The following is a 56,872-nucleotide window of genomic DNA, read 5'->3' on the forward strand; positions in this document are numbered from 1 at the left end:
TGGTCAACTTACGGTGGGACTTACACCCACAAGATTGCGCCCATGCTGGGCGCACGAAACCGGCGCGCCCGAGGGCGCCCTGCGCATGGCCACCATAAAAACAAATGCCGACAAAAAGCACCTGCATAAGGTGACGCTGTGCGCCGTGTGTCCGGGCTACCAAACCCGATCGCTGATAATCAGCGACACGGAAACAATAGAGGCGAGGACCAAAGCGCACAAGCCGGCGGATTCTGGCGTAGGTGTAGGTCGCTACGCAAGGAGTTGTAGCCTCTGGCGGGAGCTGAGTCGGTAAGTATAAACACCCGTAGGAACTGCCGAAGGCTTCGCCAGCGCCTACAGTTTGGTGGCGGGTGCGGTTTTGCGTTTGACGGTTTTGCGTTGGCTGGTCTTACGTTTGTTCTTCCAGGGCGCCGCACCCTTGCCGGCCGGGCTTGCCGGGCCGCTGATGGTCAGGCGCAGGCCGCTGCAGCGGCCAACCTGTTTGCTCATCCAGGCGGCTTGTTTGGCGACGAACTCTTCAAGGCTCATTTCGCTGCTTTGCACCATGTCCAGGGCTTGTTCCCAGATCGCCGTGGTGCCGGGGTCGGCGATGGCTCGGGGTACGGCGTCGATCAGGCTGAAGGCCGGCGGTGTGGCGGCCAGGGCTTTGCCGTTCTTGATCAGATAGCCACGATCCAGCAACCCCTGAATGATCCCGGCGCGGGTCGCTTCGGTGCCGATGCCGGTGGTGTCCTTGAGCTTTTGCTTGAGCAGCGGATCTTCCACCAGTTTGGCGACGTTCTTCATCGCCTTGATCAGGTCGCCTTCGGTAAATGGCTTGGGTGGCTGGGTCCAGAGGTCCTTCAGCATCACGTTGGCGACGGCGTAATCCCGTCCTTCAGCCAGTGCCGGCAGCATCTGCGGCGCCGGGGCTTCCCGTCCTTTGGCCGGGGCCAACGCTTCGGGCAGTGCGCGCTTCCAGCCTGGCTCGACGATCAGTTTGCCCACCGCACGCAAGGCTTGCCCGGCGCAGTCGAAATCAGCCTGGGTGCGGTCGTATTCGTGATTGGGCAGGAACTGCGCCAGATACCGCGCCCGGATCAAGGTGTAGACCGCACGGTGCTTGCCGGTCAGGCGTTCGAGGTTTTTCGCCGCTGCCGTGGGGATGATCCCGTGGTGGGCGCTGACCTTGGCATCGTTCCAGGCCCGAGAACGGCGTTGCGGTTCAAGGTACTTGAGCAGCTCGCCGAGGCCCGGATCGGCACGCCCCAGGGCGGCGAGAATGCCCGGGGCTTCGCTGTGCTGGCTCAGCGGCAAGTAGCCGCAGTCACTGCGTGGGTAAGTGATGACCTTGTGGGTTTCGTACAACGCCTGGGCCACATCCAGGGTTTCCTGGGCGCCGAGGCCGAGTTTTTTCGAGCAGATTTCTTGCAGCGTGCCGAGGTCGAACGGCAGCGGGGCGGCTTCGCGGACCCGCTCGGTGCGCAGCTTGACCAGACGCGCACTGGCGGCGTTGCGCATGGCCGTGGCCGCTTCCTGAGCCAGCGCCTGATTCAGGCAGCGGTCATGCTCGTCGCAGACGTCTGACGCCGCACGCCATTGGGCAGTGAAGGGGATGTTGTCATGCAACAGTTGTACGTCGATGGCCCAATACGGCACAGGTACGAAGTCGGCAATGCTGCGGTCGCGGTCGACCACCAGACGTAAGGTCGGCGTTTGCACGCGGCCCACCGGCAGCACGCCTTGATAACCGGACTGACGCCCGAGCAGGGTGAACAGGCGGCTCATGTTCATGCCAATCAGCCAGTCGGCACGCGAGCGCCCGAGTGCCGAGTGATAGAGGCTGAAGGTTTCGGCGCCGGGTTTGAGTGCCGCCAGGGCCTTGCGAATAGAGGCATCGTCCAGCGCCGACAGCCACAGGCGCTTGATCGGCCCGCGATAGCGGCAATGCTCCACCAGCTCACGGGCAATCATCTCGCCCTCACGGTCGGCGTCGGTGGCGATTACCAGTTCATCCGCTTCGCCGAGTAGCCGTTTGACCGCCTTGAACTGGCTGGCGGTCTTGGGTTTGACCAGCATCTTCCACTTCTCGGGAATGATCGGCAGGTCTTCCAGGACCCAGCGTTTATAGCGGGCGTCGTAGGCATCCGGCGGTGCGGTTTCCAGCAGGTGACCGATGCACCAGGTCACTGTGACACCCGTTCCCAGCCAGCAGCCGTCGCCGCGCCGGCTGGCACCGAGCACCGCCGCAATGTCTTTGGCCTGGGAAGGCTTTTCACAAAGAAACAGCTGCATAACCACCATCAGTCATCAGGGTTGGAAGGTGCACAGCATGCGGGGTACAGCGGCGTGGATCAACCTTTATCTGTATGGATGTACAGTTAAGGCAGGTTAAACCCTTTCGTTCATCTGCAGCGTTTGAATGCCGGTCGCCCTGGCTTGCGCGACCAGCTCTTCAGTGTCCTCCCCGCCGGGTAGCGCAATGACGATGTCCGGTCGACTGTCTTGCAGCATGAAGCTGTTGCGCAGGCGCTCCGCCAGCTTGCCGTGTAGTTGCCAGTTGGCGGGGTAGCGCACGATGTTGGCACCCAGTTCCCGGGCCCAGTCTTCGATTTCGCCGCCCAAAAACTGATGGCCGCCGTGGATCAGTACGCGCACTTCGTGCAGGCACTGGAAGGTTTCCAGCACTCGGCGGCAGGTACGGGTGTCGGCGTAATAGCGCCCGGCACAGATCAGGACGCGCATGGCAGTTCATCCTTGTCGGCAGACGGTTGCGGATGAATATCTGCCAGGTAACCGCTCTCGATATCGCGTTCCCCGGCGCGTTCGAGTACCGGGTAGGCCAGCGCCGCGATGTGGTAATGCACGCGTCGGTAGTCGCGCAGCAGCCGTTGAAAAATGTCGCCGGACTCGGCCCAGGCGCTTTTGTCTTCGCGCAGGGCACGAAAGTGTGCCCGGCTGGCCGCAGCTTCGAGCCTTCTGACCGACTCTTTGCGGTTGACCAGATAGTGGGCGGTTGCGAGGTCTTCCCGTAGAAACACGGTAATCGCCAGGCTCAGGCTTTGAAGCAGCTCGTTGTGCAGCGGATAGAGCGTGCCCAGCTCGAAGGCCGAGAAGTTTTCACCGCGCCGCAGTCGACGCGCGGCCAACTGCGCAAGGCTGGTGGACAGGATGTCGGCGGCGTGCTCCAGGTTGATCGCGAACATCAGGATTTCCTGAGAGCGATCGGCGTCGCTGTCACTGATGCCTTCCTGGCCGATATCCGCCAGGTAGGCACGGATCGCCGCGCTCAGCAGGTCCAGGGACTGGTCGATCTGCCGCACCTCATCGGCATTGCGCTGGTCCGAGGTCTGGAACAGTTGCAGCACGCGGTTGAGCATGATCGAGAGCATATCGGCCAGCCGCAGGGCTTCGCGCGCTGCGTTGGACAGGCCGATGTTCGCCACCGCAAGGCCGGCTTCATCCAGATAGAGCGGCATGCCGGGATCGACATCCCGCGCCGGTGACGGCAGCAGGCGGGTCAAGCGTTTCGCCAGCGGTTCTGTCAGGCCGATGAACACCAGTGCCAGCAGCAGATTGAAGCTGGTGTGCAGGCAAACCACCAACAGCGCAGGTGTCAGCTCTGCAATCGGGCTGCTCTGGGCCAGCATCGGCACGAACGGCAAGCACACCAGCGCACCGATGACCCGCACCAGCAGGTTGCCGACCGGCAAGCGCCGGGCCACGGCGGAACTGGCGTTGAGCACCGAGGGCAGGGCGCCACCGATGTTCACCCCGAGCACCAGCGCCATGCTGGTCAGCGGCGAGAGCAGCCCGGTGCCGGCGAGCGAGGCGATCAGCAACACCACGGCGACGCTGGAATGGCAGATCCAGGTCAGCAGCATCGCCACCAGCAAGGCAATGATCATGTCGCCATCCAGGCTGTGCATGAGCGCATGGAAGATCGGCGTGCCTTCGACCTCTCCCAGCGTCGACCCGAGCATGCGCAGCGCCAGCAGCATCAAGCCCAGGCCAATCAGTGCGCAACCGACGCTCTCGTAGCGCGAGTCATCGCGCAGGCGGAAGACGATGAACCCGGCCAGCAGGACGATGGGGGTGACGATCGATATGTCGAAACTGAGCAGCTGCACCACCAGCGTCGAGCCGATATTGGCCCCGAGCATCACCGCCAACGCTGGCGCAAGGCCCAGGGCTCCGGCGGCAGTGAAGGAGGTCGCCATCAGGCTGACGGCGGTGCTGCTTTGCAAAATGCCGGTGATCCCGACGCCCGACAGCAAGGCCATCCAGCGGTTGTTGAGGTTTTTGCCCAGCCACTGGCGCAGTGGCGTGCCGAAGCCGCGCAACAGCGCCGAAGAAATCATATGGGTGCCCCAGAGCAGGAGTGCGATGGAGCCGGCGAGGTTGATCAATAGAGTCGTTCCCGACATGAGGACTCTCCCTTTTTGTGTTGCATTGATTGACGGCCCGAGAGCCGGATCGCGGCGTAAAGATGTGGCGAACACAAAATCTGTGGGAGCGAGCTTGCTCCCACAGGGATTGCGGTGTTCAGTGCATCAGAACCATTGCTTGAAGCGGCGGATGTAGAAGGTCTTCATCAGCTGAGCGAACACGCAGTAGCTGAGCAAGGTGCCCACCAGCCATGGGAAGTACTGCCATGGCAGCGGTTGCAGGCCGACCAGGGTGCCGAGTGGCGAGAACGGGATGTAGATGCCCAGCACCATCACCAGTCCGGTCATCAGGATCACCGGCAATGCCGCGGTACTCTGGAAGAACGGGATCTTCTGGGTGCGCAGCATGTGCACCACCAGCGTCTGCGACAGCAGGCCTTCGATGAACCAGCCGGACTGGAACAGGGTCTGCATTTCCACACTGTTGGCCGAGAACACGTACCACATGAGGGCAAAGGTGGTGATGTCGAAGATCGACGAGGTCGGCCCGATCCACAGCATGAAGCGCCCGATGTTTTTCGCGTCCCACTTGCGCGGCTTGCGCAGGTATTCCTTGTCCATCTTGTCCCACGGCAGCGCCAGCTGGGAGATGTCGTACATCAGGTTTTGCAGCAGCAGGTGGATCGCCAGCATTGGCAGGAACGGGATGAAGGCACTGGCCACCAACACCGAAAAGACGTTGCCGAAGTTCGAACTGGCGGTCATGTTCAGGTACTTCATGATGTTGCCGAAAGTCTCGCGGCCTTTGAGCACACCTTCTTCGAGCACCATCAGGCTCTTTTCCAGCAGGATGATATCGGCCGATTCCTTGGCAATATCGGTGCCGCTGTCGACCGAAATACCAACGTCGGCGTCACGCAGGGCGGGGGCATCGTTGATGCCATCGCCGAGGAAGCCGACGGTGTGACCGTTCGACTGCAGCGTCTTCAGTACCCGGGATTTCTGTAGTGGCGTGAGCTTGGCAAACACCGTGCGTTCTTCAACCCGCAGCTTGAGGGTCGACTCGTCCATCTTCTCGATGTCTTGCCCGAGCAGCGGCGTGCCGGGTTCCAGGCCTACTTCGCGGCAGATCTTGCTGGTGACCACGGCGTTGTCGCCGGTCAGCACCTTGACGGTCACGCCCATGTCCCGCAGCGCGGCAATCGCCGGGCCAGCGGTTTCCTTCGGCGGATCGAGGAAGGTCAGGAAGCCGCGAATCACCAGCTCGCGTTCGTCGCGGGTTGTGTACTGGTTTTTACTCTGGGCTTTCGGGATCTCGCGAGTGGCCACCACCAGCACCCGGAAACCGTCTTCGTTGTACTCAAAGGCCCGCGCCAGCAGCGCTTTGCGACGCTGTTCATCCAGTGCAACCACTACGCCGTTCTCGTGGATGTGGCTGGAAATGCTCAGCATCTCCTCGACCGCGCCCTTGCAGACCAGCAGATGATCGTCGCGGCTGTCCTTGACGATGATCGACAGGCGCCGGCGAATGAAGTCGAACGGCAGCTCATCGATCTTGCTGTAGGCGAACGGGATCTTGAACTTCGGGTTGCGCTCGGCGAACTGCACCACCGCCTGGTCCATCAGGTTGCGCAGACCGCTCTGGTGATGACTGTTGAGCCACGCCAGTTCAAGGATCGAGTCGTCGCGCCGGCCATTGATGTCGACGTGGTGCTCGAGGATGATTTTGTCCTGGGTCAGGGTGCCGGTCTTGTCGGTGCAGAGCACGTCCATCGAGCCGAAGTTCTGAATCGCGTTGAGGCGCTTGACCACGACTTTGCGTTTAGCCATCGCCATCGCGCCCTTGGCGAGGTTGGCGCTGACGATCATTGGCAGCATTTCCGGGGTCAGGCCGACCGCGACGGCCAGGGCAAACATCAGCGCGTCAGCCCAATCGCCTTTGGAAAAACCGTTGAGCAGGAAGACGATCGGCACCATGACCAGCATGAAGCGGATCAGCAGCCAACTGACACTGTTTACTCCCCGGTCGAAAGCGGTCTGCACCCGCGAGCCGACGATGGCTTTGGCCAGCGAACCGAAGTAGGTGCGCGGGCCAGTCGCGACCACCACCGCTCGGGCGGTGCCGCTGACCACGTTGGTGCCCATGAAGCAGATGTTCGGCAGGTCCAGCAGGTTTGACTGGTCGGCGGCTGTCGCTGAGGCGGACTTTTGTGCGACGTTGCCCAGGGTGTCGTATTTCTCCACCGGCAAGGCTTCGCCGGTCAGCACCGCCTGGCTGATGAACAGGTCGCGGGATTCGATCAGGCGAATGTCAGCCGGGATCATGTCGCCAGCCGACAACTGAATGATATCGCCGGCCACCAGTTCACGCATTGGCACTTCGCGCAGTTTGGGCTTCATGCCCATTTGTTCGCGACGCAGTACGGAGGCGGTGGTGCGGACCATGGCCTTGAGCGCTTCAGCCGACTTGGCCGAGCGGTGCTCCTGCCAGAACCGCAGCAGGCTGCTGAGCGACACCATGGTCATGATAATGATGACTTTGGTGAGGTCGACTTCTTCGCCTGCCTGGAGCGGGAGCCAGTAATCGGTCACGAAGCTGATGCCGGCCAGCGCCAGCAGCACATAGATGAACGGATTGTTGAGGGCCTGGAGGAACTGGACGATGGCGTGAGGCGGCTTGTCATGGGCCACTTCGTTGAAGCCTTCGCGTTGCAGGCGGCCTTCGGCATCGAGCTCGGTCAGGCCGTCGGCGGAAGTCTTGACGTTGGCGAGGGTGACCGCGAGGCCGTTTTGCGCCTCACGGGCGGCGCGCATCGACAGCTTGGTGTCGTCGTTCGTGGCGCCCCGGACATGCTTTTTCGGATCTTTTACAAGGGTCATTGCGTGTGCTCCTGCCGCAGTCTTGCGACACGACACACTGCAAACTCAGCTAATTAAAGGCGAGCGAATGTAGGTCGAGTCGCAAGTAAGCGATCGATTCAAATTGTTGTGTTTTTTGTTGTTTAACGTTCGCTGCACACCCAATAAAAAATGGTATGCAGCGAACCTACTACTGGCCTCGTCCATAACGAACTCCGCGAAGTCTGTGTATTAAATTGGCAATAGAAAGTTGCCGAATTCCTTATTAAGGAAAACGCTGGTTAAACCCTTGGAAGTACTTTCAGATCAACTGAAAGTGCGCGCCCCGAGGTGCAGGCCGAGCCATACGCTGGCCTGCTGCAGGAGGTGCGCAAAGCACCGACTCGGTGGTTCCTGGCTTTCGTCGAGGCTCCAGCGTTGCTGGAGTTGGCCGGTCGACGGGCAGACGCGCCAAGTGGCACGCAACTGAGCCTGAGTGCGCGAAGAAGGGGAGGAGAACGGCGAGTGAGCCGCCACAGGGCGCTCACGGCAAGGCTTTACGCGCATCGTCGAGGCGAAGGCGCGTACACCTGGCATTACAGTAGATTTGAAGTTCATAACATGCCTCGCAACCGGACTGACGCCGGAGAGGCAAGTTACGATGGAGCGTCAAGCCCTAGCGCAGCTCACCCGACCGAGGAGTCGAGTCCCGTCATTTTCTGGGTTAAGTGCCCAGCTCTGCGAATTCGCATCAGCCAGACAGCGTCTAGATACTGTGTCCATTGGATTCTTTTGTGAGTTGAAAAAAGGCCTGAGTTACCGGCCCGCGCAATGTACTCAGATAGGCCGCTGAGGTCAACCTTAAATCCATGCTGTTAAGGGATTAGACAGAGAAGGACAGTGCAGATCGGATTATCAGAATAATGGCAGTCGATAGTTATCGATGTGACCGCGCGAAGTGCTCATGACATTCAGTCGTCGTGTCATGAGCACAAGGGATTACTGTATAAAACTCAATGACTCATGTGCCGGGATATATCCCGGTAAGTATCGCTGTCAGTTGCCGCCAACAGCTTGCTGCCATCCTTGAAGGTGGCGATGAACGTGATCTCGGTTTCCTTCCCGGCCATCAGGTAGCCAGCGATTGCCCCGACAGGGCCGAGCAGCATGGCGCCGGCGATGCTGTAGCCAATGGCATCCTTGTTGGTCACGCTGTCCTGGGATGCAACTTCCAGGGTTTTGAATGCCGAGGGTCGCACTTTGATTTCCTGGTTAGGGTTGCAAGTGGTTTTCAACTGCAACGCCCCTTCACGGTATTCGCTATCGCCTTGTAGAAAATCTCCTGCCAAAACGGTGACATTGACCATGTTGAACTCCCCTTGTTCGAACATTACGGAACCTGTTATCTCGCGCTTGCAGGGGGGAGACGTCAATCAGCTGGCGATGAAGGGGCGTACCGTCAGTCCGGTCAAAAAAGAGGCATGACGCTTCGCCCTTGAGCGGCGGCAATCTGAAAATTCAATAGCTCCGCTGCTTCAAACGGTGTCAGTTTCGTTACGCCTTCAACAGGGCGAGTGATAGGACGATCTCGCGGGTGCGGTGGATTTTGCCGTGGGAACGGTCGGTCAGGCGACAACCACGGACATTGTCGCCTAAACTCTGCTGACAGGAACCGCAGACGCGGTTCTGTGCAGTGAAAGTCCGCCCAGGGCCAACATGGGCGGACTTTTTTATGCCGTCAGTTTTTCTCCAGGTCCACGTCCTTGGTTTCGCGCAAGCAGAGCATGCCCACCACCAGGCTCACCCCGGTGATCAGCACCGGATACCACAGCCCGTAGAAAATATCCCCGGTGTAGACCACCAGCGCGAACGACACGGTCGGCAGGAAACCACCAAACCAGCCGTTGCCGATGTGATACGGCAGGGACATCGAGGTGTAGCGGATGCGCGTCGGGAACAGTTCGACCATCAGCGCCGCCAGCGGCCCGTAGCACATCGCCGAAATGATGATCAGCGCGACGATCAGCACGACGATCATCGGTTTGTTGATCAGCTGGGTGTCCGCCTGTTGCGGGTAGCCGGCCAGGGTCACGGCACCGCGCAGGGCGGCTTCGTCGTAACCGTCGATTTTTACATCACCAACGCTGACCTGCACCGCGCTGCCAGCGGGGGCGGCTTTGCTGCTGTAAGGCAGGCCTTGTTTGACCAGGAAGGTTTTGACCTTGTCGCAGGGGCTGTCAAAACGCGCCTTGCCGACCGGGTCGAACTGGAAGGTGCAGGTGGCCGGGTCGGCCAGCACGCTGATCGGCGCCTGTTGACTGGCGCGGTCGATGGCCGGGTTGGCGTAATGGGCCAGGGTTTTGAAGATCGGGAAGTACAGCACGGTGGCCAGCAACAGGCCAATCATCAGGATCGGTTTACGCCCGACCCTGTCCGACAACCAGCCGAAGAAAATGAAGAACGGCGCGCCGATCACCACACTGACAATCAGCAAGGTGTTGGCCAGGGCCGGGTCCATTTTCAGGAACTGGGTGAGGAAGAACAGCACATAGAACTGTGCGGCGTAGAAGGTCACCGCTTGCCCGGCGTTGATGCTGAACAATGCAATCAGCACGACTTTGAGGTTTTCCCAGTTACCGAAGGATTCGCGGATCGGTGCTTTGCAGGACTTGCCTTCTTCTTTCATTTTCAAGAAGGCCGGCGACTCGTGCAGGCTCAAACGAATCCAGGTCGAAATGCCCAGCAGCACGATCGACAGCAGGAACGGAATGCGCCAGCCCCAGACTTCGAACTGATCACCGGTGAAGTAGCGGCAGCCGAGGACCACCAGCAGCGACAGCAGTAAACCGAGGGTCGCGGTGGATTGAATCCAGCTGGTGTGGAAACCGCGTTTGCCGACTGGCGCGTGTTCTGCCACATAGGTCGCGGCACCGCCGTACTCGCCGCCGAGTGCCAGGCCCTGGAGCATGCGCAGCACCACCAGAATGATCGGTGCGGCAATGCCGATGCTGGCGTAGGTCGGCAGCAAGCCGACGCAGAAGGTTGCCAGGCCCATCAGGATGATCGTGGCGAGGAAGGTGTATTTGCGCCCGATCATGTCCCCCAGTCGACCGAACACCAGAGCGCCGAACGGCCGCACGATGAAACCGGCAGCAAAGGCCATCAGTGCGAAGATGAAGGCGGTGGTGTCATTGACCCCGGCGAAAAACTGTTTGCTGATCACCGCCGCGAGGGCGCCATAGAGGAAGAAGTCATACCATTCGAACACCGTCCCGAGGGACGAGGCGAAGATGACTGTCCGGGTTTCCTTGCTGGTGCCGGCGCTGAGCGTTGCGGCGATGGCTTGAGCCTGTTCTGACATGTCGGTATCCCTCACAGTGTTTATTTATTGTTGTTCCACTGTCAGCGCCGGCCGTATGGGTTGGCGCCGCTATTCCATTTTCCGAGCTGCTACGAAGATAGTCGTTCACCTGTTTCAATGTTGTGTAGATGCCTTTGGGACGATACGGCGAGAATCAGTTGCGCCGCTTTTTCGGCGATCATCAGTGTCGGTGAGCAGGTATTGCCCGACGTGATGTGCGGCATGATTGACGCATCGGCGATGCGCAGACCGGGAATGCCGTGAACCCGCAACTGGGCATCGACCACCGCATCGGCATCGTTGCCCATGCGGCAGGTGCCGACCGGGTGGAAAATCGTCGTGCCGATGCGTGCGGCGGCTTCGTGCAGTTGTACTTCGCTTTGCAAGGCCGCGCCCGGCAGGTATTCGACCGGGGTGAACGGTTGCAAGGCCGGCGCGGCAACGATGCGCCGGGTCAGGCGAATGGCATCGGCGGCCACGCGCAGGTCTTCGGGATGGCTCAGGTAATTGGGCTGAATCAACGGCGGCTGTTGCGGGTCGGCCGAACGAATCTCGACGCGGCCACGGCTTTGCGGGCGCAGGTCACAGACCGAGGCGGTGAACGCCGGGAACGCATGCAAGGGTTCGCCGAAGCGCTCAAGCGACAGCGGTTGGACGTGGTATTCGAGGTTCGCCGAGGTTTGTTCCGGCCCGGAGCGGGCGAAGGCGCCGAGTTGACTGGGGGCCATCGACAGCGGGCCACTGCGGTCGTACAGATAGCGCAAGCCCATGCCGATCTTGCCCCACAGGCTGCCGGCGATCTGGTTTAGGGTCCGGGCGTTTTCCAGCTTGTAGATCAGCCGCAACTGTAAGTGATCCTGCAGATTGCCACCCACGCCATTGAGTTCGTGGGCGACGCCGATCCCCAGGCGTTTGAGCAGGCCGCCCGGGCCGATGCCGGAACGTTGCAGGATGCTCGGCGAACCGACTGAACCGGCGCTGAGGATGATCTCCTGGCGGGCGAGGAAGGTTCTTGTCTGGCCTTGCCAGCGGGCGCTGACCTTTGATGCCCGGCCGTTTTCCAGCAGTACGCGGTCGACGTCGACACCGGTCAGGACGGTGAGGTTCGGTCGATGGCGAACCGGTTTGAGAAAGGCCTTGGCAGCATTCCAGCGCACCCCGGCTTTCTGATTCACCTGGAAGTAGCCGCAACCTTCGTTGTCGCCCTGGTTGAAGTCATCGAGGTTGGCGATGCCACTTTGTTCGGCGGCGCTGCGGAAGGCATCGAGAATCGGCCATGACAGTCGCTGGCGCTCGACGCGCCATTCCCCGGCGGCGCCGTGAAATGCCGAGTCACCGGCAAAATGGTTTTCGCTCTGCTTGAACAGCGGCAGTACATCGTTCCAGTTCCAGCCAGGGTTGCCTTCAGCAGCCCAGCGGTCGTAATCGCCAGCCTGGCCGCGCATGTAGATCATGCCGTTGATCGATGAGCTGCCGCCCAGCACCTTGCCACGCGGGTAACTCAGGCTGCGGCCTTGCAGGCCGGTTTGCGCTTCGGTCTTGAAGCACCAGTCGGTGCGCGGGTTGCCGATACAAAACAGGTAACCGACCGGAATGTGAATCCACGGGTAGTTATCGCGCCCGCCGGCTTCAAGCAGCAACACCCGGTGTTGCGGGTTGGCGGAGAGCCGATTGGCCAGTAGGCAGCCGGCCGGTCCGGCGCCGACCACGATGTAATCGTATGCATCAACGGCAGGTTGCATCCATGACCTCGCAGCGTGTTGTTCTTATTGGGATCCATCCTAGTTGTTAGTTTTCGGTAAAAGAATGTTAGTTTTTGCTCAGCTACTGTGCGTTTTTAAACAGCGATTTGCTCCCAAGCATTCAAGGAAGGCTGATGTTCGACTGGAATGACCTGCGGTTTTTTCTCGAATTGCAACGCAGCGGCCGCTTGTTGACCGCCGCCCGGCGCTTGAAAACCACCCACGCTACGGTGGCGCGGCACATCGAGGCGATTGAAGCGAGCCTCGGCACCGCGCTGTTCGTCCAGCAAGCCCAGGGATACCAGCTGACTCCGGCCGGTGAAGCACTGCTCAAACATGCCGAAGCCATGGAGAACGTTGCTTTGCTGGCGCAGGAGGAAATCACCCAGTCCAGCGCGCCACTGGGCAAGATTCGTGTCGGCGTGACCGAGGGCTTGGGGATCATGTTTCTCGCCAGTCGCATGCAGGGTTTGTTTGACCGGTATCCGGGGCTGGAAGTGGAGTTGGTGGCGGTGCCGCGTTTCGTCAGTATCCTCAATCGCGAAGCCGAGATCAGCATTCATCTGGAACGCCCGGCCGCCGACATGCTGGTCACTCGCAAGCTCACCGATTACCGTCTGGCGCTCTATGCCAGTCAGGCTTACCTCGACCGTTCGCCGCCGTTGCGCAGCCGTGAAGACCTGGTGCGGCATGCGTGGATCGGCTATGTCGACGATCTGTTGTTCAGTCAGGAGTTGATGTTCCTCAACAGTTTTTGCCGCAGCCCTCAGGTGGTGTTTCACAGCACCAGCGTGATTGCCCAGCACCAGGCGGCACGCTCGGGATTGGGGATCGCCGTGTTGCCGTGTTACATGGCTAGCAACGACCCGGAGCTGGTGCCGTTGCTGCCGGCGGAAAGCATTCAGCGTAGTTATTGGATCAGTACCCGTCGTGAGTTGCACAAGTCGGTGCGGTTGCGGGTGTTGTGGGATTACGTGGTGGGGTTGTGTGATCGCGAGCAGGCGCTGCTGCTTGGGCCGAATCCCGACGTGTAGGGGCTGCCGCAGGCTGCGATCTTTTGATCCTGGCGGCCTGATAGCCGGCCAATTTCTTGCAGGTGTACATATCCATTCCTGCGGTAACGGCCACTTAGGGTTTCGCCTGACGGCGACTCACTTTTTTTACAAGCGCCTAAAAAAAGTAAGCAAAAAAACGCTCGCCCCAAGCGTACGGCACCTCGCCTAAGCTCGGCGTCCCCTCGCTCCGGTGTCCATCAGGGGGCATCGCCTACGGTCTGCTGCGCGACGACCTCCTCTCGATGTGTCCGGCTGCGCCGTACGGCGCTGCGCGCCCACCCCCTGATGAACACCTCCACTCGGCCTCCCGAAGGGGCGGGTGGATCAAGATCAACAGCGGCAGGCGAGCTAACGCTCGGCCTGTTGAGTGGTTGGGGTCGGGCGCGTCGCTTCATTGATCGTTCCCACGCGGGGGGAGCGATCAACATCCTGTTTGGGAGCTGAGCTTGCTCTGGGGTTATGGGGTGATTTCGAACGCGGTGCTTCCCAGTCGTTCGCCGTTGATCATGATGTGTACCGCATGCGTGCCCGCGTAATGTTTGCGGGTGGTCAGTTCACGGATTTGCTGGGCGCGGCCGAGGGTTTGCCGGGCGTGGGCGGGCAGGGTGAAGCCCTTGAGTTTGAAGACTTTCGTCGAGGTTGCGCCTGAGGCTTTGACGTAGTCGATGGCGTAATCGACCACCAGTCGCTGGCTATTACTGGTGGTTGAATGAAGGTCGAACGAGAGCTTTATGGTCTCGCCAAGACTGATCACCGCCGGTTCAACCTTGAGGTTATGGATCTGCACGTTTGGCTTGCCGCCAGCGCCGATGATCGCCAGTGCCCGTTGGTTGCCCTGTTTGATCAGGCTGCGCAGGGCGTGTTTGGCGATCCACGCGGTGCGCGGGTTTTCCAGCGACCAGCCTTCAATCAGGCTCAATACCCACTCGGGGTGGTCTTTGGTGATGTCGTTGAGGTGATTGGCCACCGACTTGCGCACGTAAAGGCTGCTGTCGGCTTTGAGGTTATCGAGGATCTCTGCTGCCAGCGTCGGGTCGGTTTGTACCGGTTCGAGGCGAAACGACCATGGCAGGCGTGGGCGACTGCCTTCGCTGGCCAGGCGACGGACGTGTTCGTTGTCGTCCAGCGACCACTCGTGCATCAGCGCCAGTGAACGCTCCAGGTCGCTGCGCAGGAAATGCCGGATCGCGAATTCCGAGGAACCGAACGTGGTGAAGTACTTGAGCGCGTCCATCGACAGTTCAAACGCGTGGATACCATAAGTGGCGACGTACTGAGGCAGGAACATGCTGACGAAGCCGCTGTTCAAGCGCGGTGCCAGCGGGCGCAGCAGCTCCAGTGTCTGTTCATAGCTCAGCGGCAGCACCGCGTGAAGGCATTCACCGACCCGTGCCATGCGCTGCATCACTGACAACTCGGCCAGACCTTCGTTGGCCAGTTTCAGGAACGCCCTGGCGTTGAACGCCGGGTACACCGCGTGCATTTCGCTGGCGATGTGTTGCAAGCGCTCGGCGTTGAAGATTTCCTTCAGGGCGGGGGAGGATTGGTCGGTGCTACTCATCGTGGATTCCTTTCAACATTTCAGAGCAAAAGATCGCGGCCTGCGGCAGCTCCCACGGGGAACGCGATCTTTTTTGGCTTCAAGGTTTGACCGTCTCTTCCTCAATCCGATCCGCCTCGAACAGCCGCGCCAGTTCGGCTCGGGCTTCCTGGGCGCTTTGCATGACTTTCGCGGCATCATCGTAGATTGCGTGCTGGGCTTCGAGCACTTGTTCGTCGTGATGCTTGAAACGCGCGATGCGGGCGTCGGCCTGGGTCTGGCTCAGACCCAAACCGAGCAGGGTCCGGCGACTCATTTCCAGGCTGGAATAATAGGTTTCGCGGATCGCCTCGGCGCCAAGATCGACCAAGCGGTGCACGTGCTGACGGTTACGCGCACGGGCGATGATTTTCATGTGCGGGTAGAGTTTGCGCACCAGTTCGGCGGTCTTGATGTTGGTGTCCGGGTCATCGGTGGCAATCACAAAGTATTCCGCCTGCCCGACCTTGGCCGCGTGGAGTATTTCCGGGCGCATCGGGTCGCCGTAGAACACCGGCACGCCGCCAAAACTGCGCGACAGCTCGATGGTTTCCACCGAGGTGTCGAGGGCGACGAACTGGATTTTTTGCGCCCGTAGAATCCGCGCAACGATCTGGCCCATGCGGCCCAGGCCGGCGATGACTACGCGAGGGGCGTCGGTGTCGATTTCGCGCAAGTGCGGCGGCACGGCGACGGGCTGGACTTTCGATTTCACCAGTCGGCCGCACATCAGCAGCAACAGCGGGGTCACGGCCATCGACAGGGTGATGGTCAGCACCTGAAGGTCGTACATCCGTGGGTCGAACAGACCTTGATCACGGCCGATCTTGAACACCACGAACGCGAACTCACCACCCGCCGCCAGCACGATGCCCAGGCGCAGCGCACTCAGCCGATTCAGGCCTCCGGCCAGCCGCCCGACGACAAACAGCATCGGCAGCTTGAGCATGATCAGCAGCAGGGTCAGGCCCAGCACCGTCGCCGGTGCGCTGAACAACAGGCTGATGTTGGCGCCCATGCCGACACTGATGAAAAACAGCCCCAGCAGCAGGCCTTTGAACGGTTCGATCTGCGCTTCCAGTTCATGGCGGTATTCCGAGTCCGCCAGCAGCAAGCCGGCGAGGAATGCGCCGAGCGCCATCGACACGCCGACCAGGTCCATCAGCCACGCAGTGCCGATCACCACCAGCAGCGCAGTGGCGGTCGAGACTTCCGGCAGACCGGTCTTGGCGACGACACGAAACACCGGCCGCAACAGGTAACGTCCGCCGATCACCACCACCGCGATGCTTCCCAGCACCCGCAGCACATGGTTCAAGTCTTCAGCGGCGGACGTGGTGTGATCACCGCCCGCGAGCAGTGGCACCATGGCGATCAACGGGATCGCGGCGATGTCCTGAAACAGCAGAATCGCAAACGCCAGTCGCCCGTGCGGGCTGGTCAGTTCCTTGCGTTCAGCCAGGCTTTGCAGGCCGAACGCGGTGGACGACAACGCTAATCCCAGGCCGAGCACGATCGCGCTGTTGAGCGCCTGGCCGAACACGTAGAACGCCAGCACGCCGATCACCGAACCGGTCAGCAGCACCTGCGCCAGACCGACGCCGAACACCGCTTTGCGCATCACCCACAGCCGTCGCGGCGACAGCTCAAGGCCAATGATGAACAGCAGCAAGACCACGCCGAGCTCGGAAATATGGCTGACGCTTTGCGGGTTGCCGATCAACCCCAGCACCGACGGCCCAATGATCACCCCAGCCAGCAGATAGCCCAACACCGCGCCCAGTTGCAGGCGTTTGGCCAAAGGCACGGTGAGCACCGCCGCGAACAAAAAGACTACAGCGGCTTGCAACAGGTTGCCTTCATGGGGCATGGCTTACTCCTGGGAAAACGTCGAACGACAAAAAATGCGGACAATCATGGGTTGGAAAGGCGTCAAGGATAAAGGCTGGGCCGGCATCAGTCAGTCATGAGTGCCGGTTATCGTGGATTGTCGCGTTACATTTTGCATCAATTTGTTACATTCATAGGATAAGCTGATCAATTCGTTTGCCGGTGAGTGCGCGTCATGGCTATCAACTTCGACTTGAATGACTTGCAGGCTTTTCGCGCCGTGGTCGAGCAGGGCAGCTTTCGCAAGGCCGCCGACGCGGTGCGCATCTCCCAGCCGGCGCTGAGTCGACGGATTGAAAAGCTCGAAGACGCGCTGGGGGTCAAACTGTTTGAGCGCACCACTCGTCGCGTTAGCCTGACTCAGGCGGGGCGTGCGTTTGCGCCGAGTGTCGACCGATTGCTGAATGACCTGGATGTGGCGTTGCTGGGGATCAGCGACGTGGCGTCGACCCGTTTGGGCTACGTTACCGTGGCCTGCGTGCCTTCGGCGGCCTACTACTTCATGCCGCAGGTGGTCGCCCAATACCATCAGCGATTTCCGCGAATCAAGGTCAAGGTGCTCGACTCCAGCGCTCATGACGTATTGAGTGCGGTGGTCAATGGCGAGGCGGATTTCGGCTTGAGTTTCATGGGCACGCTGGAGGCCGAGGTCGAGTTCGAACCGCTGGTGCAGGAGCGCTATGTGGTCGCTTGCCGGCGTGATCACGCCTTGGCCAACCGCACCAGTGTGAGCTGGAGCGAGCTCTATCAGCAGGATTACATTTCCCTCGACAAGACGTCGGGTAATCGTTTTTTGCTGGATCAGGCGTTGAGCGGGATTGTGCCGGCGCGTCAGAGCATCTGCGAAACCCGACACGTCACCACCATGATCGGTCTGGTTGAAGCCGGGCTGGGGATTGCTGCGGTGCCGTTGATGGCCATGCCCGGCAGTGACCACCCGATTCTGACTCACGTACCGCTGACTGATCCGCAAGTGATGCGCAGCGTCGGCCTGCTCAAGCGCCGGGGGCGGACGCTGACGCCTGCGGCGTTGGAGCTGGAACGGCTGATTATGAGTTGCTGGGCGAGCTGATATGCCTAGAGAAAGCGTTCGTAGGTGAACGTAGGTTGGCATAGCTGGAGGCCCCGTAATACGTGGTGCTAAGCGTAATTTTGAGAAGGTTTCTCAAGCTGAGTACTGTTCCGTGGTGGTACCGATTTTGCAGCCTTTGAGTTTCGCAATTCGCCCCGCAGTGAATTCTTCGCCCACGATCTTCTGTAGTGCCCCCGGGCTAATTCTCTCGCAGCTCCAAACCACGTTCCATTCACAGATCGAGAAGCAAAACGCGGCTTGGCCTAAGGCATGCGTATAGTTTGACTTTAAAGGTTGGCGATTACGGTGACCTTTCATGTGCGCTAGATCCGTGCTGTCTAGGATCAGAATTAGGCCGCGCCCGCAGAGTTGGCGAGGCTGGTCAATGTGGCATTACACATTTCCGACTGCACCTGGCCTGCGTTACAGCCGCCACCCATCATTTAGCAGTGATTTTGGCGGCATCTAACCTACGTTAGGAGTTACCAGTATGTTCAAAGTAACCTCCAATCCGCCGGCAAGGTCCAACGCTAAGATCATCGATCAACGCGCTGTTGATCGACTGTTGTCCCATATGATTTTGGGTCAGAGACGGCACCGAGAAATCGTGCCAGGGCTTCAGTCCCCCTCCGTGAACCGCCGCCGCGTCAGGAAAAGCACCACGCCCAGCGGCACGGCCAGCAGTGCTAGCAGCTCCAGGTCAAAGCCCAGCACCTGCTGCTCACCAACCTTGAAGATGCTGACCAAGCCCGTTGCCAGCAGCGCCAAACCCAGCCACTTGCGCAGCGGGTATGGTTTCAGAAACTGAACGAGGATCGCGCCCAGCACCAGAAGGACGACAGTTTGCATGATGTAGGGCATGTGCAGTTCCTCAGACCTTGATGACCAGCGTCACGACAGAGCGCTGTGGGCCAATCCCGCCATGGACCTCTCCCTCGATGCTGACCAGTACGTCACCTGCATGCAGGTTCGGCAGGGCCCCTTTGAGGTACCAGTTGACACCTGTCGTCACGACTGCACCTGAAGCCCAGCCAATGAGCGGCCCGCCCAACGCACCTACCCTCCCGGCAACGCCACCTGAGGCCGCAGCAATTCCCTTGGCGACGTTGCCGCGCATGGTGCTGATAGCATCGGCCTGCTGCCGGGTGAGGGGATTGGAAATGCAGACTGTCAGCAGGCATGGCAGGTTTCGAGCCTGCATTCGGTCGTACATGTCGACGACCATGCTGTTGACTTGGTAATGGGCGCGTTTCGCTTCGCCAAAGTGCAGCTCGCGCAGGCGACCTCGGTCGCTTTCCATGAGGGTGATTTGAGACAGATTGAAGACGATCCCTTCCTCGGACCTGTACTGCGTGGTCTTCTCGAACTTCATGCGCGTATCCATTCGTGCAAAAAGACGATGATTTTCTACAAGCGGTGACTACGATGCAAACGGTCTTTGAAATGAAGGTCAAACCGGCCTCAGCCTAGATCGGCTGAGGCCGGCGCCGGGCTTACTGGCTGACCGAGTCCAGTCCGGTCGCCATGACCTCTGGCTGGGCGGCCGGGGAGGCGAGGTAGTCGAGCAAGGCTTTGGCTTGCACCGGATGTTGCGCGCCAACCGGGATGCCAGCGGCGAAGCGTGTCACTGACTGCACGGATTCCGGAATCTTGCCGACGAAGGTCACGCCGGGCACCGGGAGCAATTCACTGACCTGCTGGAAACCCAGCTGGTAGTCACCTGTGGCAACCACAGAAGCCACCGGGATTTTCGGCACCATGGTCGATTTGGCTTTGAGCTGCGGCTCGATACCCAGGCGCTTGAACAGCTGATCCTGTATGTACACGCCACTGGCGCTGTCGGAATAGGCCACGGATTTGGCATTGAGCAATGTCGCCTTCAGCCCCTCGACCGAGCTGATGTCCGGCTTCGCCGCACCCTCGCGCACCACCAGACCAATTCGCGAATCGGCCAGTTCAACCCGTGATCCGGGCAAGACCTTGCCTTGCTTGATCAACTCATCCAGAGCGTAACCGACCATGATCACCACATCGGCGTGCTCGCCACGGGCCAACCGGTTGGGGATCGCCTCAGGCGCCTTGCCCATCGACGGGCCGAGCGCCGTATCGAGCGTGTTGCCGGTGGCGGCGGCGAACTTCGGACCAAGCACTTTATAGGCGGCCGTGAAGCCGCCGGAGGTCATCACGTGCAGTTCTTCAGCCTGGGCAGTGCTACTCAGGCCCAGGGCGCCGATCAGGGTCAGCGCCGCGAGCTTCAGTAATGTCTTCATCGATACCTCTCTGTCAGGGGCTTATTGCCCGGTGGCTTGTAGACGGCCGGTCGAGCGCCGGTACAGGTAAAGCGTTGCGCACAATGCACACAATGCGGCGAAACTCATCCAGTAACCCGGGGAGGCCTTGTCGCCTGTGTACTGAATCAAGAAGGTCGAAATCGCCGGAGTGAAGCCGCCGAATACCGCGGTCGCCAAGCTGTAGGCCAGGGAGAAACCGGCCACACGGACTTCCACCGGCATGATTTCGGTCAGCGCTGCAACCATTGCGCCGTTGTACAAACCGTAGATGAACGACAACCACAGCAGCACCAGCAGCATGTTGATGAAGCTCGGCGCCTGGACCAGGTACGACAACGCCGGATAGGCCGTGGCCAGCGTCAGCAAGGTCATGGCCAGCAACACCGGGCGCCGACCGATGCGGTCCGAGAGCGCGCCACCCACTGGCAGCCAGCAGAAGTTCGACACGCCGACCAGCAAGGTCACCAGCAACGCATCGGCCGTGCTCAGGTGCAGCACGGTTTTGCCGAAGGTTGGTGCGTACACGGTGATCAGGTAAAACGCGGTGGTGGTCAGTGCCACCATCAGCATCCCGGCGATCACGATCTGCCAGTTCTGCAGCAGAGTACCGAACACCTGACGCATGGTGGGGCGGTGACGGCGCGCGGCGAACTCTGCGGTTTCTTCAAGATTGCGCCGCAGCAGGAAAATGAACGGCACGATCATGCAGCCGACGAAAAACGGAATGCGCCAGCCCCAGTCGGCAATCACTGTCGCCGGCATCCATTGGTTCAGCGCATAGCCCAGTGCGGCGGCCATGACGATTGCCACTTGCTGGCTGGCCGACTGCCAACTGGTGAAAAAACCCTTGCGGCCCGGCGTGGCGATTTCCGCCAGGTACACCGACACGCCGCCCAATTCCGCACCAGCGGAGAAGCCTTGAAGCAGACGGCCGATCAACACCAGCGCCGGGGCAAACAGGCCGATGGTCTCGTAGCCGGGCACCAGCACAATCAGAATCGTGCCGCTGGCCATGATCGACAGGGTGACGATCAACCCTTTTCGGCGGCCGACATCATCGATGTAGGCACCGAGAATCACTGCGCCCAACGGCCGCATCAAGAAGCCTGCGCCAAACACCGCGAAGGTCATCATCAACGAGGCGAATTCGCTGCTGGCAGGGAAGAACGCCGCCGCAATATAGGTGGCGTAGAAACCGAAGAGGAAGAAGTCGAACTGTTCCAGGAAATTGCCCGAGGTGACCCGGAAAATCGCACTGGCCTTGCTGCGAGCGGATGTCGCTGGCGGATGGGTTGTAGCCTGCATGTTGTGTCTCCCGCGCTTTTTATGACATGCGCAACGTGGCGCATGGATCTTATTAGGGCGGGATACTGGGGCAGGTCGATCGATATGATAAGTGCATATTTAGCATCTATTGATGCGTGTGGATTATCACTGCGGTGAGATCAATCGCAGAATCATCGCTACAGTGAAGTGTGAGCGTTTCGAATGACCGGACGCAATCGCGGTCCCAGAGCAGGTGCCACCAATTCACAGGAGCAATACCGATGCTGCATCAAAGAAATCTGGCTGCCATGGCGCTGCTTGCGAGTCTTGTCGTTATCTGCCCAGTGGTCCTGGCTGCCGATACCCTGCAAACCATCGTCCAGGCAGCGCCTGTCAACGCCCGCAACCTGCACGTCGGCGACCGAGCACCGGACGTCTACACACGCAGTGAAAAAGCCCTGGTCGACTGGAAAAAACGCGGGTTGAACACCCCGCAAAGCCAGAGCCAGTGGGTGCAAGTCAACGACAAGTACATGCTGGTGCATACCGGCAACGGGCAGGTTCTGGCGGTCATGCCGATTGAGCGTTGAGTCATCATCCGCAACAGCATCTCCAACAGGATTGCCCAGCAGCGCGAAATCTGAGAAAACGCGGGCCATGTTTAGGGTCATCGTGAACGAGAGAGCAGTAATGAACGAAGAATTGCAGGTCATCGACCTTGAAGTGGGCGACGGAAAAGCGGCCGTTAAAGGTGCCTTGATTACCACCCAGTACCGCGGTTTTCTGGAGGACGGTACGCCGTTCGATTCTTCCTGGGAGCGCGGCAAACCCTTTCAATGCGTGATCGGTACCGGCCGAGTGATCAAGGGCTGGGATCAGGGCTTGATGGGCATGAAGGTCGGCGGCAAGCGCAAGTTGCTGGTGCCGGCGCACTTGGCGTATGGCGAGCGCTCGATGGGCGCTATCCCGCCTGATTCCAACCTGATTTTCGAGATTGAATTGCTCGAAGTGCTGACGCGCGACGACTGACCGTTGCTGACCATTGGGTGAATACAGGGTTGCCAATGGTGACGTGATCGACGACTATCCTTTCCGTAGATAGGTATAGGGGGTATGGGTATGTCGCACATTCACGAACACAAAGACGATCTGCTGAAGCGGGTTCGTCGTATTGCCGGCCAGGTTCAAGCCGTCGAGCGGGCATTGGAGTCGGAAGCCGACTGCGCCAAAACCCTGCATCTGGTCGCGGCGATTCGTGGCGCGGTCAACGGTCTGATGGATCAGTTCATCGAGGCCCACGCCCGTGAACACGTGGCCAGCCCCGAGCTCAGCGATCAAGAACGCGCCGAAGGCCTTGAAGACTTGCTGCAAGCCATTCGTCGTTACTCAAATTGAAGGTCATGCACCCCATGAGCAGTTCACCTCAGGTTTCAGGTTATTCCCACGATCACATGTTCCTGGGCGCCACCCACGATGAGAATGCCAAGCGTACATTGTGGGTCGTCGCGCTGACGTTCGTCATGATGGTGGGCGAGATCGCCGCCGGTTACATCACCGGTTCCATGGCGCTGTTGGCGGACGGTTTTCATATGGCCACCCACGTCGGTGCGCTGGGCATTACCGCAATTGCCTACGGGTTTGCCAGACGCAACGCCGGTAATGCGCGCTACAGCTTTGGTACGGGCAAAGTAGGGGATCTGGCGGGCTTCGCCTCGGCCATGGTGCTGGGGCTGGTCTCGATCGTCATTGCCGCAGAGTCCATCATGCGGCTGTTTCAACCGACTACCGTAGCCTTCACCGAAGCGACATTGATCGCGGTGGTGGGTTTGGCCGTGAACATCGTCAGTGCACTTTTACTGGCCGGCAACTCTGCGCATCATGACCACGGTCACGGTCACGGTCACGGTCACGATCACGATCATGGCCATCATCACGACAACAATCTGCGTTCGGCTTATGTTCATGTGCTGGCGGATGCGATGACCTCCGTGCTGGCAATTGCTGCGTTGTTGGCCGGTCGCTATCTGGGCTGGGTCTGGCTGGACCCGGTGATGGGTATCGTCGGCGCGATCGTGATCGCCAATTGGGCCTATGGCTTGATGCGAGACAGCGCCGCAGTGCTGCTGGACACGACCGATGAACACGTCGCCGCCGAAGTTCGTGAGCTGCTTGAGTCGACAGGCGATGTCAGCATCACCGACCTGCATGTCTGGCGCGTCGGCCCACAGGCCCGGGCAGCGATTGTCAGCGTCGTGACCTCGGCAGCCGTCACGGCCGATGCCATCCGCGAACGACTGGCACCGGTCCATGAGCTGTCACACCTGACGATTGAATATCGCAACGCTTGAGGACACTGCTATGGGCATTTACCTGGCAGTACGTCAGGTAAATAACTCGATGTCTTCAAGTGTGTCCGAGATGACAGGTTCAAGAGAGGGGAATCGCGCCTTCGCACGCTCAAAGGCCGCGAGTACTTTCTCTATCTCCAGTTGACCGTGTCGGCGTGCCACATGACCTAGGGCTGTGATGGCCGCTGATGCAACATTTTCATTCTCACTGTTCAGATAGTGCAGGCAAGTGTTCTGAGCCCACGCTCCATCTGGCTCGTTAAGACCGATAGAGATCAGGGCGGCGATGACATCCGTTTCCTTTCCTTCAGCAAGAAGAGTGCTCGCTTTGTCATGGTTCATCGATGGATCTTGATAGAGCAGGCTCACTTTTTAACTCCCTGAATGTTGCCTTTGTTGTCGACCGTTCCGGCTTTGATCAGAGCATTTTTCATATCTTGGTGGAGTTTATCCCACGACCTTACGTGACCGTGATAGACGTCTCCTCCTGTTCGGTCGAAGACCACAAACTCCTTGGTGCCTGGATCAACGCCAATTCGGCGCGGTGATGTCGGTTTTACTTGCACAGAATTATCTAGCGCTTCCTGTCCATTGACCGGCCCTTTGCTCTTTACCGGGTTGTCCGTTTTGCCATGGTAATCAGCCGCGTCGAACTCCATATTCATGACGATATAAAGCGGCTGAATACCGGAATCCACCGGGAAGACTAAAATGAAGTCTTTGTATTCAGGCGGATAGACAGGGTTCACGATGATGTTGTCAGCCGCCTGCGTAGGCGGGTAAATCCAGATTTGTGGCGCTTGTGGTGCTCCCTCCAGAGCAGGGATTGTCAAGGTATTGTCCGGAGTGACAGCCGGAGTCCAGGTCAAGGTAATGCCATCACCTAAATCGGCCACCTGCCGGGAGCCTTGGGCCCTAAACGTGACAACAGGGATGAACTCCCATTCACGGCGACTCTGGGTGTTGTAGCCGTAACCTTTTAGGGTTCCGTCGGCGTTTTCTTCGACACGCAATCGAACACGTGTACGGGCTTGTTTGAGTGTTCTGAGTTGCTCTTCCGTGTATAGAGCGCTGTCACCCAGGCTTGATGGAGCCAGCACCCGCCACGCTGCCCACGCTAATTGCCGAAGTTGCCGGGCCGGTTGTGCCTGCTGAGGCGATAGCTGCTGCGCCTAACGTCAAAGAGCCAATGTTGGCGGGCACAGTTCCACTGATTTTCTTGAGTGGTACTTGGCCATGTTCGTCCACGTCCCGGCCGCCCAGCAGAACGTAATGACCATGATCTTTCGTATCTAGAGGTGCGGTGATGACCGTCACCCGACGGAGGGGCCCAGACTCTTGGTATGTCCTTGCTACGAGCCATGCGCGTCCTTGTTCCGCATGAGGCAACGCTTCGAAAATCATCACGATCATCGCTGAACCTCCTACCGCTCGCGAAACACCGGAATACGCCCGTTCAGGGACGGGCGGTAATCCCAGGCAAGCTGATCCAGCAAACCGTTGTGCGTCAGGATTTCGGCGAGCGTGGCGCTGCCGATGCTCAAGGCCAGTGTCTGGCCGGGGCATTGATGACGGCCGGTGCCGAAGGTGAAGCTGCGGCGGGTCGGGCGGTCGAGGATCAAGGCGTCCGGGTTGTCGTTGAGCTGTGGGTCGCGGTTGGCCGAGGCCAGCAGCACCAGGATGACATCGCGGGGTTTGAGACTCACACCGTCGATTTCACAAGGCGCGCTGACGAAACGACGGGTGTTCTGGACCGAAGGGTCATGGCGCTGGACTTCCGCCAACAGGTCTTTGACTCGCGCCGGGTCGCGCTGCATTTCAGCCTTGAGCGGCGGATTGCGGATCAATGCCAGCACGGCGTTGCCGATCAACCCGGCAGTGGCCTCATAGGTCTGGGAAAGCAGGCCAATCAGGTTGGCGCGCAGGGTGTCGGGGTCTTCCATGCGTTGACGAATCCCTTCAAGTAGAGGGCTTTGGTGATCCTGCGCGCTGAGGCGTTCTTTGAAGTAACCGTTCAACTGTTCCGCCGCCGCATGGGCCGTGTCCAGCTGGGCCGGGCTGCTCAGAGGTGACAGGCACGCGACGAAATCAGCCGTCAGATTGCTGAGCGTTCGACCTTCGGCTGGCGTAAAGCCGAGCAGCGCAGCGACCACGCAAACCGGGCCCATGAACATTGCCTTGTGCAGTCCGTCAGCAAATGGGCTGATCAACCGGGCGCGAACCAGTGTGCCGACCTCGTCGGTGTCGATCACTTCCAGTCCAGGTTGTATGGCCGACCTCGGGCAGCGCTGGCGTTCGCCATCATTCATTCGCATCAACTGGCCAAACACCTTGCCGGCGTAACCCTGTGCAATGGCGTTGGGCACCGGTTCGTGGGTCGGCCGGACCTTGCAGTCAGGATGAGCCAGCACGGCGGCTACGGTCTGGGCGCTGCTGGCCACCCATAGACCCAGTCCTTGATGAAATGAAAGGCCGCCGTCGGCGCGCAGGCTGGCGTAATAAGGGTAGGGATCGGTATGTGTCGCGGCGATGATCGGGTCCATGAAGCGCTGCCTTATTCGTGGGTGAAAAGTGTTGCTACTATCTCCAGTCCAGCAGGGTGACGATTCGTCCGGGAGCGAAATATGAACGTTGAACAACACGACATTGGCGTTTCGCAAGTGGCGGCGGCGATTGCCGAGCCGGCCCGGACGAAGATTCTCTGCTCGCTGATGGACGGCCACGCACGCACCAGTACCGAACTGGCAGTGATCGCCGACGTCAGTGCCTCCACCGCCAGTGCTCATCTGGCGAAACTCAAGGAACTTGCCTTGGTGCGGCTACATGTTCAGGGCCGTCATCGTTATTACAGCCTGGCGGACCAACGGGTCGCCCAAGCCCTGGAAGCGCTGATGGTGATCGGTCAAAACGCAGCGCCAACTTTTACTCCCCGAACCCCGGATCGCCTGCAATTTGCTCGCACCTGCTACGACCATATGGCCGGCACCTTGGCCGTGTTGCTGCATGACCGGATGCTGGACGCGGGTTGGTTGGTGCTGTCGGAGCAGGGTGATCAACAGTATGGGTTGAGTGAAACCGGGGAGCGGTTTTTCGAAGGATTGGGCATCGACGTGAGCACCCTGAGCAGCCTGCGCCGACGTTTTGCCTGTTCCTGTCTGGACTGGAGCATGCGCCGCCCCCATCTAGGCGGCTCATTGGGCGCGGCGTTGCTGCAAACGGTGATCAAGCGTAAATGGCTGACACAGGATCTGGACAGCCGGGCGCTGGCATTGACGGCGACCGGACGCAAAGAGATCACGGCCAGATTCGCGATTGAACTGCCGGTGCTGGCGAAGGTGAACCTACAGGAGGCCACTGCGTCAGGCCGTCGCTCGGTCGTTACTTCTTCGCCATAACGGTGGTTTCGCTATCGGCTGGCCGAGGCCATCAGCACGCCAAAGCCGGCGAAGGTAACGCCTGACACCTTCGCCGCCAGCCAGGAGCCTTTTTGGCTCGACAGCCAGCCTTTGGCGGCATTGGCGAGCAAGGCATAGCTGGTGTGGATCACGATCACCAGCAAGCTGTAGGAGCTGAGCAGGGTAAAAAACTGGCTGTAGTAGTGCGCCGAAGTGTCGATGAACTGCGGGAACACCGCCAGAAAGAAGAACACGGCTTTTGGGTTCAACAGCTGGATCGACGCCGCTTCGACGAAGCGATACCCGGGGCTGGATGAGTTCACTTCACGCTCAGGGATGAAACGATCGGTGCGCCAGCTTTTGTAACCCAGGTACAAGAGGTATGCGGCACCGGCATATTTCAGCACGGTGAACGCGTTCGCGGAGGTCGCGAGGATCAGGCCCACGCTGGTCGCGCTGATCCCGGCGACGACAAACGCCCCCAGGGCGATGCCCAGGATACCCGGCAGCGCGCCGGTCCAGCCATGGCGCAGGGCGTTGGTAAGCGTCAGCACCACACCCGGCCCGGGACTCAGAATGGTCAGGGCGGCGAACAGTAAAAACAATCCGTAGCTATTCATCTCTCACTCCATCAGGTGGCATCGGCTGCGTGCCCGCAGATTGGCGTGACGAAGAAGGCGTGACAAACGCTTTAATTGCACGGCATATGTGACTAAATTAGACGCATGATTAATCAACTCCCTCCCTTGAATGCGGTTCGCGCCTTTGCCGCCGCCGCTCGTCATCAGAGCTTCAGCCTCGCGGCCGAGGAACTGCATGTCAGCCACAGTGCTGTCAGTCGGCATATCAAACGGCTTGAGGAGCACCTCGGTGTGCTGCTGTTCGAGCGGCGCATCCGGCAATCGGTGTTGACCCCGGCGGGACTGAGCTTCTATGAACAGGTCAGCGCAGGGCTGTCACAGATTGCCAACGCCGCCGCGGCACTCAAACAACACGCCTCGTTGCGTACCGTGAAGATCAACGTCCGCCCGACCTTTGCCCAGCGCTGGCTGACGCCCAGGCTGGCGGACTTCATGGCGCTGCACCCGGAGATAAAACCTGAGGTGGTCACGTCCACGCTGGCGCCCGATCACGCACGAGACGGGTTTGACGTCGTTATTCGACGTGGCCGCGACGGCTGGGCACCGGACATTCACGCGCAGGTACTGTTTGAAGACGAACTGCTGCTGGTTGCGGCGCCTTCGTTGATCAAGCGTCTGCCGCTCGACGATTTGAGCGCCCTGAGCCTGCATACCTTGCTGACCGCCAAGACCCGCCGTGAGGACTGGCATAACTGGGCCCTGCTGTTTGGCGAAACGCAGTCTTCGATTCAGGTAACGCTGCAGTTCGATCATATGCAGCCGGTGCTTCGGGCTGCTGTGGAGGGACAGGGTATAGCTTTGTGTCCGGCCTCGTTGCTGGGCGATGACCTGTCGAGCGGCCGTCTGATTTGCCCATTGCCCGATTTGCGTATGCCGCTGCCGCGTTACTACTACGGTGTCGCGCCCGATGTGACGGCGCAGACTCAGGTATTTCTGGAGTGGTTGTTTGCCCGGCTCGATGTAGACGCCAACCAATAAAAAGCCCACCCACCGCGTAAGCGATGGGTGGGCTTTTCAGTGCCGCAAGCGCTGGATCAGACCTTGACGATCCAGCCCTCTGGCGCTTCGATGTCGCCGGTTTGTACACCGGTCAGCTCTTTGTAGAGCTTCTGGGTGACCGGGCCAACTTCGGTTTCGCTGTGGAACACGTGCAGTTTACCGTTGTACTCGATGCCGCCGATTGGTGTGATCACCGCAGCAGTGCCGCAGGCGCCGGCTTCCTTGAAGTCGCCGATCTTGTCGATGAACACGTCGCCTTCAATGACTTCCATACCCAGACGCGATTTTGCCAGTTCGATCAATGACAGACGGGTGATGCCTGGCAATACCGAAGGGGATTTCGGCGTGACGAATTTGTTGTCGTGGGTGATACCAAAGAAGTTGGCCGAGCCGACTTCTTCGATTTTCGTGTGGGTCATCGGGTCCAGGTAGATGCAGTCGGCGAAATGCGCCTTCTTGGCCTCGGAGCCGGGCATCAGACTGGCGGCGTAGTTGCCACCGACCTTGGCTGCGCCGGTGCCTTGTGGGGCGGCGCGGTCGTAGCTGGAGATCAGGAAGTTGTGCGGGGTCAGGCCGCCCTTGAAGTAGGCGCCGACCGGGATGGCGAAGATCGAGAAGAGGAACTCGGGGGCAGTACGCACGCCGATGTTGTCACCCACGCCGATCACGAACGGACGCAGGTACAGCGCGCCGCCAGTGCCGTATGGCGGAATGAAACGCTCGTTGGCACGGACCACGGCCTTGCAGGCTTCGATGAAGTCTTCGGTTTCCACTGGCGCCATCAGCAGGCGAGCGCAGCTGCGCTGCATGCGCAGGGCGTTCTGATCCGGGCGGAACAGATTGATCGAACCGTCCTTGCAACGATAGGCCTTCATGCCTTCGAAGCATTGCTGGCCATAGTGCAGGGCGGTCGAGCCTTCACTGATGTGCAGCACGTTGTCGGAGGTTAAAGTGCCTTTATCCCAGGAACCGTTGCGCCAGTACGACAGATAACGCTTGTCTGTCTTGATGTAGTCAAAACCCAGCTTGTCCCAATTGATGCTTTCGTTTCCCATGACACCCTCTATCACTTAACAATCGCCTGAACGGTTCAAGGCTTCTGACGTTTTTCTGGATGGGGACAACAATACTTCATTCCGGGCCGAAATCGCAGCCCGGAATTTGATCCCTTCGTAGCAGTTGGTGATCGTTCCCACGCTCCGCGTGGTAACGCCTCAACGGACGCTCGGCGTCGGGACGCAGAGCGTCCCGGGCTGCATTCCCACGCAGAGCGTGGGAACGATCAGACGATCAGGGGCCGACTGTTACAGGTGCAACGCGTGCCCCAATGCTCGCAATGCTGCTTCCTGCACCGCTTCACCCAACGTCGGGTGGGCGTGGATGGTGCCGGCGATGTCTTCCAGGCGTGCGCCCATTTCCAGGGACTGGCCGAACGCCGTCGACAATTCGGACACCCCGACACCGACCGCTTGCCAGCCGACAATCAGATGATTGTCACGCCGCGCAACCACCCGCACGAAGCCGTTTTTCGATTCCAGGGTCATCGCCCGGCCATTGGCAGCGAACGGGAAGTTCGACACGATGCAATCCAGGCCAGCGGCTTTGGCTTCATCCGGGGTTTTACCGACTACCACCAGTTCCGGGTCGGTAAAGCACACGGCGGCGATGGCGGTGGGATTGAACTCGCGGTGTTTGCCCGAGATCAGTTCGGCGACCATTTCACCCTGCGCCATGGCACGGTGGGCGAGCATCGGCTCGCCGCTCAGGTCGCCAATGGCCCAGACGTTGCGCATGCTGGTCGCGCAGCGGTTGTCGATCTTGATCGCCGAGCCGTTCATGTCCAGCTTCAACGCTTCAAGGTTCCAGCCCTGGGTGTTGGGTTTACGCCCAACCGCCACCAGCACCTGATCGGTGGCCAGGTTCAGGGTTTCACCGTTCGGGTCGCGCACTTGCAAGGTATTGGCTTGTGAATCAAAGCCTTCGACGCTGTGCTTCAAGTAAAGCTTCACGCCGAGTTGCTTGAGTGCTTCGTTGACCGGTTGGGTCAGTTCGGCGTCGTAGGCCGGCAGAATCCGATCCTGCGCCTCGACCACGCTGACCTCGGCGCCGAGCTTGCGGTAGGCAATGCCCAGCTCAAGCCCGATGTAGCCGCCACCCACCACGATCAGCCGTTTTGGTACGCTTTTCGGCGCCAGCGCTTCGGTGGAAGAGATGATCGGCCCGCCAATCGGCAGCATCGGCAGGTTGACGCTTTTCGAACCGGTGGCCAGCAGCAGGTGCTCGCACTGGATACGGGTGTCGCCGACTTCGACGGTTTTGCCGTCGATAACCTTGGCCCAGCCTTGAATGACCTGGACCTTGTGCTTTTTCAGCAGCGCCGCGACGCCGGTGGTCAGGCGATCAACGATGCCGTCCTTCCATTCGACGCTTTTGCCAATGTCCAGGGTCGGCGCCGAGACATTGATCCCGAGGGCCGAATGCAGACTGTGATGCTGAGTCTGATGGAACTGCTCGGCCACATGGATCAGCGCTTTCGACGGAATGCAGCCGATGTTCAGGCAGGTGCCGCCGAGCGCCTGGCCCTCGACCAGAATGGTGCTGATGCCCAGCTGACCTGCGCGGATCGCCGCTACATAGCCGCCGGGGCCGCCGCCGATAATCAGCAGCGTGGTGTTCAGAGTCTGTTGCATGCCTTGCTCCACAAATGCTTATTCCACAAACAGCGTGGCGGGTTGTTCGAGCAAGCCACGAATGGCCTGGATGAATTGCGCCGCGTCCATACCATCGACCACTCGGTGATCGAAGGAGCTGGAGAGGTTCATCATCTTGCGAATCACGATCTGGCCTTTGATCACCATTGGCCGCTCGACGATCTTGTTGACGCCGACGATCGCCACTTCCGGCAGGTTCAGCACCGGAGTGCTGACGATGCCGCCCAAGGCGCCGAGGCTGGTCAGGGTGATGGTCGAGCCGGACAGTTCATCGCGGCTGGCTTTGCCATTGCGCGCAGCCGTGGCCAGACGGGAGATTTCTGCGGCGCTGTCCCACAGACTGCGAGCCTCGGCGTGACGCACCACCGGCACCATCAAACCGATGTCGCTTTGGGTTGCGACGCCGACATGCACCGCGCCGAGGCGGGTGATGACCTGGGCTTCGTCGTCGTAACGGGCGTTGATCTGCGGAAAGTCGCGCAGGGCGACGACCATGGCGCGGACCAGGAACGGCAGCAACGTCAGCTTGCCGCGAGTCGCGCCGTGCTTTTCATTCAGATGGGCCCGCAGTTCTTCCACCGCCGTCACGTCGATTTCTTCGACGTAGCTGAAGTGTGCAGCACGCTGAGTCGCATCCTGCATCCGCTGGGCGATCTTGCGACGCATGCCGATCACCGGGATCTGCTGTTCGTCGTTGCGTTCGGCGTATGCGGTCACGGTGCTCGATGCGTTCGACTGACCTTGTGCCAGATAGGCCTCGAGGTCTTCGTGAAGAATCCGCCCGGCAGGGCCGGTGCCACGGACCAGACGTAATTGAATGCCGGCATCCAGCGCGTGTTTGCGCACGGCCGGGGAGGCCAACGGACGCTCATCGGCCTCGCGAGCGACCATCGGTGGGCGAGCCGGTGCGGCGGGTTTGCTTTCAATCACGGCTTCGACTTTCGGTGCGGCGACTGGGGCAGGCTTCGCTGCTTGTGCAACCGGCGCTGGCTGAGACGACGCTTTGACGTTGCCTTCACCTTCCACTTCGATGCTGATCAGTATGCTGCCGACGGCCATGACTTCGCCGGGCTCACCGCCCAGGGAGATCACCTTGCCATGCACCGGGGACGGAATGTCGACCATCGCCTTGTCGGTCATCACATCGGCCAGTACCTGATCTTCGACGACCATGTCGCCGACCTTGACGTGCCATACCGACAGTTCAACTTCTGCAATGCCTTCGCCAATGTCCGGCATTTTAATAACGTGCGTGCCCATTCAGACCTCCATGACCCGTTTCAACGCCGCGCCCACACGGGACGGGCCTGGGAAATACGCCCACTCTTGCGCATGCGGGTAGGGGGTGTCCCAACCGGTCACACGCTCGATTGGCGCTTCCAGGTGATGGAAGCAATGCTCCTGAACCAGCGCGACCAGTTCGGCGCCGAAACCGCAGGTACGGGTCGCTTCGTGGACGACTACGCAACGGCCGGTTTTCTTCACCGATTTGACGATGGTTTCCAGGTCCAGCGGCCACAGGCTGCGCAGGTCGATGACTTCGGCGTCGATGCCGGTTTCTTCAGCGGCCACTTGTGAGACATACACGGTGGTGCCGTAGGTCAGGATGGTCACGTCCTTGCCCGGACGGGTGATGGCGGCGACGTCCAGCGGAACGGTGTAGTAGCCGTCCGGCACTTGCGCGGCCGGGTGTTTCGACCACGGGGTTACCGGGCGGTCGTGATGGCCGTCGAACGGGCCGTTGTACAGGCGCTTTGGCTCAAGGAAGATCACCGGGTCATCGTTCTCGATGGAGGCGATCAGCAGGCCTTTGGCGTCGTAAGGGTTGGACGGCATGACCGTGCGCAAGCCGCAGACCTGGGTGAACATCGCCTCGATGCTCTGGCTGTGGGTCTGGCCGCCGTAGATGCCGCCGCCGCAAGGCATGCGCAGGGTCATCGGGGCGGTAAACTCGCCGGCCGAGCGATAGCGCAGGCGGGCCGCTTCGGAAATGATCTGGTCCGAGGCCGGGTAGACGTAATCGGCGAACTGGATCTCGGCCACTGGCCGCAAACCGTAAGCGCCCATGCCAACCGCGACGCCGACGATGCCGCTTTCAGAGATCGGCGCATCGAACACCCGCGAGGTGCCGTACTTGCTTTGCAGGCCTTCGGTGCAACGGAACACGCCGCCGAAGTAACCGACGTCCTGGCCGAACACCACGACGTTGTCGTCACGTTCGAGCATCACGTCCATGGCCGAGCGCAGGGCCTGGATCATGGTCATGGTGGTTGTGGTCATGGCGGTTTCCAACTGAATATTATTGTTGTGATCGTTCATGTCAGATCCCCAACTCTTGACGCTGGCGCTTCAAGTGCTCCGGCATCTCTTTATAGACGTCTTCGAACATGGTCGCAGCGCTCGGAATCTGGCCGCCGGCCAAGGTGCCGTACTGTTCGGCTTCTTTTTGTGCGGCGATGATTTCGGCTTCCAGTTCAGCGCTGAGGGTGGTGTGCTCCTCTTCGGACCACTGACCGATTTTCACCAGATGTTGCTTGAGGCGTGCAATCGGGTCGCCCAACGGGAAGTGACTCCAGTCGTCGGCGGGGCGGTATTTGGAAGGATCATCGGACGTCGAGTGCGGGCCGGCGCGGTAGGTGACCCATTCGATCATGGTCGGGCCGAGGTTGCGGCGGGCGCGTTCGGCGGCCCAGGCAGAGGCGGCGTACACCGCGACAAAATCGTTGCCATCGACCCGCAGGGAGGCGATGCCGCAGCCGACGCCACGACCGGCGAAGGTGGTGGCTTCACCACCGGCAATCGCCTGGAACGTCGAGATCGCCCACTGGTTGTTGACCACGTTGAGGATCACTGGCGCGCGGTAAACGTGAGCGAAGGTGAGGGCGGTGTGGAAGTCGGATTCAGCGGTGGCGCCGTCGCCGATCCAGGCCGAGGCGATTTTGGTGTCGCCCTTGATCGCCGAGGCCATGCCCCAGCCCACGCCTTGCACGAACTGGGTGGCGAGGTTGCCGGAGATGGTGAAGAAGCCGGCGTCTTTAACGGAGTACATGATCGGCAACTGGCGGCCTTTGAGCGGATCGCGCTCGTTGGACAGCAGTTGGCAGATCAGGTCCACCAGTGGCACTTCGCGGGCCATCAGAATGCTTTGCTGGCGGTAGGTGGGGAAGCACATATCGTCGATGTTCAGGGCCAGGGCCTGGGCGCTGCCGATGGCTTCTTCGCCAAGGCTCTGCATGTAGAACGACATCTTTTTCTGACGTTGGGCAACTACCATTCGGTTGTCGAAAATCCGCGTCTTGAGCATGGCGCGCATGCCTTTACGCAGGATTTCCACGGGCACGCCTTCTGCCCACGGACCGAGGGCATTGCCCTGATCGTCGAGCACGCGAATCAGGCCCTTGGCCAGATCAGCGGTTTCGGCGGGTTCTACGTCGATTGGGGGTTTGCGCACCGTACCGGCATCGGTCAGACGCAGGTAGGAGAAGTCGGTTTTGCAGCCGGGGCGGCCCGAGGGTTCGGGAACGTGCAGGCGCAGGGGTTCGTACGCTTGGTTCATGGCTTTCTACGCTCGATCTTGTGAATTTCTTGTAGTGAGCTGGCAGTCATCCTTCGGGTAGAAGAAATCTTGTCCTACAACAATCATAGGCCGGGGCAAGAAGAATATTTATCTCTGTTTCGTTGCGCTTAAGGTCATTTGAGGATAAAAAATCTGCATAAACATAAAAAACAGGTTGTTTTGTCTTATGCGCAAACTGGACCGTACCGACATCGGCATTCTCAACAGCCTTCAGGAGAACGCCCGCATCACCAACGCCGACCTCGCACGCTCGGTGAATCTGTCACCGACACCGTGCTTCAATCGGGTCAAGGCCATGGAAGAATTGGGGCTGATTCGTGAGCAAGTCACGCTGCTGGATGCCGACCTGCTGGGGCTGCACGTCAACGTGTTCATTCACGTCAGCCTGGAGAAACAGGTGGAGGAGGCGCTGGCGCAATTCGAGGCCGCCATCGCCAACCGTCCGGAGGTGATGGAGTGTTACCTGATGGCCGGCGACCCGGACTATCTGATCCGCGTACTGGTGCCGACCATTCAGTCGCTGGAGCGCTTCATGATGGACTTTCTGACCAAGGTCCCGGGCGTCGCCAACATCCGCTCAAGCTTTGCGCTGAAGCAGGTGCGCTACAAAACCGCATTGCCGTTGCCGGCCAATGGCTTGACCTTGGCCAATTAAGATCACCATCAAAAGATCTTGGTAAATCAGAACTGATTCAGCGGGATCTTCAGGTAGACCACGCCGTTGTCTTCCGCCGGCGGCAGGTTGCCGGCCCGCACATTCACCTGAATCGCCGGCAGCATCAACGTCGGCATGCACAAGCCCGCATCGCGGTGGGTGCGCATCTCGACGAACGCCGTTTCGTCGATGCCGTCATGCACATGAATATTGTTTTTGCGTTGCTCGCCGACGGTGCTCATGCACTGGGAAGTGCGGCCGGCTGGCGGGTAGTCGTGGCAGACATAGAGACGGGTGTCGGCGGGGAAGACCAGCAACCTGTGTATCGAGGCGAACAGTTGATTGGCGTTGCCGCCGGGGAAGTCGCAGCGCGCGGTGCCGACGTCGGGCATGAACAGCGTGTCGCCCACCAGAATCAGTTCATCGTCGATCAGGTAGGCCATGTCTGCCGGAGTGTGACCGGGAACATGCAGCGCCTTGGCCTTGAGGTTGCCGATGGCAAATTCCTCGTCCGGCGCAAACAGGTGGTCGAACTGCGAACCGTCGCTGCGAAACGCCGGCTCAAGGTTGAACAGGTTCTTGAAAACGTCCTGCACCTGGCTGATGGCCTGGCCGATGGCGATCTTGCCGCCCAACTCGCGGCGCAGGTAAGGCGCGGCGGACAGGTGATCGGCATGGGCGTGGGTTTCCAGCAGCCATTGGGTTTGCAACTGGTGCTCGCGAACGAAAGCAATCACCCGGTCAGCCTGTGTGGTGGCGGTTCGACCGGACGCCGGGTGGTAATCGAGCACTGAGTCGACAATGGCGCACGGGCCGCCGTCGTGTTCATAGATCACATAGGTGTAGGTCTTTGATGCGTCGTCAAGGAAGGCTTGGATCAACGCTGGCATGGCGGCGGGTCCTGGCTGGGTGGCAGAAAGACACAAAGGCTTGCAACACTTTATGTTTAAACATAATGTCCGCAGCTTAAGTGACGACTAAGGTTATCTGCAAATGCAATCCAGTCTAAGCGAAGGTGAAGTGGCGCAATTGCGTGCCTCGGCCTCCAAGGCCTGCGCGCTGCTCAAGGCATTGGCCAATGAGGACCGCCTGCTGATCCTCTGCCAGTTGACCCAGGGCGAGCGTAACGTCGGCGAATTGGAAACCATGACCGGCGTGCGTCAGCCGACGTTGTCCCAGCAGTTGGGCATTTTGCGCGATGAAGGCTTGGTGAGTACCCGGCGTGAAGGCAAGTACATTTTCTATGGTCTGGCCAGCCACGAAGTGATTCAGGTGATGAAAACACTCTCGGGCCTGTATTGCGGCGCGGTGATAAAAAGCTGGGCGTGAGCCTTTCCGGGCACCGCTCCTTGTAGAGGCAATAACTTATGAAGGATCAACACTGGGGCCAGACCATCAGTGCCGACATCGTGGTGATCGGCGGCGGTACCGCCGGTATCGGTTTCGCCGCCAGCCTGCTCAAACGCGATCCGCGCTTGAACATCACCGTCATCGAACCCAGCGCCCAGCACTATTACCAGCCCGCCTGGACGCTGGTCGGCGGCGGTGCTCATGAGCTCAAGAACACCGTACGGCCAATGTCTGCGGTGATGCCGCGTCAGGCCCAATGGCTGCAGGCTGCGGTCAGCAACGTCGACCCCGAGAGCCGTTTGCTGACGCTTGATGACGGGCGCAATGTCTCCTATCAAAACCTTATTGTATGTCCCGGCTTACGATTGGCTTGGGAGAAAATCGAAGGCCTGCAAGAAGCCCTCGGGCAGCACGGTGTCACGTCCAATTACAGCTACCGGCATGCGGCTTATACCTGGCAACTGGTCAAGGGGTTGCGCGGTGGCAAGGCGATCTTTACCCAGCCGGCGATCCCGATCAAATGCGCCGGTGCGCCGCAAAAGGCGTTGTACCTGTCGTGTGATCACTGGCTCCGACACGGTGTGCTGAAGCATGTCGACGTCGAGTTCAACCTGGCCGGCGCCGCGTTGTTCGGTGTGGCGACCTTCGTTGCGCCGCTGATGAAGTACATCGAGAAATACCGTGCGCGGCTGGCATTCAACTCCAACCTGGTGAAAGTCGACGGGCCGGCGCAAACCGCCTGGTTCGAGGTCAAGGACGCCGCCGGAACGGTCACGCTGCAAGCGAAAAAATTCGATCTGCTGCACGTGGTGCCACCGCAGGTGTCGCCGGACTTCATTCGTCAGAGTTCGCTTGCCGATGCCGCTGGCTGGTGCGAAGTGGACGTCCACAGTTTGCAGCATGTGCGTTATCCGGACGTGTTCGCCCTCGGCGATGTCTGCTCCACCAGCAACGCCAAGACCGCTGCCGCAGTGCGCAAGCAAGTCGTCGTGGTCGCGGAGAACTTGCTGGCCTTGCGCAAACAGCAACCCTTGCCACTGAAATACGACGGTTACGGCTCCTGCCCGCTGACGGTGGAGAAGGGCAAGGTGATACTCGCCGAGTTCGGCTATGCCGGTAAGCTGCTGCCGACCTTTCCCCTCGAACCGACTGTGGCGCGGCGTTCGGCATGGTTTCTCAAAGCGACGCTGCTGCCATGGTTTTACTGGAACGGCATGCTCAAGGGGCGCGAGTGGCTGACTCGTGTGTCCAAGGTCGATTGAGAAAACCCTATGCTGCTGGCGACATTGTTTGGTGTGGTGATGGGCCTGATCCTGGGGTTGACCGGGGCCGGCGGGGGCATTCTTGCAGTCCCGGCCCTGGTGCTCGGGCTGGGCTGGAGCATGACCCAGGCGGCGCCGGTGGCGTTGTTTGCGGTGGGCAGTGCCGCGGCGGTCGGTGCCATCGACGGCTTGCGCCATGGGTTGGTGCGCTACCGTGCGGCGTTGTTGATCGCATTGCTGGGGGCGGTGTTCTCGCCGGTGGGCATCTACTTCGCCCATCAGTTGCCGGAAAAAGTCCTGATGATCCTGTTCAGTCTGCTGATGATCATGGTCGCCTGGCGGATGCTGCGGCGAGAAAAACCGCAGCCGGGGCCGAGCGATCACGGCCACGCCAACTGGGGCCAGAAAAACTGCATGCTCGATCAGCAGACCGGGCGCTTTTCCTGGACCGCCAAATGCACCGCAACCCTGGCGGCACTGGGGGCGGTGACCGGCGTGGTTTCAGGCTTGCTCGGGGTCGGTGGCGGTTTCCTGATTGTGCCGGCATTCAAGCAACTGACAGACGTACAGATGCGCGGCATCATCGCCACCTCTTTGATGGTGATCAGTTTGATCTCGGCAACCGGAGTGATCGGCGCAGTTCATGCCGGGGTGAGCATCGATGCCCAGGGCGCGGCTTTTATCGCTGCCAGCATCGCCGGGATGGTCGTGGGGCGTCGACTGTGCGCCCGGGTTCCGGCCCGGGCACTTCAAGTGGGGTTTGCCAGTGTGTGCCTAATGGTGGCCGGCTACATGCTGCTCAAGGCCTGAAATCAGTGGTTGCTGTGCGGCGAACTGGCAAGAAATCTCTGGCTCAGGTTTACTGCCTTCCATACCGATGACAGGGCCACGCAATGGATCACTACGCCCCGCGCAACTGGCAGCCCCACGAACGGCCAAGCTTGCCCGGTTCCCCCTCGACGCCTTTGCACCCCACGCCAAAGCGCTTGGCTTATGCGTTGGTCGGGTTGCTGGTGGCATTGACTGGTGGTTTGGGCAATGCGTTGGTGGTCGCCAATCTGCCTTACCTGCAAGGGGCGCTGGGGGCGACAACCGCCGAGATGGCCTGGCTGCCGGCGGCGTACGTGATGACCAACGTCTCGATGAACCTGCTGCTGGTGAAGTTTCGTCAGCAGTACGGCCTGCGGGCGTTCACCGAAGTGTTCCTGGTGCTGTATGCGCTGGTGACCTTCGGCCATTTGTTCGTCAACGACCTGAGTTCCGCGATTGCGGTGCGCGCCGCCCACGGCATGGTCGGCGCGGCGCTGAGCTCGTTGGGTTTGTATTACATGGTTCAGGCTTTCCCGGCGAAGTGGCGCATGAAGGCGCTGGTGCTGGGCCTGGGTACCTCGCAACTGGCGTTGCCATTGGCCCGGCTGTTTTCCGAAGACCTGTTGCAGATCGCTGAATGGCGTGGGCTCTATCTGTTTGAACTGGGCATGGCGCTGACCTCATTGGGCTGTGTGTTCATGCTCAAGTTGCCACCGGGCGACCGCTTCAGAACCTTCGAAAAACTCGATTTCCTGACCTTCGCCTTGCTGGCGGGTGGGGTGGCGCTGCTCTGTGCGGTGTTGTCGTTGGGCCGTATCGATTGGTGGCTCGAAGCACCGTGGATCGGCGTCGCCTCCGCCGGCTCGATCGTGTTGATCATGGCCGGTCTGGCCATCGAACATAACCGCAGTAACCCGATGCTGATGACCCGCTGGTTGGGCAGTGGGGTGATGATTCGCCTGGCATTGGCGGTGATTCTCATCCGTATGGTGCTCACCGAACAGTCCACCGGGGCCGTGGGTTTGCTGCAAACCCTGAACCTGGGCAGCCAGCAGATGCACAGCCTTTACGTGGTGATGCTAGTGGGTAGTGTCGCTGGCCTTGCCACCAGCGCGCTGACGATCAATCCTTCGCACCTGTTGATGCCGTTGATCATTTCCCTGGGGCTGATGGCCACAGGTTCCGTTATGGACAGTTTCTCGACCAACCTGACACGCCCGGAGAACATGTACCTCAGCCAGTTTCTGCTGGCCTTTGGCGGGACGTTTTTCCTCGGCCCGACCATGGTGCTTGGCACCCGCAACGTGTTGACCAATCCGCGCAATCTGGTGAGTTTTTCTGTGCTGTTCGGGATTTGCCAGAACCTCGGCGGCCTGATTGGCGCGGCGCTGTTGGGAACGTTCCAGATCGCCCGGGAAAAATTCCATTCCAGCCATATCGTCGAGCGCCTGACCCTGATCGACCCGCAAGTGCTCAGCCGTGTGCAAGGCAGCAGCGCGAGTTATGTGTCGAGTATCGCCGACCCGTCGGCCCGCACTACCCAGGGCATTCGTAGCTTGGCTGCGGCTGCGACCCGGGAGGCGAATGTCATGGCCTACAACGACGTGTTCATGCTGATCGCGGTGATCGCAATGCTGACCATGCTCTGGATCTTCATTCGCAGCCTGTGGCTGCTGAGCACGACCAAGGCTGTCGCTTCCGCGCCGGCCAGTCCGACTTCCGTTCCTTCCAGCGGTGCCTCTTCTTCATGACCGACCCGATCACCACAACCACCAACGCCATCGCCTCGACTCCCGAGGGCGTGGCACCGCCTAAAACTTCTGGTACCGAGCCGCGTTCGTTGCCGGTGCGGATCATTTCGTCGCTGGGCTTTGCCGCGATAGCCATCGTCGGGGTGCTGATCGTGCTGTATGCCTGGCAGTTGCCGCCGTTCGGCAGCGCCATCGAAAGCACTGAAAATGCGCTGGTTCGCGGCCAGGTGACGATCATCGGCCCGCAACTCAGCGGCTATGTGTTTGAGGTGCCGGTGCAGGACTTCCAGTTCGTCAAGACCGGCGACCTGTTGGTGCGACTGGATGACCGGATCTACAAGCAGCATCTGGATCAGTCGTTGGCACAACTGGCGGTGCAGAAAGCCGCGTTGGCCAATGCGGTGCAGCAACGCAACAGCGCCGAGGCGACCATCAAGCTGCGTCAGGCGGCGCTGACCGACAGCCAGGCCCAGGCGCAAAAAAGCGCGGCGGACTTGCGGCGTAACGAAGCGTTGATCAGCGACGGCTCGGTCTCCAAGCGCGATCTGGACGTGACCCGTGCCGCTAATGCGCAAACCATCGCTGCGGTGGCTCAGGCCCAGGCGAGTCTGGAAATCGCCCGGCAGGACCTGCAAACGGTGATCGTCAATCGAGGTTCGCTGGAGGCGGCGGTGGCCAGCGCCGAAGCGGCGGTTGAGCTGGCGCGGATCGATCTGTCGAACACCCGCGTGGTCGCCCCGCAGGACGGTCAGCTCGGGCAGATCGGCGTGCGCCTTGGTGCCTACGTCAACTCCGGCGCGCAGTTGATGGCACTGGTGCCGAGTCAGTTGTGGGTGATCGCCAACATGAAAGAAACCCAGATGAACAACATCCATGTCGGCCAGCCGGTTACCTTCACCGTCGACGCCCTGAACCACCAGAAATTTCACGGTCGGGTGCAGCGTATTTCACCGGCTACCGGTTCCGAGTTCAGCCTGTTGCAAGCCGACAACGCCACCGGCAACTTCGTCAAAATCGCCCAACGCGTGCCGGTGCGCATCACCGTCGACGCGAACCAGGCGCAAAGCGAACGCCTGCGGCCCGGCATGTCGGTGGTGGTGAGTATCGATACGTCCGGGCAAGGCGATGCTGTCGCTGACAATCTGTAGGTGCCACTGATCGTTCCCATGCGGGAACGATCAGTTACCGGCCACCATCGGTGGCAATGTTCCGAGCAGGGAAACCGCCGCGACGGCCGCTACCCCTAACAACCACTCCAGCATCACGCTGGTGCGCAGCGCCGAGAGGCGTTGCTCGCAGTGTTTGATTTTCAAGCGATTGAACAGCGCGAGGCCAAGCATTGCGCTGACCAACAGCACCTTGATCAACAGAATCAGCGCGAACCCGGACAGCAGCGGTGTCGGCCAGAAGGCCCCGGTCAACACCCGGACGTTGATCAGGCCGGTCACCAGCAAACCTGCTACCAGCCCATAACCGATCCCGCTGAAGCGTTGCAGTATCACTCCGACAGCGTGGGTCGTCGGTCGCCGCAGAATCATCATCAGCAGCATCAGTCCACCCAGCCAGGCACCGACGCAGATCAGGTGAATCACTTGATTGAGGATCAGCAACTGGCCACTCAGGCCATCGAGCATCGCGCCATGACCGACCGGGGCGAGGGTCATCAGCAGCAGGCTGCTCAGGAGCATACGCAGTGCAAACCAATTGTTCAGCGGGCTCAGCAGGCAGACCAGCAGCAGCCCGTTGAACAGCAGATGCCAACGCCAGACCTGTCCGAAGAAGGTGTTGCTCAACACCAGTTGCACGGTTGGCCAATCAAACGCTGCCGACAGCGAGCCGGCCATGCTGGCGGTGATCAACAGCAGCCAGCAAACCCCGGTGAAAAAGGCGAACCCGGCGAGCAGCCGACTCAGCCTGGCGAGGCGTTGATCGAGTGTTGCAAGTGCTTGGGTCAGCGGTTCGTGGCGCAACAGCAGGGGCCTGAACAGACAGGCCCCAAACAGCATCAGCACGACGGTGAAATGCAGGAAGCGGCACAGGACCAGCGCGCTCGACATCGATTACTGACTCACCTTGAAGCTGTAGTTGCCAGCGCTTTTATGGGTGTCGACCGACACTGCATGCCATTCGACCTTGTAGTTACCGGCGCTCAGAGGGGCGGCGGGCGTGACGACCAGGGTCTTTTTATCGGCGCTTTCGGTGGCGATGCTTTTCACGGCAACGGCTACGCCATCCTTGCTGATATCGACTTTGGTGAAACTGGCTTCAACCCCTTCGGAGAACACCAGGCGCAATTCGGCGGGTGCGGCAACGCTGCTGTCGGCGGCCGGCGTCGAGCTTTTCAGGTGGGCGTGAGCAAACACCGAGGAGGCGGCGAACAGCGAGCCGAGCAGGGCAGTCACAGTCAGGGCTTTTTTCAGCAACATGGGTCAGCACCTATCAGGCAGATTGGAAGATGCGACAGTTTACCTATGCCTCGCACCCTGTACGACGTTTCGTTTCGCAGGTGGCGAATGCTAGTCTTGATCCATGTCGCTGTCAGGGAGCCCTTATGGGCAATCACAAAATCGAGATCCGCCGCAGTAACGTCGAGAAAATCCTCCTGGCCGCCGAAAAGGTCTTCGCCGAGAAAGGTTTTGGCAGCACCGCGATGGCCGACATCGCTAAAGAAGTGCAACTGCCGCGCTCCAATCTGCACTACTACTTCAGCACCAAGACTGAGCTGTACAGCGCGGTGCTGTTCGATTTGCTGGAAGTCTGGAAGCAGGACGCGCTGTGCTTCGAGATGTTCGATGACCCGCGGGTGGTGCTCAGCAGTTACATCCGCGCGAAGATGAACCATTCCCGCAGCCGGCCTTACGGCTCGAAAGTCTGGGCCAATGAAATCATCCACGGTGCGCCGACATTGGGTGAGGCGCTGGACGTCAGCCTGTACGACTGGGCCAAGATGAAGGAAGCGAAAATTCGCCAATGGGTGGAGGACAAACGCATCCTGCCGGTGGAGCCTTCAAGCCTGCTGTACATGATTTGGGCCTCGACCCAGCATTACGCCGACTTCGATCACCAGATCAACATCCTCAACGACCATCAACCGCTGTCGGACATGCAGTTCGAACGCGCGGTGCAGACCGTGACCAGCGTGATTCTGCGCGGGATCGGGTTGGAGCCGTAAGGTTTGCGATGTGGCTGCCGTCCTCATCGCGAGCAGGCTCGCTCCCACATGGGTTTTGTGAACAATGGAGATCCACTGTGGGAGCGAGCCTGCTCGCGATGGCGTCTGATCAGGCGACGCGGATCTCAACCCGCGACGTGATAGGGATTCCTCGGATCATGATCCCAGTCCAGAAACGGTTTCCCGTTATCGACCGGCACCATCGCGATGCAGTCCTGCACCGGGCAGGTGATCTGGCACAGGTTGCAGCCCACGCACTCGTCATTGATCACTTCATACTTATGGGTGCCATCCGGTTGTTTCAGGCTGGCGATGGCCTGGTGCGAAGTGTCTTCGCAGGCAATGTGGCAACGGCCGCAACCAATGCAGGCCTGCTGGTCGATCTTGGCGATCACCTGATAGTTGATGTCCAGGTATTTCCAGTCCGTGGTATTGCCCACTGCACGCCCGGAAAAATCCTGCACGCTTGAGTAGCCTTGGCTGTCCATCCAGCGGGACAATCCATCCTTCATCTCCTCGACGATCCGAAAGCCATGCAGCATCGCCGCCGTGCACACCTGCACTGCGCCACTGCCCAAGGCCATGAATTCAGCCGCGTCACGCCAACTGCCAATGCCGCCGATGCCACAAATTGGCAGGCCCTGGGTCTGCGGGTCGCGGGCAATTTCGGCGACCATGTTCAATGCAATCGGTTTGACCGCTGAGCCGCAGTAACCACCGTGGGTGCTTTGGCTGCCGACCATCGGATGCGCGACCATGCGATCCAGGTCGATGCTGGTGATCGAGTTGATGGTGTTGATCAGCGACACCGCATCGGCGCCGCCACGGTGGGCCGCTCGGGCGGCGACGCGGATGTCGGTGATGTTTGGCGTGAGCTTGACGATCACCGGCAGCGAGCACCAGGTCTTGCACCAGCGAGTGACTTGTTCGACGTATTCCGGCACCTGGCCCACCGCTGCGCCCATGCCACGTTCCGGCATGCCGTGAGGGCAGCCGAAGTTCAGTTCGATACCATCGGCGCCCGTGGCTTCTACCAGCGGCAAGATGTTTTTCCACGACTCCTCGACGCAGGGCACCATCAGCGACACGATCAAGGCGCGATCCGGCCAGTCCTTTTTGACCTGGGTGATTTCTCGCAGATTGATTTCCAGCGAGCGGTCGGTAATCAGCTCAATGTTGTTGATGCCCATGACTTCACGGTTGGCGCCAAAATGCGCGGAGTAACGCGATGAGACGTTGACCGCCGCCGGGTCTTCACCCAGGGTTTTCCAGACCACGCCACCCCAGCCGGCTTCGAACGCACGGACCACGTTGTAAGCCTTGTCGGTGGGCGGCGCGGAGGCCAGCCAGAATGGGTTAGGCGCTTTGATGCCGGCGAAGACAATCGAGAGATCGGCCATTTACGCAGCCTCCACGTTGAGCATGAGTTGGGCATGGATCGCTTCAGCTGCGAGTTTTCCGTGCTGCACAGCCTGCACGGTGAGGTCCTGATCGAGGCTGGTGCAATCACCACCGGCATAGACGCCGGGAATGCTGGTGCGCATTTGCTCGTCGACCTGAATCCGCTCGCCCTGGAGTTTCAGCTCGCGGGCCAGCGGATCGCTCAGCGCGCTGTCGTCGAATCGTTGGCCGATGGCTTTGAAGATCGCATCGGCGGCCAGCTCGAAGGTTTCCCCGGTGCTGATCAGCCGGCCATTTTCCATACGTGTACGGGCGAAACGCATGCCGCGCACCTGGCCTTTATCATCGAGCAAGACTTCTTGCGGTTGCGCCCAGGTCATCAGCCGTACCTGATTGGCCTTGGCGATGTCCTGCTCATGACCGGTCGCGCCCATGTCCTCAAGACCACGGCGGTACACCAGATTTACGTCATGCGCACCGAGGCGGGCCATTTGCACGGCCATGTCGATTGCCGTGTTACCGGCGCCGAGGACAATGCAACGATCGGCCAGCGGCAATTGGCTCAGGTCATTGGCCTGGCGCAGTTCGCGAATGTAATCGGTAGCGGCCAGCAGCCCTGGGGCGTCTTCGTCAGCCAGCCTCAGCTGTTTGCTGGCGGCCAGGCCAAGACCGAGGAATACCGCGTCAAACTGCTGATGCAGTTCGCTGAGGCTCAGGTTCTCGCCGAGTTTTTGCCCGTGGCGGATTTCGATGCCACCGATTTCCAGCAGGAAATCCAGCTCATGCTGGGCAAAATCATCCACCAGTTTGTATTTGGCGATCCCGTACTCATTAAGGCCACCGGCCTTTTCCCGCGCCTCGAAAATCACCACCTCGTGGCCATGCATGGCGCTGCGGTGTGCACAGGACAAACCGGCAGGCCCGGCACCGACCACAGCAATCCGTTTGCCGGTGGCCGTTGCGCGTTGGAACGGGTGTTCGCTGAAGTGTGCGTTGTCGATGGCATAGCGCTGCAACAGACCGATCAGTACCGGTGCGCATTCCTCGGCGTTGTTGCGCACGCAGGCGTGCTGGCAAAGGATTTCTGTCGGACAGACCCGGGCGCAACTGCCGCCCAGGATGTTCGCCGAGAGGATTGTTTGCGCGGCGCCCTGGACGTTCTCTTGATGGATGTTGCGAATGAACGACGGGATATCGATGTCGCTCGGGCACGCGTTGACGCAGGGCGCGTCGTAGCAATACAGGCAGCGCGAGGCTTCCAGATGTGCCTGACGGTCGTTGAGCGGCGGCGCCAGGTCGGTGAAGTGGCCGGCGAGGGTGGCCGCATCCTCGGCAGGGTGGGGCAAGTGGCTCAGAGTCTTGATCACGGTGTTGGCCTCACGGTTATTTGAGGTACTGCCTCTGATGGGCATTGTTTTTTTGTCAGTGATGACGCTATCGCGAGCAAGCTCGCTCCCACACTGGATCTCTAGCGTTCATAAACCCTGTGGGAGCGAGCTTGCTCGCGATAGGCCGAAGGCCGCTTTCAGCGTTTCACAGCAGTCGGCCTGTGCAACTCAGCCCGCTTGCTCAGCAAATCGAACACCGCCGGGTATGCCGGGCGTTCGATGTAGCGCCCCGCACCGCGTTCGGCGCGCAGGTCGCCGTCGGCCCAGACCACTTTCCCTTGGCTGATGGTGTGACTGGGCACGCCGCGTACGGTCTTGCCTTCAAAGATGTTGAAGTCGACGTTTTGGTGATGGGTCTTGGCAGAAATGGTCCGCGTACCTTGCGGGTCCCACAGCACCAGGTCGGCATCGGCGCCGACGCGGATCGAGCCTTTGCGCGGATAGAGGTTGAAGATTTTTGCGGTATTGGTGGAGGTCAGCGCGACAAAATCCTGCATCGACAGGCGTCCGGTGTTGACCCCTTCATCCCAGAGCACCGCCATGCGATCTTCGATACCGGCCGTGCCGTTGGGGATCTTGCTGAAGTCGTTACGGCCAGCGGCTTTCTGTTCGGCACAGAAACAGCAGTGGTCGGTGGCGGTGGTGTGCAGGTTGCCCGATTGCAGGCCATGCCAAAGTGCTTCCTGGTGGCCACGAGGACGGAAGGGCGGGCTCATCACGTAACCGGCAGCGGTTTGCCAGTCCGGGTGCTGGTAGACGCTGTCATCCAGCAGCAGATGCCCGGCCAGGACTTCGCCGTAGACCGGTTGACCCTTACTGCGGGCATAGGTGATTTCATCCAGCGCCTCCTTGGTCGAGACGTGGACCAGGTACAGCGGTGTGCCAAGGGTTTCAGCGATACGGATCGCCCGGCTCGCAGCTTCGCCTTCAACCTGGGACGGCCGCGACAGCGGATGCGCTTCAGGCCCGGTGATACCCTGGGCCATCAACTTGCGCTGCAGGTGATAGACCAGTTCGCCGTTTTCCGCGTGCACGGTCGGCACGGCACCGAGCTCCAGGCAGCGCTCGAAACTGGCGACCAGCGTGTCGTCGGCCGCCATGATCGCGTTTTTGTACGCCATGAAATGCTTGAAGCTGTTGACCCCGTGATGGCTGACCAGCTCGGCCATTTCTTCGCGAACCTGGTCGCTCCACCAGGTGATGGCAACGTGAAAGCCATAGTCGGAGGCTGATTTTTCAGCCCAGCCACGCCACTGATGGAAAGCTTCCAGCAGCGATTGCTGCGGATTGGGAATCACGAAGTCGATGATCGAGGTGGTGCCACCCGCCAGACCCGCCGCCGTGCCGCTGAAGAAGTCTTCGCTGGCCACGGTGCCCATGAAGGGCAGTTGCATGTGCGTGTGCGGGTCGATGCCGCCGGGCATCAGGTATTGGCCGCTGCCGTCGAGCACTTTGCAGCCGGCGGGAGTATCGAGGTTGTTGCCGATGGCATTGATCACGCCGTCGGCGCACAAGACATCGGCGCGATAACTTTCATCATGGGTAATAACGGTGGCGCCACGGATCAACAGAGACATTCCGAGTTCCTCGCAGGCTTGACTGGCTTATGCCGGTTCTAAGTGTTTTATATGTAGCAGGCTAAGGAAGTTGTATTCCTGTCAGCACTGTCAGGAATAAACGCTAGCTGGAGATATCGGATTGGGCAAGAATATTTTTTATAAGCTTATATCGTGATTAACTTATTGAAATTAAACGAATAAAAGTACAAATAACCAAAATGGTGAGGCGTCTCACCATTTTGACGCACTTGACAGGATCGAAATATGGTCAAGATTTCCTATGTGAAATCAGCTATTTGAGGTGCGCCTGTGGCTGACAGAAAAAATACAAAATAAATGTAACGCACCAGATTGAGTCCTGACGGCTCGGACAACTTGCCTGGCATTTTGCCTGAGTGCCCAGGCAAGTCTTCGCGGGCTCGATTGTTGTTTAAATAAAACTGATGAACATCAGTTGTTTACATGGATTTTACCGACGCGCAAAGGTCGTCAGCAAAGCATCCGGCATGCTTATTGATTGCCGCCGCTGACACCTTGGCCGGTCGGTAAAAGTCGTAAGTTCTCCGGCCATCGTCCGGCTCGTGGTTTATCCGCAGGCCAGCCCGATGAGCAAAATAATCAAAAAACAGTGGAGCGGCCATGCAACAGAACAGATCGCACGTCACCGAGCGCGAAGGGTTGTACGAACTGGACGCCGGCAGCGACGTCCTCGACAGCCCCCGGTACAACCACGACATTGCACCGACCAAGGTGCACGAACGAACCTGGAACAAATGGCACATCACCGCGTTGTGGATCGGCATGTCGGTGTGCGTGCCGACCTACACCCTCGGCGGGGTGCTTACCGCGTACTTTGGCCTGACCGTTGGCGAGGCGCTGCTGGCGATTCTGCTGGCCAACGTCATTGTGCTGATTCCACTGACCCTCAACGCCTTTGCGGGCACCAAGTACGGGATTCCGTTTCCGGTGTTGCTGCGCTCCTCGTTCGGGGTGATCGGTTCCAACGTGCCGTGCCTGATTCGCGCGCTGGTGGCCTGCGGCTGGTTCGGTATCCAGACGATGTTTGGCGGGCTGGCGATTCACCTGTTTCTCGGCTCGGTTTTCGAGGGCTGGAAATCCCTCGGGGGCACTGGCGAAGTGATCGGCTTCATGATGTTCTGGACGCTGAACTTGTGGGTGGTGATACGCGGTGCCGAGTCGATCAAATGGCTGGAAACGCTATCGGCACCGCTGTTGGTGGCGGTGGGGCTGGGCCTGCTGGCCTGGGCCATGCCGAATGTATCGCTGACCGAGTTGCTGGCAATCCCGGCCAAACGTCCTGAAGGCGCAAGCGTGACCGGTTACTTCCTGGCCGGGCTGACCGCGATGGTCGGATTCTGGGCGACCTTGTCGCTGAACATCCCGGACTTCAGCCGCTACGCCAAAAGTCAGAAAGACCAGATCCTCGGACAGATTTTCGGTTTGCCGCTAACCATGTTCCTGTTCGCTTCGCTCGGGGTGGTGATGACTGCCGCGTCGGCGAAGCTGGTGGGTGTGACCGTCTCTGATCCGGTCAGCCTGATCGGGCATATCCAGAGCCCGGTGTGGGTGGCGTTCGCCATGGCGCTGATCATTATTGCGACGCTGTCGACCAACACGGCCGCCAACATCGTTTCGCCGACCAACGACTTCCAGAACCTTGCGCCTAAACTCATCAGCCGCACCAAAGCGGTGATGTTGACCGGACTGGTAGGGTTGGCGCTGATGGGCCACGAACTGCTGAAGAAGCTTGGGCTGATCGTCTCCAATGTCAGCCTGGAAACGGTCTATTCCAACTGGTTACTCGGTTATTCGAGCCTGCTCGGACCGATCGCCGGGATCATGGTGGTGGACTATTTCCTGATCAAGAAGCAGCAACTGAACCTGGCTGGCCTGTACCGCGATGACGTGTACCCAGCGTGGAACTGGAACGGCTTCATCGCCTTCGGTGTGCCAGTGGTATTGACCTTGCTGTCGCTGGGCAGCGATGCCTTCAGTTGGTTCTACAGCTACGGCTGGTTCACCGGCTCGGCCCTTGGCGGGCTGATGTATTACGGGTTGTGCACGATGCGCAGCAGCGACACGGCTGTGGCCGATACCTCGATATAGGTAAAGGGTGATCGTTCCCATGCTCTGCGTGGGAATGCAGCCGGGGACGCTCTGCGTCCCAAGAGCGGACGCAGAGCGTCCAGAGATGAATTCCCACGCAGAGCATGGGAACTATAAAAATCAGCCTGAAGGAGATCACCATGAACGCTGCCGTAGACGTTCTGCAGTCCAGCCATCAGCACATCAACCGTGACCGGCTCTGGCAGTCGCTCATGGAGCTGGCCAAACTCGGTGCCACGGTCAAGGGCGGCGTCTGTCGCCTGGCCCTGACCGACCTTGATCGCCAGGCCCGCGATATTTTTGTCAGGTGGTGCGAGGAGGCGGGCTGCACGGTGAGCATCGACGCCGTCGGCAACATCTTCGCCCGCCGCGCCGGGCGCAATCCGCAACTGCCACCGGTGATGACCGGCAGCCATATCGACACTCAACCCACCGGCGGCAAGTTCGACGGCTGTTTCGGCGTGTTGGCCGGGGTCGAAGTGCTACGCACCCTCAACGACCTGGGCGTGGAAACCGAGGCACCGCTGGAAGTGGTGGTCTGGACCAATGAAGAAGGCTCGCGCTTCGCCCCGTGCATGATGGGCTCCGGGGTGTTTGCCGAAAAATTCACCCTTGAAGAAACCCTGGCCAAGACCGACGCCAGCGGCGTGACCGTGGGCGAGGCGCTGAATGCCATCGGCTATGCCGGCCCGCGCAAGGTCAGTGGCCACGCAGTCGGTGCCTACTTTGAGGCGCACATCGAGCAAGGCCCGATTCTGGAAGACGAACGCAAGACCATTGGCGTGGTGATGGGCGCGTTGGGACAGAAGTGGTTCGACCTGAAACTGCGCGGTGTTGAGGCTCACGCCGGGCCAACGCCGATGCATTTGCGCAAGGATGCATTGGTCGGTGCCGCCGCAATCGTCGCCGCCGTTAACCGTACCGCGCTTGGTCATCAACCTCACGCCTGTGGCACCGTCGGATGTCTGCAAGCCTATCCCGGCTCGCGTAACGTCATCCCCGGCGAAGTGCGCATGACCCTGGATTTCCGTCATCTTGAACCGGCGCGACTGGACTCGATGATCGCAGAAGTGCAGCAGGTGATCGACAGCACCTGCGATGAGCACGGTCTGACTTACGAACTGACGCCAACTGCCGACTTCCCGCCGCTGTATTTCGACAAGGACTGCGTCGAGGCTGTGCGCAGTGCGGCGCAAGGTCTTGGGCTGTCGCACATGGACATCGTCAGCGGGGCGGGGCATGACGCGATCTTCCTCGCCGAACTAGGGCCGGCAGGGATGATCTTCGTGCCGTGCGAGGGCGGCATCAGTCACAACGAAATCGAAAATGCCACACCGGATGACCTGGCGGCCGGTTGTGCGGTGTTGTTGCGGGCGATGCTGGCGGCTTCGGAGGCGATTGCCAGTGGTGAGCTGGTGGCCTGAAAGACCGACGTGCACCGGTGGACTGCATCAGTGCACGTTATCCCCCAGGTCCAGAGGCCCTGACCTAAGTGTTCGATGTGTTCAACGACGGGTCTGCAGGACGTTGAAAATGAGCATGCCCGCCAGCATAGCAATCACAAACACCCAGGCCTGCCAGTGCCCCGTGGGCAGCAGCACCAGTGCCGGGCCCGGGCACATACCGGCAATGCCCCAGCCGACGCCGAACAGCAGGCTGCCACCGATCAGGCGTCGATCCACTTCACGGTTTACCGGCAGTTGCATGGGTAAGCCCAGCAGGGATGTTTTCTGTTTCATGGCCCAGTGAAACGGCACCCACGCCACGGCAATGGCGCCGATCATGACCAGGGCCAGGGAAGGGTCCCAAAGTCCGGCAATGTCCAGAAACCCCAGCACTTTGGCCGGGTTGGTCATGCCCGACAGTAACAGGCCGATGCCGAACAGCAAGCCGGCAATAAACGCAGTCAGTTTGCGCATGTTCAATTTCCCAGCAGATGACGCAAGACGAACGCCGTCGTAAAACCGGTGAACATGAAGCACAGCGTGGCGATGACCGAACGCGGAGAAAGCCGTGAAACACCGCACACGCCATGACCACTGGTGCAGCCCGCGCCATAGCGGGTGCCGATGCCCACCAGCAGTCCGGCCACGATCAGGCCCAGGGTGCCGGTCTTGAACTCGATGCCAGGCTGTCCGAAGAACAGCATCCACAGCACAGGTGCCGCCAGCAATCCGAGGAGGAACAGGGCTTTTTCTCCCGAACCGGAATCTCTGGGCGCCAGCAGGCTGCCCAACAACCCGCTGATGCCTGCGACACGACCGCTGGCGACCACCCACAAACCGGCGGCAAGACCGATCAGCGCGCCTCCAGCCAACGCGGACCAAGGGGTGAAGTGAAGCGAATCGAACGTCATGACAACTCTCCGGGTGGGTAACGGGCGGCACTAAACCACTCTTTTTACCTTGAGCATAGGGTCGTTTATGGGACCAAGGGGAGGTAATCAACGGGACGTAGACGCCTGCAAGGTCTGCGAACGTTCAGTCCCGCTTTTGGCCGATGCACTGCCTACAGCCACGCGCGATGGCTTGTTATAGTTCAGACCTTATTTACTGCGCCAGCAAGGATCACTGCCATGTCCGAATACCAAGCCTTTCGCGTCGAACTGAGCGACAACATCGCCCATGTGCAGATTAATCGCCCGGAAAAGATCAACGCGATGAATGCGGTGTTCTGGACTGAAATCATCGAGATATTCCAGTGGGTCGACGACACCGATGAAGTCCGTGCGGTGGTGATCAGCGGTGCGGGCAAGCATTTTTCTTCGGGCATCGACCTGATGATGCTGGCTTCGGTGGCCAATGAAATGGGTAAGGACGCGGGTCGCAATGCGCGCCTGTTACGGCGTAAGATTCTGGCGTTGCAAGCTTCGTTCAACGCTGTCGATAACTGCCGTAAACCGGTGCTGGCGGCGATTCAGGGCTATTGTCTGGGCGGTGCCATCGATCTGATTTCTGCCTGTGACATGCGTTACGCGGCAGAAGACGCGCAATTCTCGATCAAGGAAATCGACATGGGCATGGCCGCCGACGTTGGCACTTTGCAACGCTTGCCGCGGATCATCAGTGACGGCATGCTGCGCGAACTGGCATACACTGGTCGCACCTTTGGCGCGGAAGAGGCGCGCAGCATCGGCTTGGTCAACCGGGTCTACCCGGACACAACCAGCCTGCTGGACGGGGTGATGGGCATTGCCCGTGAAATTGCTGCCAAATCGCCGATTGCGATTGCCGGGACCAAAGAGATGATCAGCTACATGCGCGATCACAGCATCAACGATGGCCTGGAGTACATCGCTACCTGGAACGCCGCGATGCTGCAATCCACAGACCTGCGGATCGCCATGGCGGCGTCGATGAGCAAGCAGAAACCCGAATTTCTGGACTGAGCACACATGACTTCACGCTGGACCACTGCAGTACTCGACACCGACTTGCCCGGCGGCTGGGCCGTGGCCCGCAGCCCTGAAGGTTTTTTGTTCGACGATAATGGCGCGTTGTTTCCGCGGGAATGGCTGAAGCGTCAGGACCTGTCGATTCTCGCCGAGCACGGCATCGGTCATCTCGACGGTGAACCGGTGTATTTGCTGGAGCTCAAGGCTCACAGCGAGGTCGCGGGCTGCAACTGGAAAGGCTTGCGGGCGTTCATGCTCGATGGCGATCACACCGTCTACAAGGTGCTGGGGTATGCCGCGCAAGTCGGCACCTGGGCGCGGGAGCACCGGTTCTGCGGCAATTGCGGCCAGCGCATGACGCAGGTGCCGCGTGAGCGGGCGATGTATTGCGAACCCTGCGAACTGCGCTTTTATCCGCGGATTTCACCAAGCATGATCGTGTTGATCACCCGTGGCGACGAAATCCTGCTGGCGCGCTCGCCGCGCTTTGTCCCGGGTGTCTACAGCACCCTGGCGGGTTTTGCCGAGCCGGGTGAGTCGGCCGAGGACTGCCTGATTCGCGAAGTGCGCGAAGAGGTGCAGATCGAGGTCAGGAACATCCAGTACCTGGGCAGCCAGTGCTGGCCGTTCCCGCATTCGATGATGCTTGGGTTTCATGCCGAATACGCCAGTGGCGAGATCGTGCCGCAAGCTGACGAGATCGAAGACGCCCAGTGGTTCAACATTCATGCGCTGCCGCCGTTGCCGGCGGGGCGCTCGATTGCCCGCTACCTGATCGACATTTATGTGGCGCGACGCTTAGGTCATGCTGAACCAGTGCTGCCAGGCTAGACGCACGGTCAAGCCCAGCACCACGGTGATGAATACCGGGCGAATGAACTTCGCCCCACCGCTGATGGCGGTGCGGGCGCCGAAGAACGCGCCGACCATCACCGACAAGCCCATGCTCAGGCCGATGATCCAGTCCACTTGCCCGGAAAAGATGAACACTGACAGCGCCGCGATGTTGCTGACGAAGTTCATGCTGCGCGCCACGCCGCTGGCCTTGACCAGATCGATGGGGTAGAGCAACAGGCTGCTGACCGTCCAGAAGGCGCCAGTGCCGGGACCGGCCACGCCGTCGTAGAAACCGAGGCTGAAACCCTGGCTCGACTGCCACTTCTTCTTGATGGGTGCGTCGCTGTCCAGCGGTGCTTTCGGCGTGCCGCCAAACAGCAGATACACGCCACAGGCGAAGACGATCACCGGGAGCATCTTGTTCAGCCATTCAGCCGGCAGGTAGTGCGCAACGATTGCGCCGGTCAGTGCGCCGACCAGGGTTCCGATAATCGCGTGTACCCACTGCCGCGGGTGGAATAGCTTGCGTCGGTAGAAGGTGAAACTGGCGGTGGCCGAGCCGAAGGTCGAGCTGAGTTTGTTGGTGCCCAGTACCAGGTGCGGCGGCAAACCGGCAGTGAGCAACGCCGGGGTGGTCAGCAGACCGCCACCGCCGGCAATCGCATCAATGAAACCGGCAATGAACGCGACGATGGCCAAAATGGCCAGAGTGGTGAGGTCTACGCTGAGTTCGAAAGGCATGGGGTCGACTTATTCGGCGGGGCAGGGAGAGTAAAGCGGGGGGGCATCTTACTCATAACCGCCGCCCCCTGCGACCGCCCTAATACCCGGCATGATCGTTCCCACACAGCATGGGAACGATCATGCCGGGTTACAAGCCCAGGTCAGACAGGCCCGGATGCTCATCCGGGCGCCGGCCCAGCGGCCAGTGGAACTTGCGCTCGCTTTCCTTGATCGGCATGTCATTGATGCAAGCGTGACGGTTGGACATCAACCCATGCTCATCGAACTCCCAGTTTTCATTGCCATACGAGCGATACCAGTTGCCCGAATCGTCGTGCCATTCATAGGCGTAACGCACGGCGATACGGTTACCGGTGAAAGCCCAGAGCTCCTTGATCAGCCGGTAATCCAGTTCCTTGGCCCATTTGCGGGTCAGAAAAGCCTTGGCTTCCTCACGGTTGTTGGCGAACTCGGCGCGGTTACGCCATTTGGTGTCCAGGGTGTAGGCCAGGGATACCCGTTGTGGATCGCGGGAGTTCCAGCCGTCTTCGGCCAGGCGAATCTTTTCAATGGCCGACTCACGCGTGAATGGCGGAAGGGGCGGACGAACTTCGGCATTAGATGACATTTAAAGTCTCCAGGGAAAGTGAGTGTCACAACAGCCAGTTGATCGTGTTTGAACAGTTACAGGTCCAATAACTTTCGCGCCATGCATTGCGCATTATTGGCGGCACTGTGATCGCCCATGACAAGCGCAACAGTAATGGCGCCATCGATCAGGATCAGCAGCTGTTTGGCCAGCGCTTCCGGGTCGTGTACGCCATGTTCGGTACAGAGCTCGCGCACGTAGTCGAGCAGTTTCTGTTTGTGTTCTTTCGCGACCAGTCGCACCGGGTCTTGCGGATCGCCGGTTTCGCCGCTGGTATTGATAAAGGCACAGCCGCGAAAGCCTTCGCTGGCGAACCAGTCCTTGAGCACGGTGAACAGGTTGAGGAGTCGCTCGGCCGAGGTCGGGGCCTTGTTCACTTCGTTTTTGAACCAGTTCATCCAGCGAACATCGCGCCGCTGTAAGGCCGCGACAGTCAGTTCTTCCTTGTTGGCAAAGTAGCGGTAAATACTTTTTCTGGAGACGCCGGCGGTTTTCACCAGAAGATCCATGCCCGTGGCAGCAATGCCACTTTTATAGATCAACTTTTCGGTGACATCCAGAATGATGTCGCGTGTGTCGTTGTTAGTGATTTCGTTCATGTCGCGAAGAGTAGAACGATCGTTCTTCATTATCAAATATTTTTTGTGATTGAAATCTCA

Annotated in this window: 52 protein-coding genes and 1 pseudogene; 19 read left to right on the top strand and 34 right to left on the bottom strand. The window is 59.9% G+C overall.

Annotated features, from left to right (window positions below; all coding sequences use genetic code 11):
- Positions 1–336 precede the first annotated feature (336 nt).
- The 8 genes from FPT12_RS25155 to FPT12_RS25190 all read right to left on the bottom strand — a co-directional run bounded on the left by FPT12_RS25155 (position 337) and on the right by FPT12_RS25190 (position 12,311).
- Complete coding sequence (locus FPT12_RS25155) at positions 337–2,277, bottom strand: DNA topoisomerase III (protein WP_145021491.1); 1,941 nt, start codon at positions 2,275–2,277, stop codon at positions 337–339.
- Between the two features lie 96 nt (positions 2,278–2,373).
- Positions 2,374–2,727, bottom strand: a complete 354-nt coding sequence (locus tag FPT12_RS25160; protein ID WP_145021494.1) for a DUF2493 domain-containing protein — start codon at positions 2,725–2,727, stop codon at positions 2,374–2,376.
- Complete coding sequence (locus FPT12_RS25165) at positions 2,715–4,409, bottom strand: Na/Pi cotransporter family protein (protein WP_145021497.1); 1,695 nt, start codon at positions 4,407–4,409, stop codon at positions 2,715–2,717. The genes FPT12_RS25160 and FPT12_RS25165 overlap by 13 nt, the downstream gene beginning before the upstream one ends.
- A gap of 126 nt (positions 4,410–4,535) precedes the next feature.
- On the bottom strand, positions 4,536–7,250 hold the full coding sequence (gene mgtA, locus FPT12_RS25170; protein ID WP_145021500.1) for a magnesium-translocating P-type ATPase: 2,715 nt from the start codon (positions 7,248–7,250) through the stop codon (positions 4,536–4,538).
- Positions 7,251–7,535: 285 nt separating this feature from the next.
- Positions 7,536–7,826 (bottom strand): hypothetical protein, encoded by a 291-nt coding sequence (locus tag FPT12_RS25175; protein WP_145021503.1) that lies wholly within the window; start codon positions 7,824–7,826, stop codon positions 7,536–7,538.
- A gap of 395 nt (positions 7,827–8,221) precedes the next feature.
- On the bottom strand, positions 8,222–8,575 hold the full coding sequence (locus FPT12_RS25180; protein ID WP_145021712.1) for a hypothetical protein: 354 nt from the start codon (positions 8,573–8,575) through the stop codon (positions 8,222–8,224).
- A gap of 371 nt (positions 8,576–8,946) precedes the next feature.
- Positions 8,947–10,569: an MFS transporter gene (locus tag FPT12_RS25185; RefSeq protein ID WP_145021506.1), complete on the bottom strand. Its 1,623-nt coding sequence runs from the start codon at positions 10,567–10,569 to the stop codon at positions 8,947–8,949.
- An 89-nt stretch (positions 10,570–10,658) separates the two neighbouring features.
- A complete protein-coding gene (locus FPT12_RS25190; protein WP_145021509.1) occupies positions 10,659–12,311 on the bottom strand; it encodes a GMC family oxidoreductase in 1,653 nt (550 codons plus the stop codon).
- Positions 12,312–12,445: 134 nt separating this feature from the next.
- Between FPT12_RS25190 and FPT12_RS25195 the strand changes: the two genes are divergently transcribed.
- A complete protein-coding gene (locus tag FPT12_RS25195; protein WP_145021512.1) occupies positions 12,446–13,345 on the top strand; it encodes a LysR family transcriptional regulator in 900 nt (299 codons plus the stop codon).
- Between the two features lie 478 nt (positions 13,346–13,823).
- Here FPT12_RS25195 and FPT12_RS25200 read toward each other — a convergent pair whose 3' ends face one another.
- Both FPT12_RS25200 and FPT12_RS25205 read right to left on the bottom strand, forming a co-directional pair.
- Positions 13,824–14,927 (bottom strand): DNA alkylation repair protein, encoded by a 1,104-nt coding sequence (locus FPT12_RS25200; RefSeq protein ID WP_145021515.1) that lies wholly within the window; start codon positions 14,925–14,927, stop codon positions 13,824–13,826.
- Between the two features lie 79 nt (positions 14,928–15,006).
- A complete protein-coding gene (locus FPT12_RS25205; protein WP_145021517.1) occupies positions 15,007–16,815 on the bottom strand; it encodes a monovalent cation:proton antiporter-2 (CPA2) family protein in 1,809 nt (602 codons plus the stop codon).
- Positions 16,816–17,010: 195 nt separating this feature from the next.
- On the opposite strand from FPT12_RS25205, the gene FPT12_RS25210 reads away from it, so the two are divergent.
- The gene (locus FPT12_RS25210) at positions 17,011–17,907 is read left to right on the top strand and encodes a LysR family transcriptional regulator (RefSeq protein WP_145021520.1); all 897 of its coding nucleotides are present in this window, start codon (positions 17,011–17,013) and stop codon (positions 17,905–17,907) included.
- Positions 17,908–18,525: 618 nt separating this feature from the next.
- Here FPT12_RS25210 and FPT12_RS25215 read toward each other — a convergent pair.
- From FPT12_RS25215 to FPT12_RS25230, 4 genes are all read right to left on the bottom strand, one after another.
- Positions 18,526–18,768, bottom strand: a complete 243-nt coding sequence (locus tag FPT12_RS25215) for a hypothetical protein (protein ID WP_054594326.1) — start codon at positions 18,766–18,768, stop codon at positions 18,526–18,528.
- A gap of 10 nt (positions 18,769–18,778) precedes the next feature.
- Entirely contained in the window at positions 18,779–19,279 is a 501-nt protein-coding gene (locus FPT12_RS25220) for a hypothetical protein (RefSeq protein ID WP_178098894.1), read from the bottom strand.
- Positions 19,280–19,400: 121 nt separating this feature from the next.
- Positions 19,401–20,177 carry a substrate-binding domain-containing protein gene (locus tag FPT12_RS25225; protein WP_145021523.1) on the bottom strand — a complete coding sequence of 259 codons (777 nt, stop codon included), beginning with the start codon at positions 20,175–20,177 and terminating at the stop codon, positions 19,401–19,403.
- Positions 20,178–20,198: 21 nt separating this feature from the next.
- Entirely contained in the window at positions 20,199–21,503 is a 1,305-nt protein-coding gene (locus FPT12_RS25230) for an MFS transporter (RefSeq protein WP_145021526.1), read from the bottom strand.
- Between the two features lie 242 nt (positions 21,504–21,745).
- On the opposite strand from FPT12_RS25230, the gene FPT12_RS25235 reads away from it, so the two are divergent.
- From FPT12_RS25235 to dmeF, 4 genes are all read left to right on the top strand, one after another.
- The gene (locus tag FPT12_RS25235; protein WP_145021529.1) at positions 21,746–22,054 is read left to right on the top strand and encodes an RcnB family protein; all 309 of its coding nucleotides are present in this window, start codon (positions 21,746–21,748) and stop codon (positions 22,052–22,054) included.
- 100 nt (positions 22,055–22,154) lie between these two features.
- Positions 22,155–22,493, top strand: coding sequence for an FKBP-type peptidyl-prolyl cis-trans isomerase (locus tag FPT12_RS25240; protein WP_145021532.1), 339 nt, complete (start codon positions 22,155–22,157; stop codon positions 22,491–22,493).
- Positions 22,494–22,583: 90 nt separating this feature from the next.
- Positions 22,584–22,859, top strand: coding sequence for a metal/formaldehyde-sensitive transcriptional repressor (locus FPT12_RS25245; protein WP_145021535.1), 276 nt, complete (start codon positions 22,584–22,586; stop codon positions 22,857–22,859).
- Between the two features lie 14 nt (positions 22,860–22,873).
- Positions 22,874–23,812 carry a CDF family Co(II)/Ni(II) efflux transporter DmeF gene (gene dmeF, locus FPT12_RS25250; protein WP_145021538.1) on the top strand — a complete coding sequence of 313 codons (939 nt, stop codon included), beginning with the start codon at positions 22,874–22,876 and terminating at the stop codon, positions 23,810–23,812.
- A gap of 33 nt (positions 23,813–23,845) precedes the next feature.
- Here dmeF and FPT12_RS25255 read toward each other — a convergent pair whose 3' ends face one another.
- From FPT12_RS25255 to FPT12_RS25265, 3 genes and pseudogenes are all read right to left on the bottom strand, one after another.
- Positions 23,846–24,181: a hypothetical protein gene (locus FPT12_RS25255; protein ID WP_256676855.1), complete on the bottom strand. Its 336-nt coding sequence runs from the start codon at positions 24,179–24,181 to the stop codon at positions 23,846–23,848.
- Positions 24,178–25,099 (bottom strand): annotated as a pseudogene (locus tag FPT12_RS25260) (S-type pyocin domain-containing protein); the annotation flags it as partial. The pseudogene FPT12_RS25260 and the gene FPT12_RS25255, both read right to left, overlap by 4 nt.
- Before the next feature lie 137 nt (positions 25,100–25,236).
- Positions 25,237–26,355: a cytochrome P450 gene (locus tag FPT12_RS25265; protein WP_145021541.1), complete on the bottom strand. Its 1,119-nt coding sequence runs from the start codon at positions 26,353–26,355 to the stop codon at positions 25,237–25,239.
- An 81-nt stretch (positions 26,356–26,436) separates the two neighbouring features.
- On the opposite strand from FPT12_RS25265, the gene FPT12_RS25270 reads away from it, so the two are divergent.
- The gene (locus FPT12_RS25270; RefSeq protein WP_145021544.1) at positions 26,437–27,207 is read left to right on the top strand and encodes a helix-turn-helix transcriptional regulator; all 771 of its coding nucleotides are present in this window, start codon (positions 26,437–26,439) and stop codon (positions 27,205–27,207) included.
- A gap of 11 nt (positions 27,208–27,218) precedes the next feature.
- Here the strand turns inward: FPT12_RS25270 and FPT12_RS25275 are convergent, their stop codons facing one another.
- Positions 27,219–27,827: a LysE family translocator gene (locus FPT12_RS25275; RefSeq protein ID WP_145021547.1), complete on the bottom strand. Its 609-nt coding sequence runs from the start codon at positions 27,825–27,827 to the stop codon at positions 27,219–27,221.
- A gap of 105 nt (positions 27,828–27,932) precedes the next feature.
- Between FPT12_RS25275 and FPT12_RS25280 the strand changes: the two genes are divergently transcribed.
- Positions 27,933–28,826: a LysR substrate-binding domain-containing protein gene (locus tag FPT12_RS25280; protein WP_145021550.1), complete on the top strand. Its 894-nt coding sequence runs from the start codon at positions 27,933–27,935 to the stop codon at positions 28,824–28,826.
- A gap of 56 nt (positions 28,827–28,882) precedes the next feature.
- Here FPT12_RS25280 and FPT12_RS25285 read toward each other — a convergent pair whose 3' ends face one another.
- From FPT12_RS25285 to FPT12_RS25305, 5 genes are all read right to left on the bottom strand, one after another.
- On the bottom strand, positions 28,883–29,902 hold the full coding sequence (locus FPT12_RS25285; RefSeq protein ID WP_145021560.1) for a branched-chain amino acid aminotransferase: 1,020 nt from the start codon (positions 29,900–29,902) through the stop codon (positions 28,883–28,885).
- Positions 29,903–30,151: 249 nt separating this feature from the next.
- Positions 30,152–31,537: a dihydrolipoyl dehydrogenase gene (gene lpdA / locus FPT12_RS25290; protein ID WP_145021593.1), complete on the bottom strand. Its 1,386-nt coding sequence runs from the start codon at positions 31,535–31,537 to the stop codon at positions 30,152–30,154.
- 18 nt (positions 31,538–31,555) lie between these two features.
- The gene (locus FPT12_RS25295; RefSeq protein ID WP_145021613.1) at positions 31,556–32,818 is read right to left on the bottom strand and encodes a dihydrolipoamide acetyltransferase family protein; all 1,263 of its coding nucleotides are present in this window, start codon (positions 32,816–32,818) and stop codon (positions 31,556–31,558) included.
- Complete coding sequence (locus tag FPT12_RS25300; RefSeq protein ID WP_145021622.1) at positions 32,819–33,877, bottom strand: alpha-ketoacid dehydrogenase subunit beta; 1,059 nt, start codon at positions 33,875–33,877, stop codon at positions 32,819–32,821. It abuts the gene before it with no gap.
- A gap of 1 nt (position 33,878) precedes the next feature.
- Positions 33,879–35,114, bottom strand: coding sequence for a 3-methyl-2-oxobutanoate dehydrogenase (2-methylpropanoyl-transferring) subunit alpha (locus FPT12_RS25305; protein ID WP_145021634.1), 1,236 nt, complete (start codon positions 35,112–35,114; stop codon positions 33,879–33,881).
- A 187-nt stretch (positions 35,115–35,301) separates the two neighbouring features.
- On the opposite strand from FPT12_RS25305, the gene bkdR reads away from it, so the two are divergent.
- Positions 35,302–35,790, top strand: a complete 489-nt coding sequence (bkdR, locus tag FPT12_RS25310; RefSeq protein WP_019690099.1) for a Bkd operon transcriptional regulator BkdR — start codon at positions 35,302–35,304, stop codon at positions 35,788–35,790.
- Positions 35,791–35,816: 26 nt separating this feature from the next.
- Here the strand turns inward: bkdR and FPT12_RS25315 are convergent, their stop codons facing one another.
- The gene (locus tag FPT12_RS25315) at positions 35,817–36,680 is read right to left on the bottom strand and encodes an MBL fold metallo-hydrolase (RefSeq protein ID WP_145021638.1); all 864 of its coding nucleotides are present in this window, start codon (positions 36,678–36,680) and stop codon (positions 35,817–35,819) included.
- 103 nt (positions 36,681–36,783) lie between these two features.
- On the opposite strand from FPT12_RS25315, the gene FPT12_RS25320 reads away from it, so the two are divergent.
- The 5 genes from FPT12_RS25320 (at position 36,784) to FPT12_RS25340 (ending at position 42,111) form a co-directional block, all read left to right on the top strand.
- The gene (locus tag FPT12_RS25320; RefSeq protein WP_123424882.1) at positions 36,784–37,119 is read left to right on the top strand and encodes a helix-turn-helix transcriptional regulator; all 336 of its coding nucleotides are present in this window, start codon (positions 36,784–36,786) and stop codon (positions 37,117–37,119) included.
- Between the two features lie 38 nt (positions 37,120–37,157).
- Positions 37,158–38,402 (top strand): FAD/NAD(P)-binding oxidoreductase, encoded by a 1,245-nt coding sequence (locus FPT12_RS25325; protein WP_145021641.1) that lies wholly within the window; start codon positions 37,158–37,160, stop codon positions 38,400–38,402.
- A gap of 9 nt (positions 38,403–38,411) precedes the next feature.
- Complete coding sequence (locus FPT12_RS25330; protein WP_145021644.1) at positions 38,412–39,212, top strand: sulfite exporter TauE/SafE family protein; 801 nt, start codon at positions 38,412–38,414, stop codon at positions 39,210–39,212.
- A gap of 83 nt (positions 39,213–39,295) precedes the next feature.
- Positions 39,296–40,963 carry an MFS transporter gene (locus FPT12_RS25335; RefSeq protein WP_145021647.1) on the top strand — a complete coding sequence of 556 codons (1,668 nt, stop codon included), beginning with the start codon at positions 39,296–39,298 and terminating at the stop codon, positions 40,961–40,963.
- On the top strand, positions 40,960–42,111 hold the full coding sequence (locus FPT12_RS25340) for an HlyD family secretion protein (RefSeq protein WP_145021649.1): 1,152 nt from the start codon (positions 40,960–40,962) through the stop codon (positions 42,109–42,111). Before FPT12_RS25335 ends, FPT12_RS25340 begins: the two co-directional genes overlap by 4 nt.
- Positions 42,112–42,141: 30 nt before the next feature.
- On the opposite strand, the gene copD is transcribed toward FPT12_RS25340, so the two are convergent.
- Entirely contained in the window at positions 42,142–43,020 is an 879-nt protein-coding gene (copD, locus tag FPT12_RS25345; RefSeq protein WP_145021652.1) for a copper homeostasis membrane protein CopD, read from the bottom strand.
- Between the two features lie 3 nt (positions 43,021–43,023).
- Positions 43,024–43,389, bottom strand: coding sequence for a copper homeostasis periplasmic binding protein CopC (copC, locus tag FPT12_RS25350; RefSeq protein ID WP_145021655.1), 366 nt, complete (start codon positions 43,387–43,389; stop codon positions 43,024–43,026).
- Positions 43,390–43,514: 125 nt separating this feature from the next.
- On the opposite strand from copC, the gene FPT12_RS25355 reads away from it, so the two are divergent.
- A complete protein-coding gene (locus FPT12_RS25355; protein WP_145021658.1) occupies positions 43,515–44,135 on the top strand; it encodes a TetR/AcrR family transcriptional regulator in 621 nt (206 codons plus the stop codon).
- Positions 44,136–44,260: 125 nt separating this feature from the next.
- Here FPT12_RS25355 and preA read toward each other — a convergent pair whose 3' ends face one another.
- From preA to hydA, 3 genes are all read right to left on the bottom strand, one after another.
- Positions 44,261–45,535 (bottom strand): NAD-dependent dihydropyrimidine dehydrogenase subunit PreA, encoded by a 1,275-nt coding sequence (preA, locus tag FPT12_RS25360; protein WP_145021661.1) that lies wholly within the window; start codon positions 45,533–45,535, stop codon positions 44,261–44,263.
- Positions 45,536–46,903 (bottom strand): NAD(P)-dependent oxidoreductase, encoded by a 1,368-nt coding sequence (locus FPT12_RS25365; RefSeq protein WP_145021664.1) that lies wholly within the window; start codon positions 46,901–46,903, stop codon positions 45,536–45,538.
- Positions 46,904–47,061: 158 nt separating this feature from the next.
- Complete coding sequence (hydA, locus tag FPT12_RS25370) at positions 47,062–48,501, bottom strand: dihydropyrimidinase (protein WP_145021667.1); 1,440 nt, start codon at positions 48,499–48,501, stop codon at positions 47,062–47,064.
- 621 nt (positions 48,502–49,122) lie between these two features.
- On the opposite strand from hydA, the gene FPT12_RS25375 reads away from it, so the two are divergent.
- The gene (locus tag FPT12_RS25375) at positions 49,123–50,610 is read left to right on the top strand and encodes an NCS1 family nucleobase:cation symporter-1 (protein ID WP_145021670.1); all 1,488 of its coding nucleotides are present in this window, start codon (positions 49,123–49,125) and stop codon (positions 50,608–50,610) included.
- A gap of 140 nt (positions 50,611–50,750) precedes the next feature.
- Positions 50,751–52,034, top strand: coding sequence for a Zn-dependent hydrolase (locus tag FPT12_RS25385; protein ID WP_145021674.1), 1,284 nt, complete (start codon positions 50,751–50,753; stop codon positions 52,032–52,034).
- Positions 52,035–52,115: 81 nt separating this feature from the next.
- Here FPT12_RS25385 and FPT12_RS25390 read toward each other — a convergent pair whose 3' ends face one another.
- Positions 52,116–52,529 carry a DUF6691 family protein gene (locus FPT12_RS25390; RefSeq protein ID WP_145021677.1) on the bottom strand — a complete coding sequence of 138 codons (414 nt, stop codon included), beginning with the start codon at positions 52,527–52,529 and terminating at the stop codon, positions 52,116–52,118.
- A gap of 2 nt (positions 52,530–52,531) precedes the next feature.
- Entirely contained in the window at positions 52,532–52,966 is a 435-nt protein-coding gene (locus FPT12_RS25395; protein WP_145021680.1) for a YeeE/YedE family protein, read from the bottom strand.
- A gap of 219 nt (positions 52,967–53,185) precedes the next feature.
- On the opposite strand from FPT12_RS25395, the gene FPT12_RS25400 reads away from it, so the two are divergent.
- Positions 53,186–53,998: a crotonase/enoyl-CoA hydratase family protein gene (locus FPT12_RS25400; protein ID WP_145021685.1), complete on the top strand. Its 813-nt coding sequence runs from the start codon at positions 53,186–53,188 to the stop codon at positions 53,996–53,998.
- A gap of 6 nt (positions 53,999–54,004) precedes the next feature.
- Positions 54,005–54,835: an NAD(+) diphosphatase gene (nudC, locus tag FPT12_RS25405; RefSeq protein WP_145021687.1), complete on the top strand. Its 831-nt coding sequence runs from the start codon at positions 54,005–54,007 to the stop codon at positions 54,833–54,835.
- Here the strand turns inward: nudC and FPT12_RS25410 are convergent.
- The 3 genes from FPT12_RS25410 to FPT12_RS25420 form a co-directional block, all read right to left on the bottom strand.
- A complete protein-coding gene (locus FPT12_RS25410) occupies positions 54,803–55,582 on the bottom strand; it encodes a TSUP family transporter (protein ID WP_145021689.1) in 780 nt (259 codons plus the stop codon). The genes nudC and FPT12_RS25410 overlap by 33 nt on opposite strands.
- A gap of 130 nt (positions 55,583–55,712) precedes the next feature.
- Positions 55,713–56,192, bottom strand: coding sequence for a nuclear transport factor 2 family protein (locus tag FPT12_RS25415; protein WP_145021694.1), 480 nt, complete (start codon positions 56,190–56,192; stop codon positions 55,713–55,715).
- A gap of 56 nt (positions 56,193–56,248) precedes the next feature.
- Positions 56,249–56,812, bottom strand: a complete 564-nt coding sequence (locus tag FPT12_RS25420) for a TetR/AcrR family transcriptional regulator (RefSeq protein ID WP_145021697.1) — start codon at positions 56,810–56,812, stop codon at positions 56,249–56,251.
- Positions 56,813–56,872: the final 60 nt, after the last annotated feature.

Source organism: Pseudomonas sp. H3(2019) (assembly GCF_007713465.1).
Classification (GTDB): domain Bacteria; phylum Pseudomonadota; class Gammaproteobacteria; order Pseudomonadales; family Pseudomonadaceae; genus Aquipseudomonas.

Coding starts and splice junctions, on each gene's coding strand:
- FPT12_RS25155 (WP_145021491.1), bottom strand. CDS start 2,277: ATGCAGCTGTTTCTTTGTGAAAAGCCTTCCCAGGCCAAAGACATTGCG.
- FPT12_RS25160 (WP_145021494.1), bottom strand. CDS start 2,727: ATGCGCGTCCTGATCTGTGCCGGGCGCTATTACGCCGACACCCGTACC.
- FPT12_RS25165 (WP_145021497.1), bottom strand. CDS start 4,409: ATGTCGGGAACGACTCTATTGATCAACCTCGCCGGCTCCATCGCACTC.
- mgtA (WP_145021500.1), bottom strand. CDS start 7,250: ATGACCCTTGTAAAAGATCCGAAAAAGCATGTCCGGGGCGCCACGAAC.
- FPT12_RS25175 (WP_145021503.1), bottom strand. CDS start 7,826: ATGAACTTCAAATCTACTGTAATGCCAGGTGTACGCGCCTTCGCCTCG.
- FPT12_RS25180 (WP_145021712.1), bottom strand. CDS start 8,575: ATGGTCAATGTCACCGTTTTGGCAGGAGATTTTCTACAAGGCGATAGC.
- FPT12_RS25185 (WP_145021506.1), bottom strand. CDS start 10,569: ATGTCAGAACAGGCTCAAGCCATCGCCGCAACGCTCAGCGCCGGCACC.
- FPT12_RS25190 (WP_145021509.1), bottom strand. CDS start 12,311: ATGCAACCTGCCGTTGATGCATACGATTACATCGTGGTCGGCGCCGGA.
- FPT12_RS25195 (WP_145021512.1), top strand. CDS start 12,446: ATGTTCGACTGGAATGACCTGCGGTTTTTTCTCGAATTGCAACGCAGC.
- FPT12_RS25200 (WP_145021515.1), bottom strand. CDS start 14,927: ATGAGTAGCACCGACCAATCCTCCCCCGCCCTGAAGGAAATCTTCAAC.
- FPT12_RS25205 (WP_145021517.1), bottom strand. CDS start 16,815: ATGCCCCATGAAGGCAACCTGTTGCAAGCCGCTGTAGTCTTTTTGTTC.
- FPT12_RS25210 (WP_145021520.1), top strand. CDS start 17,011: ATGGCTATCAACTTCGACTTGAATGACTTGCAGGCTTTTCGCGCCGTG.
- FPT12_RS25215 (WP_054594326.1), bottom strand. CDS start 18,768: ATGCCCTACATCATGCAAACTGTCGTCCTTCTGGTGCTGGGCGCGATC.
- FPT12_RS25220 (WP_178098894.1), bottom strand. CDS start 19,279: ATGAAGTTCGAGAAGACCACGCAGTACAGGTCCGAGGAAGGGATCGTC.
- FPT12_RS25225 (WP_145021523.1), bottom strand. CDS start 20,177: ATGAAGACATTACTGAAGCTCGCGGCGCTGACCCTGATCGGCGCCCTG.
- FPT12_RS25230 (WP_145021526.1), bottom strand. CDS start 21,503: ATGCAGGCTACAACCCATCCGCCAGCGACATCCGCTCGCAGCAAGGCC.
- FPT12_RS25235 (WP_145021529.1), top strand. CDS start 21,746: ATGCTGCATCAAAGAAATCTGGCTGCCATGGCGCTGCTTGCGAGTCTT.
- FPT12_RS25240 (WP_145021532.1), top strand. CDS start 22,155: ATGAACGAAGAATTGCAGGTCATCGACCTTGAAGTGGGCGACGGAAAA.
- FPT12_RS25245 (WP_145021535.1), top strand. CDS start 22,584: ATGTCGCACATTCACGAACACAAAGACGATCTGCTGAAGCGGGTTCGT.
- dmeF (WP_145021538.1), top strand. CDS start 22,874: ATGAGCAGTTCACCTCAGGTTTCAGGTTATTCCCACGATCACATGTTC.
- FPT12_RS25265 (WP_145021541.1), bottom strand. CDS start 26,355: ATGGACCCGATCATCGCCGCGACACATACCGATCCCTACCCTTATTAC.
- FPT12_RS25270 (WP_145021544.1), top strand. CDS start 26,437: ATGAACGTTGAACAACACGACATTGGCGTTTCGCAAGTGGCGGCGGCG.
- FPT12_RS25275 (WP_145021547.1), bottom strand. CDS start 27,827: ATGAATAGCTACGGATTGTTTTTACTGTTCGCCGCCCTGACCATTCTG.
- FPT12_RS25280 (WP_145021550.1), top strand. CDS start 27,933: ATGATTAATCAACTCCCTCCCTTGAATGCGGTTCGCGCCTTTGCCGCC.
- FPT12_RS25285 (WP_145021560.1), bottom strand. CDS start 29,902: ATGGGAAACGAAAGCATCAATTGGGACAAGCTGGGTTTTGACTACATC.
- lpdA (WP_145021593.1), bottom strand. CDS start 31,537: ATGCAACAGACTCTGAACACCACGCTGCTGATTATCGGCGGCGGCCCC.
- FPT12_RS25295 (WP_145021613.1), bottom strand. CDS start 32,818: ATGGGCACGCACGTTATTAAAATGCCGGACATTGGCGAAGGCATTGCA.
- FPT12_RS25300 (WP_145021622.1), bottom strand. CDS start 33,877: ATGAACGATCACAACAATAATATTCAGTTGGAAACCGCCATGACCACA.
- FPT12_RS25305 (WP_145021634.1), bottom strand. CDS start 35,114: ATGAACCAAGCGTACGAACCCCTGCGCCTGCACGTTCCCGAACCCTCG.
- bkdR (WP_019690099.1), top strand. CDS start 35,302: ATGCGCAAACTGGACCGTACCGACATCGGCATTCTCAACAGCCTTCAG.
- FPT12_RS25315 (WP_145021638.1), bottom strand. CDS start 36,680: ATGCCAGCGTTGATCCAAGCCTTCCTTGACGACGCATCAAAGACCTAC.
- FPT12_RS25320 (WP_123424882.1), top strand. CDS start 36,784: ATGCAATCCAGTCTAAGCGAAGGTGAAGTGGCGCAATTGCGTGCCTCG.
- FPT12_RS25325 (WP_145021641.1), top strand. CDS start 37,158: ATGAAGGATCAACACTGGGGCCAGACCATCAGTGCCGACATCGTGGTG.
- FPT12_RS25330 (WP_145021644.1), top strand. CDS start 38,412: ATGCTGCTGGCGACATTGTTTGGTGTGGTGATGGGCCTGATCCTGGGG.
- FPT12_RS25335 (WP_145021647.1), top strand. CDS start 39,296: ATGGATCACTACGCCCCGCGCAACTGGCAGCCCCACGAACGGCCAAGC.
- FPT12_RS25340 (WP_145021649.1), top strand. CDS start 40,960: ATGACCGACCCGATCACCACAACCACCAACGCCATCGCCTCGACTCCC.
- copD (WP_145021652.1), bottom strand. CDS start 43,020: ATGTCGAGCGCGCTGGTCCTGTGCCGCTTCCTGCATTTCACCGTCGTG.
- copC (WP_145021655.1), bottom strand. CDS start 43,389: ATGTTGCTGAAAAAAGCCCTGACTGTGACTGCCCTGCTCGGCTCGCTG.
- FPT12_RS25355 (WP_145021658.1), top strand. CDS start 43,515: ATGGGCAATCACAAAATCGAGATCCGCCGCAGTAACGTCGAGAAAATC.
- preA (WP_145021661.1), bottom strand. CDS start 45,535: ATGGCCGATCTCTCGATTGTCTTCGCCGGCATCAAAGCGCCTAACCCA.
- hydA (WP_145021667.1), bottom strand. CDS start 48,501: ATGTCTCTGTTGATCCGTGGCGCCACCGTTATTACCCATGATGAAAGT.
- FPT12_RS25375 (WP_145021670.1), top strand. CDS start 49,123: ATGCAACAGAACAGATCGCACGTCACCGAGCGCGAAGGGTTGTACGAA.
- FPT12_RS25385 (WP_145021674.1), top strand. CDS start 50,751: ATGAACGCTGCCGTAGACGTTCTGCAGTCCAGCCATCAGCACATCAAC.
- FPT12_RS25390 (WP_145021677.1), bottom strand. CDS start 52,529: ATGCGCAAACTGACTGCGTTTATTGCCGGCTTGCTGTTCGGCATCGGC.
- FPT12_RS25395 (WP_145021680.1), bottom strand. CDS start 52,966: ATGACGTTCGATTCGCTTCACTTCACCCCTTGGTCCGCGTTGGCTGGA.
- FPT12_RS25400 (WP_145021685.1), top strand. CDS start 53,186: ATGTCCGAATACCAAGCCTTTCGCGTCGAACTGAGCGACAACATCGCC.
- nudC (WP_145021687.1), top strand. CDS start 54,005: ATGACTTCACGCTGGACCACTGCAGTACTCGACACCGACTTGCCCGGC.
- FPT12_RS25410 (WP_145021689.1), bottom strand. CDS start 55,582: ATGCCTTTCGAACTCAGCGTAGACCTCACCACTCTGGCCATTTTGGCC.
- FPT12_RS25415 (WP_145021694.1), bottom strand. CDS start 56,192: ATGTCATCTAATGCCGAAGTTCGTCCGCCCCTTCCGCCATTCACGCGT.
- FPT12_RS25420 (WP_145021697.1), bottom strand. CDS start 56,812: ATGAACGAAATCACTAACAACGACACACGCGACATCATTCTGGATGTC.